The sequence below is a fragment of the Streptomyces sp. BJ20 genome, assembly GCF_022869105.1.
GTDB classification, from domain to species: Bacteria; Actinomycetota; Actinomycetes; order Streptomycetales; family Streptomycetaceae; genus Streptomyces; species Streptomyces griseoincarnatus.
In genome coordinates this window covers 2,622,739-2,680,409 of the sequence record NZ_CP094918.1, presented here as the reverse complement: position 1 = coordinate 2,680,409, position 57,671 = coordinate 2,622,739, and the positions used below count along the sequence as shown (strand labels likewise).

The window sequence follows — 57,671 nt, the reverse complement described above, 5'->3', positions numbered from 1 at the left end:
CTGCACCACGCCGATGCCGAGGGTCACCCCGATGCCGAAGACGGTGCCGATGATGGCCGCGAGGTCGACGGTGTCGCCGATCCGGCCGTGGATGCGGCGCCCGATGATCGGGTACAGGGCGGAGCGGATGGCGAGCGGCAGCCGGTACCGGAAGGAGAAGTAGCCGAGCGCCATACCCATCAGCGCGTACATGCCCCAGCCGGTGATGCCGTAGTGGAACAGCGTCCAGACGACGGCCTGCCGGGCGGCCTCCAGGGTCTCCGGGTCGCCTTCGGGCGGCGCGAGGTAGTGGCTGACCGGGCCCGACACCGAGAAGAACATCAGGTCGATGCCGATGCCCGCCGCGAACAGCATCGAAGCCCACGTGAACAGGCCGTAGTCGGGCTTGGAGTGCTTGGGGCCCAGCTTGACGGTGCCGTACTTGGACACGGCGATGAAAACGACGAACAGCAGGTACAGGGTGGCCGCGAGGAAGTAGTACCAGCCGAACCAGCTGGAGATCTTGCCCACCGCGACACCGATCGCGTCCTCGGCGCCCGACGGGGTGATGATGGCCCAGAGGGAGATCGCGAGGACGAGGATCGCCGCCCCGAAGAAGACGACGGGCTTGACCCGCACCGGGCCGGCCGGGGCGTCCTCGGACGGCAGTTCCTCCGGCGTTCCGGGGCCCTTCTCACCAACGGTCGACACGTCGCTCTCCTTCTCGGCCTCGGCTGCCGGCCGCCGCACCGGCCGTCCGGCCCGCGGCGTGGGCGCCCGGATGGTTTCCGGCCACCGAGGCGCATATACCCAACAGTCGCGCCGCCACCACGACGCCGGCACCGAGGAAGTTTTCACACGTCGCGGCGGACCGCGGACCGGTCACCGCGTCGCCTCCCGGCCGGACGGGCCGGGCCGCCCGGTGATGAGGTCGGCGGCGCGTTCGGCGGCGAGCAGCACCGTCACCATGGGGTTGATGGTGGGCATCGTCGGAAAGACCGATGCGTCGACGACGCGTACGCCCTCGGCGCCGCGCAGCCGCATCTGCGGGTCGCACACGGCCGTCGGGTCGTCGGCGGCACCCATCCTGCAGGTGCCCGCCGGGTGGTAGACGGTGTGGGCGACGCGGCGGCCGTACTCCGACAGGTCGGCGTCGGAGGTGACGTCCGGGCCGGGTGCCACCTCACGGACCAGCCAGTCCTTCAGCGGGTCGGTCGCGGCGACCTCGCGGGCCACCTTGAGCCCTTCGACGACGGTGCGCTCGTCGTGGCCCTCGGGGTCGGTGAAGTAGCGGAAGTCCAGAGCGGGGTGCTCGGACGGATCGGAACTGCGCAGCCACATACGGCCGGTGGAGCGGGCGCGGGGCACGTTCGGCGTCATGCACACCCCGTGCTCGGGGACCGGGTAGCCGAGCCGCTCGGTGTTGACGGTGAACGGCACCTGGTAGAAGTGGAACATCAGGTCGGGCCGCGGCTGGTTCCTGTCCATGCGCAGGAACAGACCGGCGTCGGAGTCCATCGCGGAGTTGGGCGGCAGCGGGCCGCGGGTCTCCCAGACGATCACCGACTCGGGGTGGTCCAGCAGGTTCTCGCCCACGCCGGGCAGGTCGATGTGGACGTCGATGCCGAGGCGGCGCAGGTCGTCGGCCGGTCCGATGCCGGACAGCATCAGCAGCCGCGGAGTGTCGATCGCCCCGGCGCACAGCACCAGTTCACGGTTCGCGCGTACGGTGGCGGGCTCGCCGTCGGCGCCGCGCACCGCGACCCGGGTCAGCCGTCCCGCCTCGTCGGTGAGCAGCCGGTGTGCCCAGGTCTCCAGCATCAGTGTGAGGTTGGGGCGGTCGAGAACGGGGTGCAGATAGGCGACGGAGGCGGAGGAACGCTTGTTGCCCTCCGGCTCGTAGGCGAGGGAGAAGAAGCCGGTGCCGTCGGCGAAGGGTTCGGCGTTGAAGTCGTCGACGACGGGGACGCCGGTGGCGCGGGCGGCGGCGGTGACGAAGTCCTTGGCGATGGGGTTACGGTCGGCCTCGGCCACCGGCACGATGGTGGTCTGCAGCCGGTCGCGGTACGGCAGGATCGTGCCCGGCTCCCAGCCGGTGCAGCCGGCGGCCACCCAGTCGTCGAGGTCCTGCGGCAGCGGCAGGAAGCTGATGAGGGTGTTGTGGGAGGAGCAGCCGCCGAGGACGCGGGCCCGCGAGTGCAGGATGTGGGAGTTGCCGCGCGGCTGTTCGACGGTGGTGTAGCCGTAGTCGAACTCGGAGCCGAGCAGGTTGATCCAGTTGCGCAGGCGGAGGATGCGGTCGTCGCCCACGTCGCTGGGTCCGCCCTCGATGACGCAGACGCGGCAGTCGGGGTCCTCGCTGAGGCGGGCGGCGAGCACACAGCCGGCGGTGCCGCCGCCGACGATGACGTAGTCGTAGTCCGACTCCGCGCCGTGAGGGATGGTGGAGGCCATGAGCTGCCTTTCTTCGGAACCGCGGGGTTCTGGGCCGGTGGCGTGAAGGCGGCTCAGCTGCCGCCGCTTGTGCCCTTGAACCAGCCGGAGGGTCCCGGGGTGAGGTTCTGGTAGATGTGCTTGGCCTCCTGGTACTCGCGCAGGCCCGTGGGCCCGAGCTCGCGCCCGACGCCGGAGCGTCCGAAGCCGCCCCATTCGGCCTGCGGCACATAGGGGTGGAAGTCGTTGATCCAGACGGTGCCGTGCCGCAGCCGCTGCGCGACGCGCTGGGCGCGGCTCGCCTCGGAGGTCCAGACACCGCCGGCCAGTCCGTAGCGGGTGTCGTTGGCGAGTTCCACGGCCTCGTCCTCGGTGCGGAACCGTTCGACGGTGACGACCGGCCCGAACACCTCCTCCTGCACGATGCGCATGGAACGGTCGCAGTCGGCGAAGATCGTCGGGAGCAGGAAGTAGCCGTTGCCCAGGGCGGGGTCGTCGGGGCGCGTGCCGCCGGTGACGAGGCGGGCGCCCTCCTCCTTGCCGAGGGCGATGTAGCTCTCGACCTTCTCCCGGTGCTGGGCGGAGCTGAGCGGCCCGCTCTCGGTGCCCTCCTCCAGGCCGTTGCCCAGCCGGATCTGGCGGGCACGTTCGGCGAAGGCCTCGACGAACCGGTCGTGGATCGAGTCCTCCACCAGCAGCCGTGACCCGGCGGAGCAGACCTGACCGGCGTGCAGGAAGGACGCGTCGAGGGCGTAGTCGACGGCGGCCTCGAAGTCGGCGTCCGCGAAGACGATGTTGGGGTTCTTGCCGCCGAGTTCCAGGGCGATGTTCTTCGGCCCCTCGGCCGCGGCGGCCATGATGGCGCGTCCGGTGGCCAGGCCGCCGGTGAAGGACACCAGGTCGACCTCGGGGTGGGAGGTCATGGCCGCGCCGACGGTCGCGCCGGAGCCCAGGACGAGGTTGGCCACGCCGCGCGGGGCGCCGGCCTCCTCGATCAGACGGAACAGGGCGATGGTGGTGAGCGGGGTGATCTCGCTGGGCTTGAGGACGATGGTGTTGCCGGCCGCCAGCGCGGGCGCGACCTTCCACGAGGCCTGCAGCAGCGGGTAGTTCCAGGGGGCGATGAGCGCGCAGACCCCGACGGGCTGGTAGACGACGCGGCTGAGCACGTCGGGACCGACGTCCACGACGCGCCCGCCGTCCTTGCCGGCCAGTTCGGCGAAGTAGCGGAAGGCGTTGGCGACGTCCTCGACGTCGAAGCGGCCCTCGGCCAGCGTCTTGCCGGTGTCGAGGGTCTCGGTGCGCGCGATCTCGTCGATGTCCCGCAACAACAGGTCGTGCACCCGCATCAGCAGGTCGGCACGGCGCCGGGTGGGGGCGTTCGCCCAGTCCTCCTCGTCGAAGGCACGGCGGGCGGCCCGCACCGCCTTGTCCACGTCGGCGGCGTCGGCCTCGTCGACGGTGGTGATGACGGAGGCGTCGTACGGATTGATCACCTCGCGCCGCCCTCCGTCGGCGGCGGTCGTCCACTCCCCGTCGATGTACAGCTCACCCATGGCGGGCGCCTCCTTAGCATCCGACCGGTACCGGCTCGGGCGGCCGGCCGGTAGCACGGCCCATGGTGCGGTCGACGGCCACGGCTCGCACGGCCACCGCCGCGTCCGGGTGGTCCGGGTGACTCGGGGGGGCCGGCGCTGGGCCGGGACGGGCCGTTTCTGAGGGCGAAGGAGGGCGACGCACGCGTCCGGCGGGAAGGGGCGGCCCGCGTACTGTGAAGGTCGCGTGACGGGACGGCAGGCCCCGTGTGAATTCCTCACGCTGCCGCGTGGGCTTCACCACAGCACCGCAGCAAAGCATCACAGTCGACGAAGCGGCACACCCCGCCGACAGCCGGAATGACGGCGGTTCACCCCGATAGCGGCACGTGGACGAGCCATGCCGCACGCCACCCTGATGACGGACCGCTCCGGTCGACCTGCTCTATGATCGTTCAATAGTTGACTTCATCGCGCTTGCAACTGATCCCTGATGGTGTCCCACGACCGTGAATACGCATCCGTCGGTGCGCGTCCCGTCGCGGTGACACGCAGGAGGAAAGGTGAATCGTATGGCCCTCGGACTGCTCCGGCGTCGACGTTCCCGCAGCGGTCCCACGCCCGCGTCGGGCGTGCCGCTGCCCCTGCCGGCCGGCGCCGGTGCGTACAGCTGCGAGGTCGTCGATCCCATGGGACAGCCCCTGGGCGGCGCCGAGGTCACGGTGACCGCCCGGGACAGCCACCGGGTCGCCGCCCACGGCACCACCGATCCGTACGGCCTGTTCATGGCGGCGCTCCCGCCCGGTTCCTACAGTGTGATGGTCACGGCTGAGGGCCTCACCCCGGCCCGCAGCGACGTCGCCATAGCCGCCGACACCGCCCTCCCTCCGGCGCGCGTCGCGCTGCTGCCCGCCCGCCAGCTGGAACTGCCGCCACCTGGTACCTGGCTGTTCGACCCGCCGCACACCGCGATCCGCTTCATCGCCAAGCATGTGGGCATGGCCCACGTCCACGGACGCTTCACCCGCTTCACCGGCGGTATTCGCATCGCGCCGGACATGCGCGAATCCCAGGTGTCGGTGCGCATCGACGCCGCCAGCATCACCACGGGCAACAGGACCCGTGACAACCATCTGCGTTCCGCCGACTTCCTCGACGTCGAGCACTACCCTTACATCGACTTCACCAGCACCCGGTTCGTCTACCAGGGCGGATCCAAGTGGACGTTGAACGGCACGCTCACCATGCACGGCACCAGCCGCTCCGTGGGGCTGGACACGACATACCTCGGCACGGTGAACGGCGGTTACGAACAGGAGCTGCGCTGCGCGGCCCTGGCGAAGACGGAGCTGCACCGCGAGGACTTCACCCTCAACTGGCGCTCGATGCTGGCCCGCGGCATCGCGGTCGTCGGTCCGACGGTGCAACTGGAGCTGGACGTCCAGGCGATGTACCGCACCTCCGAGACCCCCACGCCCCCGGAGTAGGCGGGCTCGGCCCGGCGGGCGACAGCCCCCTGGATCACGCGTAGGGGTCGGGAATCACCTCGGTCGCCGACTCGAGGACCTTCTCCACCCGCAGGACCGCACTGCGGACGTTCCCCTCCTCCGCGACCAGGACATCGGGCACATGGGACTCGTGAAAGCGTAGGTACCCGACGGTACCCACCGTCGTCGTGCGCGCGCCGAGCCACAGCACCATCCTGCGCAGGTCGTCGAACTCGTCGGGATGCGCCTCCTGCCGCACGGTCAGCGCCCACTGCGGCCCGTCGGAGCACAGTTCCCCGACCAGCGCGCCCCCGATCCGCAGCGCCGGCCCCCGGTCGCCCCAGAGGGGGTACGCGTAGCCGTCGTCCTGCCGGCCTCCCTCTTCCCCCAGGTGCCATCGAAGCAGGGCGAGGTCCTGCGGCGGAAGCGAGCCCGGCAGGTCGAGCGTGAGCTGGAACTCGTAGATGTCGGCCATGATCAAAAGGCTACGGGTCCCGGCGCGGGTGCCCTTGTCTCCGGCTCGGGGAGGACGCCGGACACGGCGAAAACCCGGACCGTCACGTCCGTCGCTCCACTGTGACCGTGTGGCGGCGGACCAAGCCGATGCCGAGAGCCACAACCATCCGCCACTGCGGGCGCGCCAACGGTCGTTCCCAGGCCCGTGAGAACGCGGCAGAAACGGCCCGCCTGCGCCGCTTGCGGCCCCGCACGTCCGAGCCCCGCCCCGCAGCCGCACCTACGGGTGCTCGACACGGACGATGGAGAGTAGATGTCTTCGCTGGAGCAGCTTCGCGAGGTGTTGGGCGTGCCTCCTGGGGCGGTGTGCGGGAGCGACTTCGGTGCGGTGGAAGGGAGTCTGGGTGTTGGGCTGCCGCCGGACGTGAAGGGGATGTGTTACCTGTACGGGGACACGCTGATCTCCGACTTCATCTTCGTTCTTGGGCCCGAGTTCATCGCCGAGAAGAGCCTTTGGGTCAGTGAGCTGGTCCGGGAAGGTCACCCTGTGATCGCAAAGGCCGTGCTCCCTGATGCCGGTGGGATGCTTCACTGGGGTCATTCCGTGGACGGGGACAAGTTCTTTCTGGAGCATCGCGGAGGCAGCCATTGGACGGTTTCCGCTTTCCGGCGTGACTGGGCCGATTGGTATGAGTCGGATGAGACGCTGATCGATTGGCTCATCGGGGATTTCACGGGACGTGTTGCCCAGGAGTGGATGCCCGAGTGGCCGGCTGCCCACTGGTTCGAGGCGGGCCGGTAGGGCGGCCTTCGGGGAGGTGGGTGGTACGACACCACGTCCGACGCTGCGGGACCCTCATGGATCCGAGCGGGGCACATCCGGCGCACGCCTCATCCCACGGCTACCGACACGGCCGAAACACGTGTGGTCGACACGCGTTTCGGCGCGTTGGACCCGATGCGTGGTCCTCACGAATTCACCGAGCCTGCACCATCCGTCCCTGACGGGACACCCTCGGGGCAGGAGCAGCCGTGACGCACATCGGGGAGCGTCTCACCTCGCCCCCGAAGGCGACATGGGGGACATCTGCCGTAAACTCTCTTTTAGTTCCTCCGCACTACCCAACGCACCCACATGCGCCGCCAGTTGATCACCCGCACCATGACGAGGGATACTGCCTGGCGGTTGCGTGTTCCCGACCGGGTGGCGCTCGCTGCAATATCCTCCCGCGCGGGCCACTGAAGCCCATATACCCAACGATTACGGGGCAGTTGACCTCAGGTTTCGTGGTAGCGTCCTCGCTCAGAGGGACAGTGCAACCTGAAAGGGAAATCGTGAACACGGAGAAGATCGCCGCTCGCCGCCTCTCGCTGGAAGAGGTGACGAAATTCGGCGTGAAGGACAGGCTCTTCGTTTCCGCCGACACGGAAGAACTCAAACTTCCCGACTGCTTTGTCCCTGCTTTCCTGACCAAGCCCGGTGAGTATTTCGAGGGCGGCTCGATCACGGCGAGGACCGTATTCCAGGAAGAGGTCTCCTGCCTTCCCGACGACGAGAACGAAGCCGGGATCTACGTGGCCGACGAGAGCGGGCCGGTGACCATCGAGGTCCTCCAGTCCGCCGGTGTCGTGCTGGACCTGGCACTCTTCGTCCCCGGTGGGGACAAGGGGTCCCTCACGGCCCTTTACGCCGCGGTCCGGCAGGCGTTCGGCGCCGACGTCGTGCAGATCTGGCGCCAGGGCCTCAAGGCGGTTCCCGACGTGAAGGTCGACATCTTCGAGGAGCAGATCCCCCGGGGCCGCAAGGCGAGCGACAGCCCCAAGCGTGACCGTCGCGCCATCGACACCTACCCCACCCGTGCGGACTTCATCGAGTTCTCCACGGGGTGGAAGCCGGTCGTTGAGATTCACAAGCCGGTCGTCGACGACACCCCGACCATCTGAGGCGGCGCCACCTCTCGTCCCGCCCGACCGGGATCCAAGCCTGAAGTCGTTCTGCGACAGCCCACAGGGCTTCAGTGCCGGTTGCTATCTCATGAGGTACGAGCAACGAGCAACGACCGAGGGCCGCACTCCCCGCGCGGGGAGTGCGGCCTTCGGCGCATGGGGTGACAAGGGCCAAGCCGCCGCGCGGGTGCCGTGCCCCCATGCACACGTACAACCGCAAGGGTGTCCAGATCGAGCAGTCACGGTGATGAGCTCCACGGCGGGGCCCTTCCGGCGTGACATCCGTCCGAGACCCCACCGCTTCGGCCGGCCGTCGGCGTCCCGGATCGTCACGCCCAGGGGCCGACGGTCCCGCCACGCTCGCCGACGACTGGGGCGTCACGGACCGCCCGGGCGGCCCCGGCAAGACCGTGTGGGCGTCCGTCGGCCTGCGCGGTTCCGCCGAGCCGGACCCGTGCCTCTCACAGCACCAGGGAGCCGGCGGTGAGGCAGCAGCCCGACGCGGCTCCGATCACCCCCCAAGACGCTAAGGTGGCGCCTCAAGGGGAGGACGTCGCGCGGCTGTTGTACCGCGTTCGACGAAGCATCACGCGGAGACGGCAGCCGGGGCACGCGCTCGCAGCCCGGCCGACCGCGGAGAGGTTGGGGGGAGCACGCCATGACGGACGCGCCGACGCACGCTGCCGACATCGACGCCGACACCGATGCGGACGGGGCCGACGAGACCGTCGACCGCAAGGTCGTCGAGGAGGAACAGGCCCAGATCAGGGACTTCGTCAAAGGTCTGAGCGCGGACGACATCAAGTCGGGCAACTGGTTCACCAAGCTCGCCGCCCACGCGATGAACGCGTACACCCAGAAGGTCGACTGGCAGTACTTCCAGGACCGGTACGCCGGCGTGCCCGCGGACGTCATCGTGGACCAGCGGATCAAGATGGCGGCCCGCTACGCCGCGCTAGAGGGCGGGCTCTCCGCCGGTGCGTACACGGCGACCGTCGCCGCGACCATCGGCAGCCTCGGGGGTGCCTCGCCGGCGACCGTGCCCGCGGCTGTGGCGACCATGATGGTCGACGTCGCGTTCATCAGCCAGCTCCAGCTCCGCCTGGCCTACGACGTCTCCGTCCTCTACCGGGTCCCGATCGACGTGCACGACCCCGAGGACCTGTGGAAGCTGATCCGTGTGGCCTTCACGATCAAGAGCGGGGAAGCGGCCAACAAGACCGTGGTCAAGGCGGTCCCGATGGTGGTGCGACCGCTGGTCAAGAAATTCTACTCGGGGTCGGTGCTCACCGCCGGCAGAGCACTCCCGGTCGTCGGGAGACACCTCCTGCAGCGCAACGTCATCAAGATCGGCATCCCTCTGGTCGGCGTCCCCCTCGCCGTCCTGCTGAACCGCTACACCACGCTCGTGGCCGGCCGGCACGCGCGGGCCGTGTTCCGGAACGAGGCGCGGATCATCGAACTGGCCGGGGGCCTGAGCGAGCGCAGCCTGCACCCGGAGCTGATGCTCTGGGTCGCCTGGCTCGTCCTCCGCGCGAACGCCGAGCCCGCGATCGCCGACGACGAGGCGCTGCTGATGCGGCACCTGGTCAAGGCCGTCCGTGAACGGCACGGCGTGGCTGACGAACGACTCGCCCAGGTCGTCGACATCGACCCGGCGGACGTGTGGAAGCGGGTGGCCGACGAGACGGGAGACCTCAGCGACGTGCTCGACGCCGCCGAGCGCGTGGCCACCGTGGACGGTGACCTCGACTCCCGAGAGAAGGCGATCCTGACGGAGCTCCGGGAACGGTGTCGCCGGGGCTGACGTCTTCGCCGGGCCAGGCACCGCGCCACTCCCCCGCCGGGCCCCGGTATCGCGTACAGCGCGGAGCCAGCCGTGCAAGCGTCATGACCACACCCGCCCGCTTCGGTGCGGTACTACCCGGCACTTCCGGGCGATGCCTCTCCGTAGGACATCGCCCGCGATCTGACGCTCCGCATCCGCAGGAATCCCCCTTCCAGCACCACCGGTTGTCACAGGCAAGCGATATCCTCGCAAGGCGCTTGTGACACGTGTGTCTTACGACAACGGGGGGTGTCCATGCTCGGCCGGGATCAGATGTTCCCGCAGGACTGTCCGGGGGGTCACCAGGGCATGTCGACGGGGGCGGGGATCGACGTCCAGCGGCAACTGGAGTCGCTGATCCAGGACTTCCGCGCGGGCGACCCCCCGATGCCGGTGATCGTGCTGCACGCGGAGGACGCCGCCGACGACGACCGCGTGACGGAGCTGGTCGACGAGCTGCGCGAAGGGCAGCAGAGTCACGGTACGCGCCTGGCCGTCGCCCCCACCGAACCGCCGCGGGACGACGCGGACCCGGACCCCACCGCCCAGGCCGTACGGCTCCTGCGCGACCTGGGTGACAGCCGGAAGTGGGGCGACCGTTCCGCCTCCTACCGCCCCTACTCCTTCCCCCGGCTGGGACTGGTCCGCGCCCTCCAGGACGCCACCGACGACCCGGAGATGGACGCGCACTGGCCGACCGCCCCGGCGGGCACCCCGGACGGCAACGTTCAGCGCGAGCAGGCCCAGACGCGACTGCTCCGCATCCTCGCCCGGCAGCGCTGGCGCCCAGTCAGGCCCGAGCGCCGCAACCGTCAGGCGCTGCTCAACGACGTGCAGCAGTTCCTCCCCGCGGGCGTCCTGGGCGCGCTGACCTCCCTGCTCACCCGCCCCGAGTGGTACGTCGCCGTCCTCGCGGGAATCGGTCTGATGATCCTGCTGGCCGCGCTGAACCACGTGCCCGGGCGCGCACCCCTTTTCCTGTGGCTGCGCAGGGAGAGCCGCTGGTTCCTGACCACCACGTTCCTCCAGTCGGCCGCCCGTCGGCAGTCGACCAGTGTGCGGCTCTTACGGCCGGTCCGGTCCTGGCGCGCCATCGCGGCCCGCGCCTACGACGTCGCCGAGGCCATGCGCGAGGGCGGCGTCTTCCCCCTCCAGCTGTACGTGCTGGCCCTCTTCGAGGACCTGCGGGACAACCACCGGCGCGTCAGCTGGGACCTGCGCGGCCTGAAGCGGACCCGGCCGCCGGTGCTGATCCTGCGGCAGGTGAGCCGGGAGAACGGCGGCATCGAGCTGATCAGGGCGGTCAGCGACGTCCGCAGCCGGCGCAGCGAACTGGACCCCCTGCTGATCGTCGCCGGCGTGGCGGCGCACGACGCGCCGCTGCTCGACCGGGGCACCGACACGGGAGCACCCCCTAGCGGCGTCACTTCCCGTTCTCAGCCGCTCTCCCGCCCCGCCCGGCTCCAGCAACGTCTGCGGCACTGGTACGACGAATGGGCCGGGAACCTGCGAGCCGACCAGTCCCCGAGCCGGACCAACGCGCTGCCCTGGGTCCTGCGCATAGCCCTCCCCCACGAGGAGCTGCTTCAGCTGCGGCAGGCGGACTGGCGGTGCGTGCGGGCCCGGCACCGCCCGCCCGTGGCGCGGATCGTGTGGTCGGCGTACAGCCTGGCGCTGGTCCTCGCGCTGGCCGCCACCGTCGGCGTCGTGCACGCCCGTGACCTGCACCGTACCTACTGCTCGGCGGGTCTGCTGACCGCCGACCGGGACACAGAGCTGCGCCCCGCGCCTGGCGGCGGCACGGAGTGCGTCGGCATATCGGCGGGCGGCGTGCGGTTCGGCTCGCACCTCGAGGGCGGATCCGACTCGGAGGGCGGGCGGCTGCGCGAGCTGGAGAAGCTGGTGCACGCCGAGAACGCCAAGGTGCTGCGCGGGAATCCGCGCGCCTACGTCACCGTGGTCTACGCGGGCCCGCTGAGCTCGGCCACGGTGGACCCGTCCCTGGTCAAGGGCGCGGAAGAGCTGGCCGGCGTCTACCTCGCCCAGCGCGTGGTGAACGAGAACTACCGCGTCAAGCTACGCGTGTTGCTCGCCAACGGCGGTGCGGACATGGGCCACCAGCGTTTCACTGCCGACGCGATCGCCCGGTACGCCGACCGCGATCCGTCGGTCGTCGGTGTCGTCGGCTTCGGCCGCGACCTGCAGAGCAGCCCCGCCGTGACCCGACGGCTGCAGGAGGCGGGCCTGCCCGTCGTCTCGGGCACCAACTCGGCGACGTATCTGCCGAAGGACTTCTCCAACTGGCTGAGCCTCGCGGCCCCCGACGAGCACCAGGCGGAGGCGCTCGGCCTGGTCGCGCGGCAGCTCCGCGGCAAGGGCGACGCCCCGTACGCGCTCGTCCTGGCCCGCGACACCAAGGCGTCGCAGGACCGGTACACCAGCGAACAGGCGTACTACGGCGGGGAGATGCTGCGTAAGGAGGGCTTCCGGCTGCTGCCCTCGCGAACCTACCGCGTGGCGCACGGCAAGCCCGAACTCCGGTTGCACGCGGAGAGCATCTGCCGCGGTGAGAACGTCCCGTCGGTCATCTACTTCGCGGGACGCGTCGAGGACATCGGCCCGCTGATGACGCAGCTGGGCGTCGAACCGGGCTGCGCGAACCGGCAGATCTCGATCCTCACCGGGGACGACCTGAGCAAGGCCAAGTTCTCCGGCGTGGGCGGCCGGGACGGCGTGGCCCCGCGCATCACGCTGTACCACGCGGCGCTGGCCGAACTGCGGGAGGCGGCGTCCGGCACCGCCTTCTACCAGGACGCGGCCCAGCACCTCCCGTGGCTCGAGCCGGGCGGGGTGACCTACGACGCCCCTGGCTTCGCCAGCGGCCAGACGGCCCTCGCCCACGACGCCACGCGCGCACTGTACTGGGCGGCGAGCCTCGGCGACGTACGCCAGAGCCGCGCGGCGACCTGGGTCAACCTCAGGGTCGTCAAGCTGGAAGGCATGGCCACCGGCACGATCGACTTCACGGACGCGCCGCTGTTCGGCGAACGCCACGGCCACAGCATCGTCCTGGCCCGCGTCCGCAGGACACCGGAGGGGCTGTCGCAGGCGGAGGTGCTGTGCAGCAGGCCGGCGGGGGTGAGCAAGCCGTTGGATGTGAAGCAGTGTTCGATCGAGTGAGGCGGGCAGGCTGTGACCGGTGACTGAGGCCCGGACACCGGTGCTCACGCTCAGACACCGAGGCCCACGGACACCGGTACTCACGTTCAGACACCGAGGCCCACGGACACCGGTACTCACGTTCGGACGGTGACGGCCTTGGCGAGGTCCACCGCCCCGTCGTCCCGCGGATCGGGCAGCACGACGTAGCCCTGCCGCTGGTACAGGGCGAGGTTGCGGTGGCTGGCGACGCCCGTGGTGAGGAGGACACGGCGGCACCCCTCGGCGGCCGACTCGGCACGGCCCAGCAGCCATCGGCCCACACCGAGTCCGCGCAGGTCGGGTGCGACGGCGAGGCGCCCGATGTGCAGGTCGTCGCCGTCCCGGCGGGTGCGGACCATGCCGAGCAGCCGTCCGTCGCGCCACAGCCCCGTGACGTCCCACTCCGCCAGCCAGGCACGCACGTCGTCCAGGGTCTCGTGGAGCGCCGGGATGTCGAGGGTGTCGTTGATCAGCGCCTCCTCCAGCCAGCAGCAGCGCTGCAGCACGGTCACCTCGGCCGCGTCGTCGGGACCGAGGGGCCGGACGTAGGAACCGGGGAGCGGGCCCGTCGCGGCGTCTGCGCGTCCGCGCTCGCGCATCGGGGTGAGGGCGTGGGCGACCCGTACCAGCTCCCCCAGCAGCCCTTCGGCCGCCTCGGCGTGGCGCGGGTCGGGGGCGAACCGGTCGTCCCGCATCGCGTCGGCGATCCGTATCGCGACGGTCGAGCCCAGCGGAACCAGCCGCAGGGTGGTCACCACCTGCTTGGCGTGCTGGACCGCGCGGGTACCGGCGGAGGTGTGGCCGTAGCTGACGAAGCCGGCCGGCTTCCAGGCCCACTCCGGGCCGAGGTAGTCGAGGGCGTTCTTCAGGGTGGCCGGCATGCCGTAGTTGTACTCCGGCGTGACGAAGACGAAGCCGTCCGCCTCGGCGACGATCCGGCTCCACCGGCGGGTGTGCTCGTGCCGGTGCACGCCGGTCGACGGGTGCTCCTCCTCGTCGAGGAAGGGCAGGTCCAGGTCGCCTATGGCCACCGGCACGAGGTCCACGTCGAGCTCCTTGGCGACCGGGGCGAGGATGTCGGTCAGCCATCCGCCGACGGCGGGACCGAGCGCGCCGGGCCGGGTGCTGCACGTCAGGACCAGGATGCGGAGGCGTTTCGTTGTCATGGAAACGAAGTTAGCGGCTAGATTGATTACATGTCAATGAACAAGAGGGAAGACGAGGTCCACTGGCTCACGGACGAGGAGGAGCGCGCCTGGCGGGCCTACCGCCGCATGGTGATCGCGGTGCAGACCCGCACGGTGCAGGACCTCGCGGCCCACGGCCTGTCCGAGCCGGACTACGAGGTGCTCAGCACCTTGTCCGAACACCCCGGCGGGACCAGTACGTTGCACGAGCAGGCCGCGAAGATGGGCTGGTCACGCAGCCGCCTGTCCCGGCACGCGACCCGCATGGAGGCGCGCGACCTCATCCGCCGCGCACCCGACCCGGCGGACGGCAGAGGTTGCCTGCTGGTCCTGACCGAGACGGGCCGGGACACGCTGCGGGAGGCCGCTCCGACCCATCTCGACTCCGTACGACGGCACTTCGTCGACCGGCTCGAGCCGGAGGAGCTGGCGACCCTGGGACGCATCGCGGAGAAGATCGCCGACGAGCAGTAGAGGTCGGTCACTCATCCGGGCAGTCTGTCGTGAACGCATCAACTAAGGCATGCTGGTCGCCGTCCGTGTCCGTTGGCATCGCCGTGCGACGCGCGTCGCCGTTGGGAGACAGCCTTGAGATCGATACGCCTCGCCCTGGTCGGCCTCACAGCCCTGGTCGGCAGCCTGCTTGTGGCGACCCCCGCGCAGGCGGCGCCGTTGTTCAAGGCGCCCTTCGCCTGCGGCCAGAAGTGGACCTACAGTCACCACTCGGCCGAGGTCCGGCAGGCGCTCGACTTCGTCCGTAGCGACGGCGGCGCCACCAGCGGCGCGCCCGTGCTCGCCTCGGCGGCCGGGACCGCCACCCGGCACTACGAGGCCAACGGCGCCGGCAACTACATCGTGATCGACCACGGCAGCGGCTGGAAGACCTACTACTTCCATCTGAACGCCTTCTCCGTCGCCGGCGGCGCCCACGTCGGCCAGGGCCAGCAGATCGGCACGACCGGCAGCACCGGGAACAGCTCCGGCGCCCACATCCACTACGAACAGCTCCTCAACGGCGTCGGCCAGCGGATCACCATCAACGGAACCACCCTCCCCTACCCCGGCTCGTACGGCAGTTACCACCTCACCAGCGACAACGGCTGCGGCGCGGGCGGCCGATACTGGGTGGACACCTTCACCGACGCCACGGGCTACGCCCAACCGAACACCAACGACGCGCAGGGCGTCCTGAACGCGGGCACCAACTACGTGTACTGCAAGGTGTGGGGCCAGGAGATCCGCGGAGCGAACGGCACCTACAACCACTGGTGGCTGAAGACGGACCTCGACGTCACCTACGCGGGCAAGAACGGGCGCGGGGCGTACGTGTCGGCGTACTACTTGTCGCGGTGGGGGAACGACGAGGCGCGGGACAACGGCGGGGCGGTCATTCCGGACTGCTGATTCCCCCTCCTCGGCTCAGGACGCGGCGGGCGCCTGTCAGGCGTGGCAGCGGGTTCCGGCGTTCAGCGCGCTGTTCATCGGCGACAAGGACGCCCCGACCCACCTCAACCGCACCGTTGGCGCCGCCTACCCGGCCCGCACCGCGACCACTACGCGACGCGGTCTCGGAATGCGTCCGCCCGGATCCGCCCGGAATCCCGGAACTCCCGCGGGCAGTCGGCAGCACGGAGGAAGATGGACGGCATGACGGTTGAAGGCCCCTCCATCGACTCCACCAGGCCGAGTATCGCCCGCGTCTACGACTACCTGCTCGGCGGCAAGGACAACTACGCGGTGGACCGGGAGGTCGGCGACGTCTTCCTCCGCGACCTGCCCGGCTCGGTGGCCATCGCCTTCGCCAACCGCGCGGCCCTGACACGGGCGATCCAGCAGATCGTGACGACCACCGCCATACGGCAGTTCATCGACCTGGGCAGTGGTCTGCCGACCGCCGACAACGTCCACCAGGTCGCGCAGCGGCACGCCCCGGAGTCCCGGATCGTGTACGTCGACAACGACCCCCAGGTGCTGGTCCACGGCTGTGCGCTGCTGGAGCAGAACGACCGGACCCGGGTCGTCCGGGCCGACGTACGCGACCCCGAGGACGTCCGCACCCACCCGGCCACCCGGGAACTGATCGACTTCGATCGCCCCGTCGCCGTCGTCCTCAGCGCCATCCTCCACCACGTCAACGACGAGGAGGACCCGGCCGGGATCGTCCGCTACTGGCGCGACCACGTGCCGTCAGGCAGTCACTTCTTCGTCAGCCACTTCCGTTCCGGCGACAACCCGGAGACCGCGGAGGCGGAGCGGGTCCTCCAGCGGACCTTCGGCCGCGGGCGGTGGCGCACCGACGAGGAGATCGCCTCCCTGCTGGACGGCCTGGAGATCCTCGACCCCGGGATCGTTCCCGCGCCCCTGTGGCGTCCCGACACGACCGCCAACCGTTGGAGCGCCGACGGCGGGCAGCCGGAGCTCAGCGTCTGGCAGCACCTCATCGTCGCCGGGCTGGCCCGCAAGGCGTAGTGGCCCCCGGCGGGCGGCGATCCACGGACTGCCGGCCGAGGGCGGCACCGGCGGTCCGCTGACTCGGTCGCCCTCGCCCGACGAGGGCCGTGGCCTGCCGACGCGAGCCGGCACCCGCCCCGCACCACCGGATCATGCACATCCCAGACGTCTGCCGCGCCCGAGCGGGCGCCGACCCGAACGACTGGCGTCGGACGGCCGGCGACCGGACGCGCTACGGGGCCACCCTGGTGGACGACCTACGGGGCCACTCTGGTGGACGACGGCGCCGCGCTGCCCCGCACCACGATCCACCAAGGCGGTCGACCGACAGCCCAGTTCCCCCAGCCGCCCAAGTACGCGCGAGCAGAAGCCGGTGCGGACGCGTCTCCGTCGTCGTGACGGCCGTCGTGCGCGGGCTCACCGAGAGGGACGAGGTGTCACCCGAAAGCGTCACCCTGTGCCATGTCCCCTCCCCTTCACCTCTGTGCCGCATAGCGTGGGCCCCCGCCCTGACTCCGCTCCGCACACCAGGGAGCGGCAGTGGTACGCAGGTCACGGGAGACGGAGGAAGAACGGAATGACACAGGCCGCCACAGGGAGCGAGCCGGACGGACGGGTGCCGGGGCGCCGGTGGACCGTGCGCCTGGACCCGGTCGGCCGAGGCAGCGCGGAGGTGCGCGTCTCGTGCAGCCGACCCGCCTGTGCCGAGCGGCGTCTGCCCTCCGCGGCTGCAGGCCGTACGGCCGCGGTCGCCCACCTGACGGCGCACCTGCGCGCCACCCCCGCCCCCCGAGCCGACACCTACTGCGCCTGCCGGGCCGACGGCTGCCGCGCCCACCTCCCCGACACCGGCAGGCATGCGCGCACCGAACAACCCTGGCGGTGCGGCGGACCAGTCGTCCTGGCCGTGATCACCGACCGGGCAGGACGCTGGTGGCAGGCCCTGGAGTGCTGTTCACGGTGTGCCGCCGCCACTCCAGGTGCCCGGACCGCGGCCGCCTCCCCTCCGTCCGCACCTCGGACCGCCGGCCGCCCGGCCCCCGCGGTGGCGGGCCCCGGCGCGGGCACCCCACAGTTCTCCGACCAGCAGGTCACCACCCGGACGGGAGGTCCGGCGCACCTCCCCGTACCCGCGCCCCGCCCCCGACCCGCGCGGCGCCGCCCGCCGGAGGCAAGGGTCGGCCGACGTGTCGTTCCGCGCGACCTGCGGCCTGTGTCCCTGCGGGACGAACTCACCGAACTCGGTGACCTCTTCCGCGCCTACCAGAAGCGCCCGGAACCCGACCTGGCGCTGCTGGCCGATCTCCAGGAACGCAAGGCCCGCGCCTTCCTCACCTGGTCCGAGGTCAGTTGCGACGTCGCCCTGCGGCTGGAGGCCCAGCGTGCCGAGCAGGCCGCCGCCGTCATCCGACGCCAGCACCAGCACCGCACCGGCTGCGTCCCGGACGGCGAGGAACCGGGCGTGGCGCGCCTGCTGACCGGGCCGGCGCAGTGGGAGTACGCGCGCTCCGTCCTCGCGTACGTGGCCGGCCACACACCGCTGCCCGGAGCGGAGGCGCGGCTGCTGGTGCTGATGCTGACCCTGCGCACCGCGCACACCGGCACCGGCAACCTCGTCGGCCAGGATGTCCAGGCACTGGGTCTGACCGACCCGGAGGACCTGGTCCAGCAGCTGACCGGCTGCGGCTGGCTGTCCCTCCCCGGCACCGTCGGCGACCTGCTCGCCTCCCGGCCGGAGAACCCCACCCCGATCACCGTCCCCTCCCTGGTACCCGGCAAGGACGGGACGGGCCCGTTCACGTTCGGCAGGAAGACACGGCCCAAGCTTTCCGGCTGGGCTCAGAGAGCCGTCTCGGACAAGAAGCTCCGCAAGGCCAAGGCGCCCGCCGACGCTCGGCTGCTCGCCGTGACGCTGGCCACGTGGACGGACGACGTGGGGCGCCTCGGACCCGGCGGCCGGGGCGTCACCCTGGATGATCTCATCACCCGGGTCCCGGTCGGCGCCGACGAACTGCGGGACCTGGTCGACCGGCTGACCGCCGCGGACTGGCTCACCGACGCCGCCCTCACCGACACCCACCTCACCGGCCGGCTGACCGAACGTGTCCTCCCCCTCACCTGCCCCCTGGCGGACTGAGCTCCCGCCCGGCATCGTCCGCGACCGAGCCCGTGGGTGGCACGGCCGTTGGCCCGTCCACGGATTCGCCACCACTCCACAGCGGTGGTTCGGGCATTCTCCCCGTCGACGAGCTCGGTGGACGCCGCGCTGACAATGGTGCGTCGCTCGGAGCAGCGGGCGAGAAGCTGCTTCGGCAGTCGACGCTTCCCGGCAGGCCGGCAGCCCGCCCCGCTCGTCCTCAGCCGACCTCCCGTACACGTGCGGTGGTCCGCTCGGCGAGTTCGCGCGCGGTCGGTCACACCACGGAAAGTAGCACCGCCCACTGACCGCGGACCCGCGGCCCCCGCGCCCCCGCAGCAGGAGGCTGTGCGGGCGGGGAGGCGCGGGCACGGTCGGCGGTTCGGGCTTCGCCCCGGCGGTGGGCCGTCCCTGCTCGCCGAATCAGTTCCTGATGTCGACTGGCGTGCCGACCGTGCCGGTTGACGCATGGAAGCAGGGCGGACCGGGTGGCGCGCGATGTCTCGAAGACCTGACGACTCACAAGTCGCGTACAGGCTCGTTGTGTTCAGACTATTGACACGTGTATTACACCGGCTTTACGTTCCGGCCATCTGAGAGCGCTCTCAGAGACTCCCCCAGTCACAACTTGAGGTGACTCATGCCATCCCCACGCACCAGACCGGCAACCGTTCTGCTGCTGGCGTCGGCCCTCGCCGTCGTCGGCCTGGGCCCGGCGGCCACGCCCGCGGCGGCCGCCACCGTCCCCGTCGGCGCGGGCAGTTACTCCGACACCCGGCCGGCCGGAACCTCCGGCCCCACGACCAACACGGGCACGCCGGTCACACCCAAGGTGACCGCCGCCGCCCGGAACCGCCCCGTGCCCACCAACGACTGGTGGTCCTCCCTCGCCTTCCAGCGCTACGGCGACAACCCGTACTCGACCCCCATGTACGGGCACCCCCTCACCTACCAGGCCACCGCCGGTGGACTCGACGTCGGGTACCCGACGACCCCCGTGATCACCGGTGACGGCCGCCAGTACGAGTTCGCCCACAAGCGCGATCTCACCATCGGACTGACCGGCCTCAACTCCCCCGACACCAAGGCCGACCACTGGTCCGACTGGACCGTCACCCCCTACTGGTCCGACGGAACCCGGACCCTGCGCACCACCATCGGACACGGCTCGCCGTTCGTATACGCCAAGGGCTCCGGCGGCAACGCCCAGATCACCACCGCGGGCGCGCCCACCGTCTTCGCCGACCAGGGCAACGTCCTCGGCATCACCGTCGCCGGACATCACTACGCGCTCTTCGCCCCGACCGGCAGCGACTGGAACGTGTCCGGTTCCACGGTCACGGCGGGACTCGGAGGCAAGGACTACTTCTCCGTCGCCGTGCTGCCGTCCACGGGCGCGCTGGCGACGTTCAAGAAGTACGCCTACAGCTTCGTCACCGACTCCAAGGTGACCTGGAACTACAGCGGCGGCACCGTCCGGGCGACGTACACGCTCACCACCGAGGCCAAGGAGGGCAGCGAGCGCGGCACGCTCCAGGCCCTCTACCGCCACCAGTGGCTGCACACCACGGACGCGCTGACCTCGTACACGTACGTCTCGCCGCGCGGCACCATGAAGGTGCGCGAGTCGACGTCCTTCACGACCACCCAGAAGGCGGCGGCGGTCCTGCCCGCGCTGCCCAAGTCGGGCGGCGTGGACACGGCCCGGCTGCGGGGTTACCTGAACGACGTGGTGAACGCCTCCGACCCCTTCTCCGGCGCGGTCGACACCTACTGGACCGGCAAGGCGCTCGGCCGCCTCGCCCAACTGGTGCCCGTGGCCGACCAGATCGGCGAGACCGGCATCCGCGACCGGATGCTGAACCTGATGAAGGGCAGGCTGCAGGACTGGTTCACGGCGGGCGGCGCGAACGAGTTCAGCTACGACCAGGCCTGGAAGACGCTCACCGGTTACCCCGCCTCGTACGGCAGCGACACCGAGCTGAACGACCACCACTTCCACTACGGCTACTACGTCTACGCGGCGGCGATCATCGCGCAGTACGACCCGTCGTGGGCCGCGGACTCGGCATGGGGCGGCATGGTCAAGACGCTCGTGCGGGACACCGCCAACCCGAGCCGTACCGACTCCGCGTTCCCGTTCCTGCGCGGCTTCGACGTCTACGCCGGCCATGGCTGGGCCTCCGGCCACCAGGGCTTCGCCGCCGGCAACAACCAGGAGTCGTCGTCCGAGTCGACCAACCTCAGCGCGGCTCTCGTCCTGTGGGGCTCCGCGACCGGTGACACCTCGCTGCGCGACCTGGGCGCCTTCCTGCTGACCACGGAGTCGGAGTCGATCGCCCAGTACTGGTTCGACGCGGACGAGCAGGTCTTCCCGTCCTCCTTCGGCCACGACACGGCCGGCATGGTGTGGGGCAGCGGCGCCGCCTACTCCACGTGGTGGACCGCGAACCCCGAGGAGATCCACGGCATCAACGTCCTGCCGGTGACCGGCGGTTCGCTGCACCTCGGCGGTGAGAAGGCGGCGATCCGGCGCAACATCGCCGAGATGGAACGGGAGAACGGCGGCCCGGCCGTCGAATGGCGCGACCTGCTCTGGGAGTTCGAGTCGTTCGCCGACCCGGCATCGGCGAAGGCCAAGTGGGACGCGAGCAACGGCAACTACACCCCGGAGGAGGGCGAGTCGAAGGCGCACACCTACCACTGGATCAACACGCTGGCCGCGGTCGGCGCCCCGGACGCCACGGTGACGGGTGACATCCCGACCTCGGCGGTGTTCACCAAGGGCACGACCCGGACGTACGTGGCCCACAACCACGGCTCCTCGGCCCGCACGGTGACCTTCTCCGACGGCAAGACGCTGTCGGTGCCGGCCCGTTCCACGGCGACGAGCACGGGCAGCGGCTCCACGGACCCGGATCCCGACCCGGATCCCGAGCCGCCGACCGGCAACACCTTCCAGCTGCGCGCGGGCGGCGTCCTCACGACGGCGACCGGCGGCACGGCGGGCAGCGACACGATCCCGTCGGCGAACGGCGCCAACCACGACGGCACCCCGTACCAGCCCCTCGTCTACGAGGTGCGCGGCGTCAACGGCACCCTGACCTCTGGCGGCCAGACCTCCTTCCGCCTCCAGGTCGACGCGGGCACCGCGGTCGGCCTCGGCCAGCAGGCGCGGGTGAGCTACGACTTCACGGGCGACGGCACGTTCGACCGGACGGAGACGTACCACTACTTCGCGACCGACCCGGTGACCGGCTGGGAGGAGTACACCCAGGCCCGCGGCCTCAAGTCCGCCACGGGCTCCCTGAGCAACCTCAGGGGCGGCACGGTGCGCCTGGAGGTGTGGAGCGCCATCGGCAACGGGGCGTCGAAGCTGCAGACGGGGACGGACAAGTCCGTGGTGGTGATTCCTTACAGCTGAGGTGCTGTGAGCTGTGGGTGGGGCCGGCCCTGTAAGGGTCGGCCCCACTGTGATGGGAGCAGGGTCACGTCACGGCGCACGCCGTAGCTCCCCCGTCCCGGTGCAGGAAGCATGGATCTGCTCCGGCGGACATCGGCCGGAAGGCGGCGCCCTTCCTGAAGATGCGCTTCGACAACCCCCGCACGGGCGGCGGGAGCACCGGCCCAGGGCGGGCGGACCAGGGGTGGGTTCTGGTCGGTGGTGGGGAGGAGCGGCGAGCGCTGGGCCTGGATGGCCAGTTGTCCTTCGCCGACACCACAGTGCGTCTGGCGCAGTGAGGGCTGCGGACGCGGGACACCCGGAGGAGCTTTCCTCGCACTGTTGTGCTGTGTAAGTTCACGTGTGCATACGGGTTTTGGCGATGTGCGCGTGACGGGGGTTGCGGGATGGCGGGTCATCGGCCGAGTGATTGGCATGTTCTCGACCTGGACAAGGACCCGACGCCCGGTGACCCGGAGCGGGTGCGCAAGCTGGCGAGGTTCCTGCACGACTTCGCCGACGACGTCTCCGAGGCGTTGCGTCTGGTGAAGGGGATGGCCGGTGAGGGGACGCTGGCGGAGTGGGCGGGGAAGTCGGCGAAGGTGTTCAAGGAGGAGTTCTCCGGCGTTCCGAAGAATCTGAGGAAGCTGGAGAAGTCGTACGCGATGTGCGGGGACGCGCTCGCGGACTACTGGCCGAAGCTGGAGCGGGCGCAGGCGCTGGCGGACAAGGCTTTGGCGAAGGCGCGTGAGGCGCAGGCAGATCTGACGTCGGCGAAGTCGAAGCTGGCGTCGGCGGAGTCGTGGGTGGGGCGGGCGACGAAGGAGGCCGACAAGTACAAGGACGACCCGACGGGGTCGAAGTCGGACGCGGACAAGCCCGACGAGGCGAAGGTGCGGGCCGCGACCCGGGACGTGCAGAGCGCCAAGAGCGCGCACACGAAGGCGCAGTCGGACGTGACGTCCGCGCAGAGCGCGCTGGACGCGGCGAAGAAGATGGCCGCGGACGCGCGGAAGATGCGCGAGGAGGCGGCGCGGGACGCGAAGTCGAAGATCGACGAGGCCTCCGACGCGGGGATCCAGAACCGGTCGTGGTGGGAGGAGATCGGCGACTGGTTCACCGACAACTGGGACACCATCGTCGCCGCCTGCAAGATCGTCGTCGCGGTCGTCGGCATCGTCGCGATGATCATCGGCGGGCCCATCCTCGGCGCGATCGTCCTCATCGCGGCACTCGTCGTCCTCGCCGACACGCTCTACAAGTATTCAAAGGGGCAAGCGTCCCTGTGGGACGTCGGACTGGCCGCGCTGGACTGCATACCCGGCATGAAGGGCCTGACCACCCTCGGCGGACTCGCCAAGGGCCTCAAAACCGCTGGTGCAGCGGGGCTCAAGGGCATGACCCGGGCCTTGGGGCGGGGTCTGCGCAAGGGCGGTGACGACGCGATCGCCAAGAGCAAGCCGGCCAAGGGACGGTGCAAGAACGGCGACCCGATCGACATGGTCTCCGGCGAGATGCTCATCGAGCAGACCGACGTGGGCCTGCCAGGCGTCCTGCCCGTGATCCTTCGCCGGACCCATCTCTCCACGTACCACTGGGGCAACTGGTTCGGCGAAACGTGGGCCTCCACCTTCGACGAACGCCTGGAGCTCGACGACGACGGCGTTCTCTTCGCCACCGAGGACGGCATGATCCTCTGCTACCCGGTTCCCGGGACGGACCGTCCTGTCTTCCCGGTGGCCGGACCTCGCTGGCCTCTGGTCTGGGACGACACCCGGGAGGGGGCGCTGCGGGTCACTGATCCTCGCACGGGTGTGTCACGGCATTTCGCCCCGGTGCCGCAGGACAGCCGGCGGACGGCCGCCTTCACCATGCCGCTGGCGACGATATCCGATCGCAACGGCAACCGCGTCGACTTCGACCGAGCAGCCGACGGGACCCCTCTCGCGGTACGTCACTCCGGGGGGTACCACGTCGACGTCGACACCGCGGGGAACCGCATCGTCGGTCTGCGGCTGCGCGACCCGCACGCCGGCCCCGAGGGCGCGGTCATCCTGCGGTACGTCTATGACGAGGCCGGGGACCTCACCGAACTGCACGACTCGACCGGATCGCCCTACAGGTTCCGGTACGACCTGGCCGGCCGGATCGAGTCATGGACCGATCGCATCGGCTCCTGGTTCCGCTTCACCTACGACGACCGTGACCGGGTCGTCCGGGGCGACGGGGTGGACGGAATCCTCTCCTGTGTCATCGACTACGACGAAGAGAACCACTGCACGCGCTACACCGACTCCCTCGGCCGCACCACGACGTACCGGCACAACGCTCGGATGCAACTCGTCTCCACTACCGACGCGTTGGGCCAGACGACCCGCAACCGGTGGGACGACGAGGACCGGCTCGTGGAGCGGTCGGACGCGCTGGCGAACACTTACCGCTACAGCTACGACGAGGCCGGCAATCTGACGCGTGTCGTACGCCCGGACGGGTCGGCCCTGTCCGCCACCTACAACGACCTGCACCTGCCGGTCACCGTCACGGAGTCGGACGGTGTCGTGTGGCACCACTCCTACGACGAACGGGGCAATCGGATCGCCACCCGCGACCCCCTGGGCTCGGAGACCAGCTACACCTACGACAGCGTCGGGTTCCTCACCGGTGTGACGGACGCCCTGGGCCATCGCCGGACCGCCGTGGGGAGCGCCGTCGGGCTGCCGGTCGAGCTGACCGACGCGCTCGGCGGTGTCACCACCGTCGAACACGACGCCTTCGGCCGTACCGTCTCGGTGACCGAACCGCTCGGCCGTACCACCAGGATCGGATGGACCCCTGAGGGCCGGTTGTCGTGGCGCCGGTCCGGGGACGGGCCCGCCGAGCGGTTCGAGTGGGACGCCGCGGGCAACCTCGTGCGGTACTCCGACCAGGCGGGCCATGTCAGCGAGTACACCCCTACGCACTTCCACCTGGCGGCCGCCAGGGTCCGGGCCGACGGCGCGCGGTACACCTTCGACTACGACACCGAGCTCAACCTCGTCAGGGTGACGAATCCCGAGGGCGCATGCTGGACCTACACGTACGACGAGGCCAACCGGGTGGTCGCCGAGACCGACTTCAACGGCCGCACCGTCACCTATGACGTCGACGCGGCCGGTGGTCTGCGGGCGCTGACCAACGGAGCCGGTCAGGTCGTCGGGTTCGGACGGGACGCCCTGGGACGGACCACGTCGGTGCACCACGACGGGCACACCACCGAGCTCCGGTACGACACGATGGGCAATCTGGTCGAGCAGGTGAGCCCGGACGTGCGGGTGGAGAGCAGCTACGACGTCATGGGGCGGCTGCTGGCCGAAGCCGTCAACGGGCACGTCACGACCTACCGCTACGACGCGCTCGGCCGACGCGTCGAGAGGCGGACCCCCAGCGGCGTGGTCTCCACATGGTCCTACGACGCGGCCGGGCGGCCCGAGGGGCTGGAGGCCGCGGGCCACCGGATGGACTTCCGGTTCGACGCCGGCGGACGGGAGACGGCCCGAACCCTGCCGCACGGCGTCACCCTCGGACAGGCCTGGGACGACGCCGACCGGCTCACGGCACAAACACTGTCCCGAGATCCGCACGACGCCGAGGCGGCACTGCTCCAGCACCGCACCTACTCCTACCGGCCTGACGGCCACCTCCTCGAGCTGGCGGAACTGACCACCGGCACACGACGTTTCGACCTGGACCTCGCAGGCCGGGTCACCGCCGTCCACGCACGGGACTGGACCGAGGCATACGCCTACGACGGGCTCGGCAACGTGAGTGCGGCCACAGCACCGACCATTCCTCCGGAGGACGCACGACGGGAGTTCACAGGGACCCTGCTGCACCGGTGCGGCAGGACCCGCTACCAGCGCGACGGGGAGGGACGGATCGTCCGCACCGTGCGCCGTCTGCTCAGCGGCCAGAAGCGTGTGCGCACCTTCCACTGGGACAGCCAGAACAGACTGGTGGAGACCGTCACCCCGGACGGCAGCCGGTGGCGCTACTCCTACGATCCGTCCGGCCGCCGGGTGGCCAAGCGACGTCACACGGACGACGGGACGGTCGCGGAGGAGGTCCTCTTCGTCTGGGACGGTTCACGCATCGCCGAGCAGATCACGTCGGACGGGAAGAGCACCACGTGGGACTACGCACCCGGTTCCCATCTGCCGTTGACGCAGGTCGAGGGGCGGGCGGGTGATCCGGGAGCCGCAACCCGCTTCCACGCGGTGGTCACGGACCTGTCGGGCGCACCGGCCGAACTCATAGCCGAGGACGGCGAACTGGCGTGGCAGCGGCGCACCACCCTGTGGGGTTCGATGCTGCCCGCCGGGACGACACCGACCGCGGAGTCGGGAACCGAGTGTCCCCTGCGCTTCCCCGGCCAGTACGCCGACGCGGAGACCGGCTGGCACTACAACCACCACCGCTACTACGACCCCGAGACCGGCCACTACGCGACCCCTGACCCGTTCGGCCTCTTCCCCGCGCCCAACGACACCGCCTATGTGCCGAACCCGTACCGCTGGATCGACCCACTGGGGCTTTACCGCGATACGGGCAACGGCAGGTACGCGAGGGATCCCGACGCTCCCGAGACGAAGCACAACCGGAAGAGCGAATACCCATCGAGCTACAGGGAGTCGACTCACGACGAGATGACGAAGAACTGGACCCTGGAGGGAGCACACCAGGGCCAGCGGCCTCTCGACAAGCACGGCAACAAGATCCCGAGGGACCAACTGACGTGGTTCGACTCAGGCGGTGACATCATCTGGGATCCGAAGAACCCCGGCTCCAGGCCCTTCCACGAGACGGTGACGTATGAGCACAAGGAGGCGGTCGTGGACCACTGGAACCGTGAAGGGCGAAACACCGACCGGGCCGCCCGCAACGATTTCTACAACGACCCGGCCAACATGGAAGCCATGGACAAGGCCAAGAACTCGAGCGGGGGCGCGATGATGGAGGCGCGGTACAGCCAGGAGACCGGGCCGAACTACTCCTGCTCCTGACACGTCCGGGCCGCCCCGGTCCCGTCGATCACGTCACCTCGGAAGGAACCATGGACCTCCAGACCACCCTCGCCGGTTTCCCCAACGCCACCCCGCTCGACGGTCTCGACCAGGCCTGGAAGTGGAGCCTGGGCCCGGTGCTCCACTTCGCGGGCGTTCTGAGCGAGGACGGCACGCGTCTGCTGCAGACCAACCAGCGCGGCAGGCACGACGATGAGCTGGCACGGGCCGTGCTGGCCTTCGCCTGGGAGCACGAGCAGGCTCTCATCGGGACCGACCGGCCCATCGCAGCCGTTCCGGGTTTCTCGGCGGACGGGTACGTCTTCGACGCGGTGGCCGCCACGGCTCCCGAGGTGCACGGCCACCACAGGGCGCAGAACCCCGACCTCACCGCTGTCACGTACATCGTGTTCCCCGCCTTCGCGACGGAGGTGTCCGGGCGGGAGTCCTTGGAGGAGGCACAGGCCCGCTACCAGAAGATGCTGAGCCCCGCCGAGATCGGCCGGGAAGCGGTGCCCTTCCTGAAGATGAGCTTCGACAACCCTCGCACGGGCGGCGGCAGCACCAACCCCGGACGAGCGCTGACCTACCCCCGGATGCTGCGCCAGGAGATCCCTCAGCTGGAGGGAGCTCCCGGCGGATTCGTCGAGTGGGAGAACCGGACCGGCGAGGTGTGGCGGGTCGCCTGGGAGGGCGAATGGGTGCTGTCCGGAGCGGAAGGCGAGCGGCGGGGCATGAGCCTCGACGACGTGTTGGACGTCGCCGACCGCACGCTGCTGCTCAGTTGACCATGGCTGGTCGGACGTCACGCAGCCGCTCGTCCTCTCCCCGCTGCAGCACCCGACGGTTCACCTGAGCCGGCAATGGCGGCTCCGCGTCCCCTTCGTAGCCGAGGTGGAGTTCCCGCCGCGCCCGAGTGGCCATGACGTAGGAGGACATCCGCAGTGCGGCGGAGGTCGGATCGGTCGCCGCGTCCTCGTGGGTGTCGGGGACGACGACCGTGTCGAACGCCAACCCCTTGGCGCTGCGGCGGTGCCCGATCACGATGCCGGGACGGCCGAGGTCGAGTTTGCGGTACGTGCCGCCTTTCGACTGCGACGTGTACAGCTGGGGCTTGAGGCGCGGCGCCCGGTTGTGGATGCTGCCGAGCAGGGAGAACTGGGTGTGCGTGGAGGCGGCGATCACCCCGATGCTCTTCTCGGGCCGGGTCTCGGCCAGCAGGATCAGCAGGTCGGCGGCGCCCCGTTCGTGGAAGCGGTGCAGGCGCGGCGGCGGTCCCTGGCGGCCGGGCAGGGCGGGTGTGCCGGCGCCGGTGTGGAAGTGCGCGGCGAAGGCCGCGATCTGTTCGGTGTTGCGGTGGTTGCCGGGCAGGGCGGGTGTGCCGGCGCCGGTGTGGATGTGCGCAGCGAAGGCCGCGATCTGTTCGGTGTTGCGGTGGTTGCCGGCCAGGTCGCGGCGGGTGCACCGGCCCAGGTTCCGGGCGATCTCGTCGAGGGTGGAGTTGGTGTCGGTGAGCGCTGGCACTCGTCCGCGAAGACACTCGTGCGGGCCCCCGGCATGCGCGCGAGCAGGTAGAACTCCGGGGGGAGGTCCTGGCCCTCGTCGACGACCAGGGTCGGACCGGTGGCCGACGTGGGGTCGGCGGCCACCGGTCGAAGAGGGCTCCCCAGTCGTACCAGCCGTCGTCGCTGCCGGGCGGCGTGGCTCCGTACCACTCGGCGAGCCAGCGGTGGGCGGTCATGAAGCGGACCGAGCGGTCCGCGGGGCCCCGTGCGTGCACCGCGGGCGGCGAGCGACTGGCGCAGCAGGTTCGAGTAGGTCAGCAGGACCACCGGTGTTCCGGTGAGGGCGAGCATGACGGCCCGTTGGGCGGCCAGGACGCTCTTGCCGCTGCCCGGCGGTCCGCTGACCAGGTGGTTGCCGTCGAAGGGCAGGTCGTCGAGGCCGGCCCGCTGGTCGGGGGCGAGGTCAGGAACTGGCGGGAGGACAGCCAGGTGCAGGAGCGGTCTGGACGGCGTAGGACGACAGACCGCCCCGCCCCGACGACGAACATGAAAGGTGACCCGATGACCGAAACGCCGGAGACGAGCCCGGCGGTGTACCGGCTTCTGCCGAAGCTGGCACAGTACCAGCAGCTCACCCCGGACGGAGGGGACCTTCGCCGACTCAAGCGCTGGCAGCGTCTGGGCGCGGAGGAGGACCGGCCCGTCCGGTTCCGGACCAAGTGGGGCGGAGAGCGGAACTGGTCCAAGGGCGATTTTCCCTCGGGTTATCCCGGAGCTCCGATCCTGAGCCGGCGCCTCGTCGACCGGTTCGGAGCCGACGCGCTGCGGACGGCAGGCACCCTGATGCCTGTCGAGATCGAAGACGCGACTACGGACGAGTTCTACCTGCTCCTGATCGACCAAGTGATCGACTGCCTGGACCTACGGAGATCCTCGAGACCGAAGAAGCTGAACGGGGAGGTCACCAAGGCGGTGTACCGAGCGGACGCCCTCCCTTCGCACCTCCCGGCATTCCGCCTGCCGCAGTTCCCTGGGGCCGTGCAGTGGAACGGCTGGGCAGCCGAACGACTGGTCGAACTCGCAAGCGACCAGATCGAAGCACGCCTGTGCTGGTCCGGCGATCCGACGGCGGTCCCGCACCCCGACCCGTGGGGCTTCTGGTCGGGGTACGCCCACCCTGGTGCGCTCGTCAGCGCACCGCCGCCCTCCGGGCCCGCAGCTCCGTCCGGTAGTGCATGCCGAGGAAGAGCAGTACCGCGGTCAGGGCCAGTGCGGCCCACGTCCAGTTCAGCCAAACCAGGTCGGGATCGCTGACGTACACGCTTCCGTCCTCCCGTACGCAGTCGAAGCGGAGGGGGAGATAGGAGGCTCGGTGGTGGGTCAGACCCTCGATCGTCTCCGGGTCGAAGCCCATGCGGCAGGCCGGGGCCGGTACCGAGTCGGCGCCGACACCGACCTCCGCCTCCGACCACGCGACACCGGCCAGGCCCAGGGCATACACAGTGCCTGCGGCCCAGCCGAGGGTTGCCGCCGACCGGCGCAGCAGGTGGTCGGGCCAAGGCTGAGGCCGGCCGGGGAGCCCCATCGCGGCCGCCCGCGCCGCGGAGATGAGTGCCGCGACGGCACAGACCAGGAACAGAGCAAGTCCCAACAGCGCCAGCAACGGTTTCGTCGCCTCCCCTCCGGACGGGGCGAGACCGTCGTACGCGCCGTCACGCCGACTCTAGTCGCGCGGGACGTCCCTCACGTACACGACCCCGTCGATGCGTGGCAGGTGGGACGGGTCCAGGGGGGCGTAGCCGAAGTACGGGGACACTCGTGGGACGGCGGGCATGTCCCCTGCCACTGCGTCGAGTTGAGCGGCGTCGATCACACACTGCGGTTCGGGCAGCGCGTGCAGGATGCCCTCCACCGTGTCCTGCGGCGGGACGTCCACGCCCTGGTGCTTCATCGTGCCGAGGGCGGTCGCCAGGTGAGCGTACTGGTCGCCCAGCCTCATGCTCACCAACGCCCCGGCGCTCCACCACTCCACCTTCGGGTGGCCCCACATGCTCATCGCGCTCTGGTCCCGCTGCAGGTGACTGTTGTGGGCGTGGACCAGCACCGGGCCGCGTGCCGCGAGGGCGAGGAGGTTGCCGGCCATCATCTCGTCCCGTGTGGCGAGCAGGCGGGCCATGCGGGACGGTGACGTGTCCGCCATCCAGGAGTGGTAGCGCAGCAGGCCGACGGCGGTGCGGCCGTACAGGTGCGCTCGGTCGCGATCGTTCGGTGAGGACACCGCTGCGAGGTGCGGTGCCTGCGTCTCCAGCAGGGTGACCATGTCGTCCGCGACCAGGCGCAATTCGCGTGTTTCCGCCGTGCGGCCGATGGACTGGGACGGGTCCGTCATGGCCGCCTGGTTGGTCCATGGTGCGTCGGTGCCGAGCAGCTCGCCGAGTCTGTCCGCCGTGCAGGGCAGCAGTGCCGAGTCGACGTGGGCCGTCAGGTAGTCGTGCAGCGCGGTAAGAGCCTGGCGCGGGCTTTCGGCGCCTGCGATCTCCAGCGGGCCGTCGATGCCGGCGAACCGGACGTGGTCGTCCGCGGGACGGTCCGCGTTGAAGTCCCGCATCCAGCGAACCAGTTCACGGTTCGCTTGCGAGCCGCCCCAGTCGTGACTGAAGCCGCGCTCCGTCACGTCGTCGAGTGACCCCTCACCCGAGGTGACGTACGCGTTCACGGTCAGTGCCCTCAGGCAGTCGCTCTCCAGAGCGATCGTCCGATAGCCCTGCTCTTCCACCAACTGCCGGAAGAGACGGTTACGCAGGTCGAGGAGAGCGTCCTCGCCGTGCGTGGGCTCGCCCAGGGCGAGCACGCGGGGGCGGGCCGGAAGCAGTTCCATGATCGCCGACGCTTCGACGGGGCGGGCGAAGTCCTTGATGCCGGTTTCCATACCGTCAACGGTATCGTTGAACTTTCGGTGGAGAGTCTGGTCGCAGTATCGTCGTGTTCGTGGGGCATAACCTTCAAACGAGTGGCAAGCTGAGGCCGGTCGACCTGGCCCGTCGGCACGGTCTGTCCACCCAGGCGGTGAGGAACTACGAAGAGGCCGGCATCCTCCCGACAGCCGAGCGCACCGCCTCCGGCTACCGCGTCTACACCCCTCTGCACGAGCGGGCGCTGGCCGCGTTCCTCGCCCTGGTGCCGGGGCACGGGCATGCTACGGCGACGGCGGTCATGCAGGCCGTGAACCGTGACGCCGTCGACGAGGCCTTCCAGCTCATCGACGAGAGTCACGCACGGCTGCTGCACGACCGGCGCACGCTGCGGGCCGTGGAGGACGCCCTGCGCGGGCTCACCGCCGACTCGGCCTCCGCCGACTCGGCTGCCTTCACCCGAACCTTCATCGGGCCGCTGGCCGAGGAGCTGGGCGTCCGCCCGGCGACCCTGCGCAAGTGGGAGGACGCCGGACTCGTACGTCCGCGGCGCGACCCCCTGACCGGCTACCGGGTGTACGACCCGGTCGACGTACGGGACGCGCACCTGGTGCATCAGCTCCGGCGTGGCGGTTACCTGCTCGATCAGATCGCCCCGCTGATCACCCAGGTGCGGACAGCCGGCGGACTCGAACCCCTCGAAGGCGCTCTACGGGACTGGCGTGGCCGGCTGTCCGACCGCGGGCGGGCGATGCTGCGCGGGGCCGCCTCGCTGGACGCGTACCTGTCGGAGTGTGACTGAGTTGCGTCAGCCTTTCACACCCAGCGCGCCCAGCAACATCGGCAGCGAGGCGTGCAGTTCGCGCTCCCAGTAACGCCACGTGTGCGTGCCGGCGCCGTAGAAGTGGGTGGTGAGGCGCTTGGCGCCTACGCGCTTCAACTCGGCGGCGAGTGCGTGGTTCTGCCGGTTGAAGTCCGCCTCGAGGGCGCTCACCGCGCCAGGTTTGTCCAGCGGGCCCGCCGTGCCGTCGCCGCAGGAGAGGTACACGGGCAGCGACTTGAGGCGCTTCGCGAGGTGGAACGGGTCGTGGGCCTGCCAGATGCGCCGCTGCGCGACCGGGTCGCCCCACACCCGGAGGGGGTCGTTGCCCTGGCCTGCGAACAGGCCCAGGATGCGGTTGACCGACTCGTCGTTGAGGAGCGGGTGCGCGGAACCCGAGTACGCGGCGGTCGCCTTGAACATGCCGGGGTGCCGGGCGGCGTACAGCAGGGCGCCCTGGCCGCCCATCGACAGCCCGGCGACGACGCGGTTGCGGCCCGCGCCCCAGTCACGTTCGAGGAGGTGGCGCAGTTCGACCGTGTGGAAGGTCTCCCAGGCGGGGTCACCGCCCTCGCCGTGGTTCCACCAGTCGCTGTACCAGCCGTTCCAGCCCGCCTCCGGCATGACCACGAGCACATTGCGCAGGCTGTCGGTCTCGGCGACGTCGGTCATCGCGGTCCAGGACGTGTAGTCGCCGCAGCAGCCGTGCAACAGCCAGAAGGTGGGCCAGTGTTGACGTCGGTCGGCAGGATTCCAGCCGTCCGGGGTCAGCAGGCGGACCTTGACGGTGCGGCCGCCGAGCGCCGTCGAGCGGACCGACAGGTCCACCTGGCGCTCCGCGACCTGCGTGACCGCCACGACCTCGGCGCCGCGTCGCCCCGTCTCGCCCTGCGGAGAACGCGTATCGGCGGCATCTGCGCGGGTCGGGGCGACGAGCGTCGGTGTCGTCGGTACGAGGGCGAGGATCAGGACGGCGAGGACGAGACGTACACGGGCTCGGAAAGTGACTGCGGCGGTCACGGCGGCTCCCTGCGGTGCTGTTCGTCGCTGCGGTGGGGGGCGGCGGGGCGAAGAGCGGATGTGCCCTGAGGCAGCATCCACCACATGAGGCGATCGGCGACAGACCACGGTCGGCCTGGGCATGACCCGAGCGTGAACGATCCCTCGCTCGGCCGCGTGCGCACCCGCCCGCGGGCCGGGGTAGCTTGAGGCTCATCGAACCAACCCGTGAGGGGAGGGGGACGTGTGGTGACCGAGGAGTTCCTCATGCGTCTCGACGACGGCATGCTCGCGTACTTCCGTGACATGGCCGACGAGATGGTGAGCCGGTTCGGCATCTCGCGCGCCGAGGCCGTGGCGCGGATCAACGCCCGCTACGGCGCCTTGGACATCGCGCCGTACCCCGACCTCATGTGCCACGAGGAACCGGCGTACTGGGCGTACGGCGCCTATTACGTGCCGGACGCTGCCGGCCGACTTCCCTGCGGGGACGAGGGGTACGACCGACAGTTCGACGTCTCCTCCCTCGTGGTGCGGCCCGCGCCGGCGCCCGGCTCACCCGCGTGGACACTCACGGAGTGAGCCGGGGCCGGACCTGATTCGACACCTCTCGTCAGCGCCTGCGCGGCAGAATCAACAGCGCGTCTCCGACCGGCCGTTCCCCCGCCGCGTCCGACGGACGGTTGATCACCTGGCCGTTCGTCACCATCGTCGTCGATCCGCCCCCGTCGAGGTTGACGGCGTCCCTCAGACCGAGGGAACGGGCCACCTTCGCGCTCTCGGTGATGCTCAGCCCGAGGGAGGCCGTGCTGCGGCCGTCGGCCGTGACCAGGACGGTGCGGCCGGCCGCGTCCGTGCCGGCGAGGGTGCGGGGGTTGCGCTTGTGGACCCAGCCGTAGTACCAGCTGGGGTCGCCCGGGTGGACCATCCCGTCGGTGGCGGGGGTGACGTGGAGGCGTCCGTCGCGCACCAGTTCAGGGCCCGCGTTGACGATCTCCGTCCCCGGTGACGGCGTCACGCGGCGGCCCTGGTCGTCGCGGAGGGTCGTCTCGACGCGCAGGCGCTCGCCCGAACGGGCCAGAGCCGTCAGTTCGGCCACCTGCCGGCCGGTCGCCTGGATCGAGCTGCCGCCGGGCGGAAGCGGGCCCCCACGGACGGAGCGCAGCTCCAGCACCCGGCCCCGGCTGTCCAGGACGGCTTCCACGCCCTCGCCCTGCGGCGTGCTCGCGCCGTACTCCTGGGTGAACGCGACGAGTTGGTCGGGATTGGTGCACGTCACGTCGTGCAGGGGCAGCGAGGTGGGGCTGTCGCCCTCGCCGCCGCCGCAGTTGCGGATCAGGCCGGGTACGCGGTTGACGCCGTTGAGTGGCAGGGTGGTGCCGCGGGCGGTGATCCGTCCCTCCCAGGTGAGGCGGGTGATCTGGGTGCTGCGGCCGCCGTCGCGGACGACGAGGCCGGGGCGTCCGCTGACCGGTTCGCTCAACAGGCGCCCGGCGTACACGCCGACGCCCGCCGGGTCGCCGGGTGCGCCGGAGCGGGGGTCGAGGACGAAGAAGCCCGCGTTGACCGCGGCGACGGCTCCGGCGTCGGTGGCGAGGGTGCTGACGGTCTCGCGGTTCTCGATGTCGGGGCCGTAGGTGGCGTCCAGGGTGCCGCGGAAGGTGCGCGGGTCGATGGTCAGGACATCGAGGCGCCAGGGGCCGCGGTCGGTGGTCGCGCCGTCCCAGCCGGTGTAGGTGACCGAGCCGCCGTATCCGGCGTTGATCACGCGGATGCGCTCCGTCGCCGCGGCGGACTGGGAGGGGAAGCTGCCGATGCGGACGCGCCAGCCGAGCGTTCCGCCCGAGTAGTCCGTCGTCCTCGGTGTCGTCACCCGTTCGGCCCGCGCGTCGAAGCCGTCGCCTCGCAGCTCGGCGGCGAGTTCGTCGGCGCTGGCCTTGTCCTTGAGGGCGGTCGGCGGTGCGTCGGGGTCGGGTGAGGTGTCACCGCCGGGGATGGACGCCTCCACGGTCCAGCGGTGTGCCGGGTCCACGGCGCCGCGCACGATGCGGGTGAGCGTCAGACCGGGCCGCAGTGTCTGGGTGGTGCGGGTTTCGGCGAGGCCGGCCGGGCCCAGCGGGAGGGCCGCGCGGGCGTCGGCGGTGCGAGTGCCGGAGGCGCGGTTGTCGGCGGTGCGGCTTTCGGTGGACGCCTGGGCCGGGAGCCCGGTCACCGCCAGGACGACACCAAGGCCGACGGCCGCCCCGCCGAGTCTTCTCTTCTTCATCGTTGACCGCCCTCTCGCGCGTCGAGCCTGCCCGCGTCGCTCGTGGAGCGAAGCCCCGGTTGGGAACATGCGTCACTTTCTCGCCCTGTGCTGACGGCGTCACGAACAGTCACTTAACGCACGCTGGACAAGTATCGACCTGTGGGAACGTGCGTCAAGAAGGCGTGACCGCCTGCCAGTCGGGAAGCGCGGGGGCCTGGTCCGGTGGGCGCGGCGTCACACCGTCGGGTGACGCCGATGGCCGCGCGTCCGGCGTTGTCCACAGCCCTGAGCCGTTGTCAGTGGCCGCCGATAGATTCTTTCTCGTCCCGCCGGTCCGGCGAGGACATCCCCTTTCGTATGCATGGGAGAGGTGCGTTGTCGGATTGGGAGAGGTCGAGCACGGTGCGGGTGGTGCCGTCCGCGCGGCCGCGGAAGCTCGCCAAGGTGCCGTTCGTGGAGCTGGCGGACGGGCGGTTGCAGGGTGTGGTGTCCAGCGGCTCCGACATCGGTCGGGTGTACGTGTCGTCGGTGGAGGCGGGGACGTACGCGTTCTCGTGCAGCACGAACAACAACCGGCCGTGCGGCGGGGCGCGCGGCGCGTTCTGCAACCACATACGGGCGCTGATCGGTGAGGCCGTGCTCCAGTACGGCGCGGAGCGCGTCGCCCGCTACCTGAAGGTGGACGTGTCCGGTGAGCAGACGGACGCGCAGGGCCTGACCTCGGCCATGACGTCGACGCGCCCCGCCCAGGGGGACAGGGCGGCCGCGGCCCAGGTGTTCAGCCGGTTCCTGCGCCACCTGGCCTACCTGGAGTTCGCACCGACGACCGCGCCTGTGCCGGAGATGCACTGGTTCCCGACGACCGGGGCGGTGGCGTGATGCGAGCGGATCTGCTGACCGACGCCGTCGAAGGGCTGGACGAGGCGCTGGGCGCCGTGGACGGCTTCGACCAGGTGCTCGTGGGCGGGCTGCTGCGTCCGCAGCCGGCGCAGGCGGTCGGACTGGCCGCGTTGGCGGACGCCGTCGCCGGGTCGCCGCTGGCCGGGCGGGTCGCCGAAGCGGCGGAGAAGACCGCCGCGGGGGCCGCGGACGAGGACCACTACCTGGCGCTGGCCGCCGCGCGCTCGGCGCTGCTGGGTTCCGTGCATGACGCGCTCGTCGCGCGGGTCGAGGAGGCGGTCGGGCGGCCGCGCGCCGAGGAGCCGGCCGCCACGGCCGACGGCGCCGAGCATCCGGTGAACCTGCTGATGGCGACGCGTGGCTGGCTGTGCGACGTGGCACGAGCCGGCTGGCAGGGGATCGACCACGAACTGATCGGCGGCGCGGCCCCCGTCGTGACCGCGATGCTGCCCGAGCCGGGGCTGCGGCGGCTCGCCACGCTGCTCGACGGCTTCGCCGCGGAGCTCGCCGCGTCCTGCCCCGGCGCCACGCTGGAGCGGATGCCGGTACGGCGGTGGGCCGACCTGTGGTCGCGGGCCATGTTGCTGACGCTCCCCGGCGCGGACCGGGCGACAGCCGTGGCGGAGGCCACCGGCCGTCTGCTGCCGCTCGGGGTCGACCTGCACGAGCACGCCACGGCGGTGCAGGCACAGGTGCACGCGGTGTTCGAGCCGGCGGACGGCGGGACTCCCCGTCTGGTGCGGGCCGGCGTGTCCGCGCCCAAGCCGGACACGGTCGTCGGCGCGGGGCTGTGGCAGCTGCTGCGGCCGCACATGTCGCTGCTGGCCGCGGTCAGTGAGGGGCGTGCCATGGAGCTCGACGCCATGCCCGTCACTGCCGAGGGCGACCTGATCTGGGACGACGCCCGCGCCACGCAGGGCGAGCCCGCGGAGCCCTTCACCACCGCGCGGGTGGCGCTGCCGACCGCTGCCGCCGCCCCCGTGGCGCCGGTGGACCGGCATCCGGCGCGGATCGCCGTGCCCGTGCTGCTCGAGGGTTACGCCGTGGAGGACGCGGGTGAAGGGGTCGCCTTCCGGGTCGCCGGCGAGCGTCTGGCCGTCGGCACCGGCCGGGTGCCCGCCGCCGGGCCGCTGACCGCGGACGCCGTCGCCTCGTCCGCCGCGTGTCTCGGCCTGCTGCGCTGGGACGCCGGTCAGTTCCTGCTCCAGCCGTTGGCCGTGGAGCGCACGGTGCGGAAGAAGGCCGTCGCCGTGCACGCGGGGGCCTGGGCGGGGGGCACGGCCGACAAGGCGGGCGTACGGGCCGAGAAGGCCGCCACCGACGCCGTCAATGTGCTGCGTGAGCGCGCGGGAAGGCTGCTGCGGAAATGAGCGAGGTGAGCGTCGTCGAGGGAGGCGCCGAGGACGGGGCGCCCGTACCGGACTCCGACGAGAACCGGCGGCAGGTCCTGTACTGGCGGCTGCTGGCCCGGCTCTTCGACCCGGAGGAGCAGGCATCGCTGGAGTCGGCGAGTGTCGCCGTGGTCGAGGACATCGGGCTGCCGGTGGCGCTGCTCGACCCAGCCGCGTCCGTCGACTCCGTGGTGCAGCGCCATCCCGACCTGGCCGCCGAGTTCGACGGGCTGATGACGCCGGAGCCGGACGCGGACGGCGAGCGGGACCGGGCCGCCGAGGTGCGGCGGGCGGCGCTGGTGTCGAAGGTGCTGCTCAACGTCTTCTCGACCGGCAACGGCACGGTCACCGCCGAGCAGCTCGCCCGCTGGCAGTCGGACGCCGGCTGGCTGGAGCGGGCGCTGGGCTGTCGGCCCGGTGACCTGCGCGGCGGCCGGGGCGGTGCGGGTCGGGCACGTGCCGGCGGAGGGGTGAGTCCGACCGGCACCGGTGTCGGTACGCCCGCGCCCGACCTGAGCAGGCTGATTCCCGAGATCGGACCCGAACTGGGTTCGATCGAGGCCGGCCTGGTGCAGCGCATGCATCTGCGCGAGGTGCTGGCCGACCCGGCCCTCGCCTCGCGGCTGACGCCCAGCATGTCGCTGATCGAGCAGCTGCTGCGGGACAAGAACAACCTCTCCGGGCTCGCCCTCGCCAACGCCAAGGCGCTGATCCGGCGCTACGTCGACGAGGTCACGGAAGTGCTGCGCACGCAGGTGGAGAAGGCCTCGGTCGGCGAGCTGGACCGGTCCGTGCCGCCCAAGCGGGTGTTCCGCAACCTCGACCTGGACCGCACCATCTGGAAGAACCTGACCAACTGGGACCCGGAGGAGGAGCAGCTGTACGTCGACCGGCTCTACTACCGGCACACCAGCCGGAAGACGACGCCGCAGCGGCTGATCGTCGTGGTGGACCAGTCGGGGTCCATGGTCGACTCGATGGTCAACTGCACCATCCTGGCGTCGATCTTCGCGGGCCTGCCCAAGGTGGACGTGCACCTCATCGCGTACGACACGCAGGCACTGGACCTGACGCCGTGGGCGCACGACCCGTTCGAGACGCTGCTGCGCACCCAGCTCGGCGGCGGCACGGACGGCACGGTCGCCATGGCGCTCGCCCAGCCCAAGATCGCCGAGCCGCGCAACACCGTGGTGGTGTGGATCTCCGACTTCTACGAATGGCGCACGGACGAGCTGTTCGAGAGCATGGCCGCCATCCACCGTTCCGGGGCGAGATTCATCCCGGTCGGGTCGGTGACCAGCTCAGGCCGCGGCAGCGTCAACCCGTGGTTCCGGGAGAAGTTCAAGGACCTGGGCACGCCGGTGATATCCGGCCACATCAAGAAGCTCGTGCACGAGCTGAAGACGTTCCTGACGTGAGCGCCGGCGCTCCCGCGCCCCGAAGCCCCGTCTTCTCATCTTCTCGACTTACCCACTCACCGACTTCTCGACTTCTCGTTTCCGACTTCGACTTCGACTTCGAAAGGCTCATCCCTCATGTCCGAACTGCTGCGCGCCCCCGCCGAGATCAAGTACGCCGAGGAGCTCGACTGGCTGGAGTCGATCGACGACAACCCCAAGCCGTTCTCGTGGCGCCTCTCTCCGAAAATGGTGCGGCTGTTCATCCTCGGCTCGGAGCGGGCCGACGGGCTGGACCGTGAGGTCTCGCAGAAGTGGTTCGGCGACCGCAGCTTCGTGGAGCGGTCGATCGTCACCCTCGCCTCCGACCGCGGCCTGCTGCTGATCGGCGACCCCGGCACGGGCAAGAGCTGGCTGGCCGAACTGCTGTCGGCGGCGATCTGCCGCAACTCGACCCTGGTCGTCCAGGGCACGGCCGGCACCACCGAGGACCACATCAAGTACTCGTGGAACGTGTCGATGGTGATCGCCAAGGGCCAGTCACGGGAGTCGATGATCCCCTCGCCGATCATGACCGCGATGGAGACCGGCGCCATCGGCCGCTTCGAGGAGCTGACCCGGTCCACCAGCGATGTGCAGGACGCGCTGATCTCGATCCTGTCGGAGAAGTACGTCTCCGTCCCCGAGCTGGAGAGCGGGGGCGGCGACGACAACATCGTGTTCGCCAAGCCGGGCTTCTCGATCATCGCCACCGCCAACAGCCGCGACCGGGGCGTCAACGACCTGTCGTCCGCGCTGAAGCGCCGCTTCAACTTCGTCCGCATCCCGGTGGTGACGAACAAGAAGAGCGAGGCGGAGATCGTCCGCTTCCGCACCGAGGAGCTGCTGCGCCGGCACGCCATCGACCTGGACGTGCCACCCACGCTGCTCGACGTGCTGCTGCAGAGCTTCGCCGATCTGCGCGCCTCCGCCGCTGCGGCCGGCAGCGACGACGAGAAGCTGGAGTCCGCGCTGTCGACGGCCGAGCAGATCGGCGTCCTGGAGGACGCGGTACTGCACGGCAACTTCTTCGGTGAGCGTGCCCTGACCGCCCGCACCCTGGCGTCCTCGCTGGTCGGCTCGCTGACCCGGCGGGAGCCGGAGGACCTCGCCATACTCAACAAGTACCTGCACGGGGTGGTCGAGCCGCGCAGCAAGGAGGAGGGCGGGGCCTGGCCCGAGTTCCTCGAGGGCGGCCGCGACGCGATCGCCACCCTGTCGTGAGCGGGTCCCGGGCGAGCGGTGTGTTCACCGCGCTGCGTACACAGCTCCAGGAGGCGGCGACCGAGTTCGCGGGCGGTCCCGACGCACTGGAGGGCATCCTTCTGGGCCTGGTCGACGACGTCGACCGGGCGGTGCGGGAGCCGCTGGAGATCTTCCCCGTCTGCCACCACTCCCCCGCCTCCGCCCTGGCCATGGCCCGCCGCCTGCGGGAGAAGCAGCCGAAGGTGGTGTACCTGGAGCTGTGCGAGGACATGGCGCCGCTGCTGACCGAGCTGCGCAACTGCCGGCTTCCCGTGGCGGTGCAGGCGTTCGCCGGCGACATCGACGGGTTCCCGCAGGAGTGGGCGCCGCTGTCGGTGGTCGCGCCGATCACGGAGGCGTCCGCCGAGTACCAGGCGATCGCCTACGCCCTGGACACGCCGGGCGTGGAACTGGTGCTGGTCGACCGCTCCTCCGACCACGTCTTCCAGTGGAACACCAGCGCTTCCGAAAACGAGGCCTCGGCCGAGGCGGACGAGGCGCCGAAGTCCGAGGAGGCGGCGCTGCACGGCGAGGCGGTCGGCGTCGAGATCGGCGACCTGCGCCCCAGGTTCGCCGAGCTGGAGGAGCATCTGCTGCGCCACGGGAAGGTGCGGCACTGGTCGGAGTGGTGGCACCAGTACGTCGAGGTCCCGCTCGGGGACAGCGACCACGACACCTACCGTCAGGTCATGTTCCTCATCGGCAGCCTGTTCCGGCGGCTCGCGCCGGGCGACGGCGACCGGGTCCGGGTGGACGAGGACCGCGAGCGCCACATGTGGACGCGGATGCGCGAGCACATGGCGGCGACGGGCACCGGCCCGGAGGACTGTCTGTACGTGTGCGGGGCGTTCCATGCGGCGAGCCGGGTGGAGGAGTTCGGTGTGGACGGCCACTCGGACTCGTTCACCATCTCGCCGCGCACGGCGACCACCTGGCAGTACGGGCTGATCCCGTCGAGTCACGCGGCGATCGAGGCGCAGTTCGGCCTGGCGCCCGGCTCGGTGTCGATCGCGGCGACGCAGTGGCAGAAGAGCCTCAAGCGGACGGGGGTGCGGCCGTACCGGCTGGAGGGCCAGGCGGGGGCGCGCACGTCACGCGCGAAGAAGGCGCCGCCGGCCGCCGCACCGGCGGTCCCGGCGCCCGCGACGGACCGGCTGTCCGGGTTCCTGCGGCAGCCGCCCGTGTTGGACGGCCTGGACGAGTCGGAGCTGCTCGGCTGGTCCGTGGACATCGTCAGGGCGGCCCGCCGCAACGGCTATCTGGCCTCCACCGCGGACGCCATCGCCGTCTTCGAGACGTCGATCCTCCTCGCGGGGATGCGGGACCGGGCCAAGCCGACGCCGTACGACTTCCAGGACGCGGCGGTCACCTGCATCGAGAAGGACCGCGTGCCCGGGCGGCGGGACGTACGGCGGCTCGTCGAGATCATGATGGGCGGCGACCGGATCGGGCAGGTGGGCTACGAGGCGCTGCCGCCGCTCGCCCGAGACGTGTACGACCGGCTGGAGCCGCTGGGGCTGAAGCTGCAACAGCGCGGTGTGCAGCGGGCGTTGCTGGATGTGGCCGGGCGGCCCGAGCTGGAGGCGTGCTCGGACGTCCTGTGGATGCTGCGGCGGCTGATGCCGACGGCTGCGGCCCGGCCGATCATGGGTGAGCGGCGGCTCGGTGAGCGGTCGATCCAGGAGTCCTGGGACCTGGCTCTCGGCACCCATCAGCGTGCGCTCATCGAGCTCGGCTACGAGGGCGTCAGCATCGAGCAGGTGCTGGAGCAGCGGCTGCGGCGCGAGGCGTACGGTCCGCGGGCGACCACGGCGGGCGTGCTGGCGGCCGTCGAGGACAGCCTCCTGTACCTGCGCAGCGGGCGTCTGGCGGACGAGCTGGGCACGCACGCGCTGAAGGTGCTGTCCGCGGAACGCACGGTCGACGGTGCGCCGGAGGTGCTGCGCCGGGCGCGGGCGCTCCTGGCCTACTACCGCACGAGCCAGCCGGAACTGCCGGCGTGGATCGAGTCCTTCGTGAAGGCGGGGTACGCGCACTACTGCACGCTGCTGCCGACAGCGTTCCGCGACGAGGACGCGACGGTGGGGCAGGTCGCGGCGATGCTGGGCTTCCTGTTCAGCATGGAGAGCCTGGCGCTGTCCCTGGGCTGCGACCGTACGCAGCTGGAGCTGGCGGTGGCCCAGTCGCACCCGGAGGACCCGTCGAAGACGGCCCTGCTGTGGGCGGCGCAGGTACAGCTCGGCACGTTGTCGCGCGCCGAACTGCGCGCCCGGTGCGACGCGTTGCTGGACAACCCGCTGGTGGTGCCCTCCTACCCGCGCTACCTCAGCGGCTTCGTGCACGCACTGGAGCCGGTGCCGGGGCTGGCGGACGTGGTGGTGGAGGCGGTGTCGAACGCGTTCGGCCGCCTGCCGGACACGGTGCTGCTGCCGTGGCTGCCGCTGCTGATCACCACCCTGCGCAAGGGCGCGGGGGACCTGGCGCCGCTGCTGATACGCGAGGCGGGCCGCGTCTTTCCTGGCCGGCTGCCGGCGCTGGACACGTGGGTGCCGCCGTGGCGGCAGCCGCAGGAGGACCCGTTCGCGGCCTCGCGTTCCCGGCACATGACCACCGCCGTCCCGGCTCCCCGGGGCGCCGCCCTGCTCGCCGCTCACCCGGCGGCGTGCGACGCGTTGGCGGAGCTGCTGGGCTGCGAGGACGGCTGGCAGCAGCAGGGCACGTCAGCCCTGCCGCCGAGCGGCGCGGGCGCGGCGCTGCTGACCGCGTATCCGGCGGCGTGCGACGCGGTGGCGGAGCTGCTGGGCTGCGACGAGGGCTGGGCGCCGACCGTCGGCACCGGTTCGCCGGGTGCGGCCCTGACGACGACGCACCCCGCCGCGGCCGAGGCGCTGGAGGCGCTGCTCTCGCGCGCATGACGGACAGCGGTCGGACACAGGGTCACCGGTGTCCGACCGCTGAGGCCGGCGTCGTGTCGCGGCGCCGGACGGCCCCCCTGCTGTGCGCGACCGACACGCGTCCAGAGCCGTCGTCAGGCGAACGGGAGGGTGAGTACGCCGAACCCTCGCGACCTGGGGTGGGGGGAGCACGAGGACGTGGCGGTCCTCGGCGTGGGCGGTGCCGCCGTTCGGAGGGCCCAGGGTGCCCGTGCGAAGTGCACCAGCGACCTCGCACAGGAGTTCTCCTCACCGACCGCTGCCCGCCGGAGGTTGCCCGCGTCCACCGTGAACATCAAGGCCGGCGGAACCGTCCTCGGGCCGCGGTTGCAGCCGAGGGCGGGCCGCAGGTCGGGTTGTGTTCGTGCGCCGACCCGGCGGCGGGCAGGTGTGGACGCGTGCTCAGCGGCGAGGGGGACGGTAGGCGTCGTTGGTTTCCACCGGGGCACCGCCTCCCAGGACTCCGCCGCCGGGGATGTGGATGGTTCCGCGCACGGCGACGGCCGCCGTGCCGTGGCGTGGCACCGGCATGGGGGCCAGCCGCTCCCAGCGGTCGCGCAGGGTGTCGTACGCCTCGGTCTCGTCGAAGACCGTGTTCGGGTTGGTGCCGTCGTGCCGGCCCTCGCCGCCGAACGTGTAGATCCTCCTCCCGAGGGCCGCGGCGGCGATGCCGCCGCGTGCGGTGGGCATCGGTGCACGCTCGGTCCAGCGGCGGGCTCCGTGCTCCCACGCGTAGACGGTGTCCCGCACGTTCACCTGCCCCCGGTCCCGGCCGCCGAGCACATAGAAGGTCTCGCCGACGACGGCCCCGCCCACGTGGTCGCGGGCCTCCGGCAGCGCGGGCAGCTCCTCCCACCGGCCGGTCACCACGTCGTACGCCGACACGGTGGCCACCGTGTCCTGGAGACCGCCCGCGCCCGGCACGAGGACACGCATACCACCGGCCAGGAGGATCTTCCTCCCGCTCACGCCCATTGCGGCGCTTCCCCGCTCGACGCCCCGGGGCATCGGAGGCAGCCGCCGCCACCGGTCGGCGCGAGGGGAGTAGACGAAGCAGTCGCGCAGGGCCTGCCACTCCGATCCGCCCGACAGCCCGCCGAGGACGTAGATCCGGTCGTGGACCACGGCCACGTTGGGATGGTTCATGGCAACGGGCAGCGGCGCCGCAGTCGACCAGGTGTCGCGGCGCGTGTCGTAGACGTCGACCTGTCCGGTGGTGGCGACGCCGCCGGCCCCGTCGTGGACGATGCCACCGATGACGTAGACGTCGTCGCCGACAGCGGCGACGCTGTGCTCCTGCCGGGGGCCGCTCGCGATCGGCGCCAGCGGCCGCCACCCTTGGCCGTAGTTTCCCGGTATCGGCGGCGAGCCGCCGGGGTCCGTGGGGTGGTCGGGGTGGGCGTGGGCCTGGACGGCCGGGGCGACCGCCAGGGCCGCGCCGAGAAGCAGGACCGTTCTCCGCTGCATGAGGAACTCCTTGTCGCGCGACCTGGTCGTGCCTGGGAAGCAAGAGGCTTCGGCCCGTTCAGGATTTCTGTGCCGCGGCAGGAGAACCAGGGGACGTCGTCCCACGTTTCGGCCGGTTCCGGGTCAGGACGTGGACTCGACCACGTCCTGCGTGCCGAGGACCGCCAGCAGGTCGAGCGCGTCGGCGCTGTCGGTGCCCAGCGCCGGGGTGAACCACAGCAGACGCTGCCGGCCGTCCTCGCTGAACAGGTTGAGGCAGTTGACCTCGACGACCCCGAGGGCGGGGTGTCGGATCCGCTTCCGGTCGTCGCGGCGGAACGCCACGTCGTGGTCGGCCCAGAGGGCGGCGAACTCGGGCGAGGCGTGCAGCAGGGTGCGGATCATCGATGTGGCCTCGGCGTCCTTGGCGTCCCTGCGGGCGGCGGCCGCGCGCAGGTCGGCGACGAACGCCCGGGACTGGGTCGCGTGGTCGGCCTCGGGGTACAGACGGCGCGCGTCCGGCTCGGTGAACCACCGGTGGACGAAGCTGGCGCGGGGCCCGCGAAATCCCGACTGGTCACCGAGCAACGCCACCGCGAGCGGATTCTGCACCAACGTGACGTGGAGGTCGGTGATGACCTGCGCGGGTGTGGACGGCATCCGCTGGAGCAGGTCGAGCATGCCGGGGTGGACGTGCGAGGCCGCGGTGCCCGGGGCGGGAACGGGGCGGTCCGCCAAGCGGTAGAGGTAGTCGCGCTCGTCGGCGGTCAGCCGCAGCGCCCGGGCCAGAGCGGCGATCATCTGTTCGGAGGGCTGGGAGCCCGCTCCGCGTTCGAGCTCGTTGTAATAGTCCACCGATGCCCCGGCGAGCTGCGCCACCTCCTCCCGGCGCAGGCCGGGTACCCGGCGCCTCGGCCCGGCGGGGAGACCCACGTCGGCCGGCCGGATACGGCTTCGCCGCGACCGCAGGAACGTCCCGAGCTCGGTGTACTTGGCAGAACCCATGTGCACCATTCTGTGCCCGGCCGGGGCGCCGGCCCAGGGGATGGCATCCCCTGGTTGCGCCGGCCGCCACCGCGCACCGTGGAGGCATGACTACCAGCGACCCCCTTCACACACCGGCACCCGAGCGGGTGGCCGTCGTCACCGGCGGATCGCGTGGCATCGGCCGCGCGGTGTCGCTCCAGCTGGCCCGCGACGGTCTGGCGGTGGTGGTGAACTACACCAGGGACGTGGCCTCGGCCGAGGAGACCGTGAAGGCGATCACCGCCGACGGCGGGAGGGCGGTCCCCGTACGGGCCGACGTGGCGGACGAGCACGCGATCGCCGCGCTGTTCGACCGGGCGGAGCGGGAGTTCGGCGGCGTGGACGTGGTGGTCAACGCCGCCGGCCGCCTTGTCCTGTCGCCTGTCGCCGACCTCGACCTGTCGGCCCTCGACGAGATGCACCGCACCAACATCCGCGGCGCCTTCGTGGTGGCCCAGCAGGCCGCTCGACGGCTGCGGCCCGGTGGCTCCTTCCTGGGCGTGTCGACCTCCGTGGTCGGAGCACAGTTCCCCGCTTACGGCGCGTACGTGGCGAGCAAGGCCGCCGTCGAGTCGATGACCCTGATTCTCGCCCGCGAGCTGCGCGGCCGGGACATCACGGTGAACACCGTCGCCCCCGGCCCCACAGCCACCGACCTGTTCCTCGACGGGAAGACGCCGGAGGAGATCGACCGGCTCGCGAAGACCCCGCCGCTGGAGCGGCTGGGTACGCCCGAGGACATCGCCCGGGTCGCCGCCTTCCTCACCGGCCCGGCGGGGCACTGGGTGAACGGGCAGGTCCTGCGGGCCAACGGCGGAATGGTGTGAGCATCCCGCCGGCCGCCCTGCCGGTCACCCGAGACGTGCCGGTCACCCCGGAGACGTCCGTACGGCGCCCGTATCGCGTCGGCCACTTCCCACAGAGCTCTCAAGGAGTACGAGTCATGCCTTTCGCCCACTTCAAGGTCCCCGCGGACACCCTCAGCCCCGACGACAAGAAGAAGATCGTCGAGCGCACCACCGATCTGTACGCCGAGATCTACGGTGACCGCGCCCGCGCCACCACCGTGGTGCTCGTCGACGAGGTCGTCGACGGGGGCTGGGGTGTGGGTGGTCACGTCCTCACCGCCGCCCTGCTCAACGGCGACGCCTGACCCGCGGCCGCCGGTGGGCGCGGGCAGGCGGTGCCCGCGCCCACCGGCGCCGGGACGTCACGCCGCCCGGCGCACCCGCTCCCCGTGCCCCCGGATGATGTCCGCGTACCGGTGCCCCGAGCCCTTGATCGTGCGGGCCTGGGTGGCGTAGTCGACGTGGACCAGGCCGAAGCGCTTGTCGTAGCCGTACGCCCACTCGAAGTTGTCGAGCAGGGACCAGGCGAAGTAGCCGGCCAGCGGCGCGCCCTTGCGGGCCGCGGACGCGCAGGCGGCGATGTGCCGGGTGAGGTAGTCCTGGCGCTCGGGGTCGTCGACGGTGCCATCGGGGCGGACGACGTCCGGGAAGGCGGAGCCGTTCTCGGTGACGTAGAGCTTGCGGGCGCCGTACTCCTCGGTGAGCCGCAGGAGCAGGGCCTCGATGCCGCCGGCGTCGATCTCCCAGTCCATGCCGGTGCGCGGGACGCCGTCGCGGCGGACGGACGTGGCGTAGGGGGCGGGACCCTCCGGGTCGGCGGCGACCACTTGCGGGAAGTAGTAGTTCAGGCCGAGCCAGTCGAGCGGGGCCGCGATGGTGTCGAGGTCGCCGGGCCGTTCGGGGAGGTCGACGCCGTAGACCTCGCGCATGTCGGCGGGGAAGCCGCGGCCGTGGACCGGGTCGAGCCACCAGCGGTTGGTGTGGCCGTCCATGCGGACGGCGGCGGCGCGGTCCTCGGGGCTGTCGCTCGCCGGGTGGATGGTGGAGAGGTTGTTGACGATGCCGACCTGGGCGTCGGGGGCGACGGCGCGGATGGCGCGTGCGGCCAGACCGTGGCCGAGGAGCAGGTGGTACGAGGCGCGGACGGCCGCGGTGAGGTCGGTCCAGCCGGGGGCCATCTTGCCTTCGAGGTGGCCGATCCAGGCGGAGCACAGGGGTTCGTTGAGGGTGGCCCAGTGGCGGACGCGGTCACCGAGGCGTTCGGCGACGGCGGAGGCATACGCGGCGAAGTGCTCGGCGGTGTCGCGCTCGGGCCAGCCGCCGCGGTCCTGGAGGGTCTGGGGCAGGTCCCAGTGGTAGAGGGTGACGGACGGGGTGACGCCGGCTTCGAGGAGACCGTCGACCAGGCGGTCGTAGAAGGCGAGGCCCTTCGTGTTGACCGGGCCGTCGCCGCCGGGCACGACGCGTGGCCAGGCGACGGACAGCCGGTAGGCGTTGGCGCCGAGGCGGCTCATCAGGGCGATGTCCTCGCGCCAGCGGTGGTAGTGGTCGCAGGCCACGTCGCCGTGGTCGTCGTTGTCGATGCGGCCGGGTGTGTGCGAGAAGGTGTCCCAGATCGACGGAGAACGGCCGTCCTCCGCCACGGCGCCCTCGATCTGGTAGGCCGAGGTGGCCGTGCCCCACAGGAAGTCGTCGGGGAGGGCGGCGTAGTCGATGGTCACGAAGGTCCTTTCGGGGTGGGTCACTTGACGGCTCCCGCCGTCAGGCCGGCGACGAGGTAGCGCTGGAGGAGCAGGAACCCGGCGACCACGGGGACGCTCACCACGAGGGAGGCGGCCATGATCTGGTTCCAGTACACGTCGTTGAGGGTGGAGTACCCCTGGAGGCCGACCGCCAGGGTGCGGGTGGTGTCGTTGGTCATCACGGAGGCGAAGAGGACCTCGCCCCAGGCGGTCATGAAGGCGTAGACGGCGACGGCGACGATGCCGGGGACGGCGGCCGGGACGACGACGCGGAACAGCGCGCCGAGCGGTCCGCAGCCGTCCACGAGCGCCGCCTCGTCCAGGTCGCGCGGGACGGAGTCGAAGTAGCCGATCAGCATCCAGATGGAGAACGGCAGCGAGAAGGTGAGGTACGTGAGGATAAGACCGCCGCGGGAGCCGAACAGGGCGATGCCGGTGGCGTTGCCGATGTTGACGTAGATGAGGAACAGCGGGAGCAGGAACAGGATGCCGGGGAACATCTGCGTCGACAGCACGGTCACCGTGAAGACGCGCTTGCCGCGGAACGAGTAGCGGCTGACGGCGTACGCGGCGAAGACGGCGATGACCACCGAGCAGACGGTGGCGGCGCCCGCGACGATCAGCGAGTTCACGAAGTAGCGGCCGAGCGGGACGGTGGACCAGATGTCGATGTACGGGCGGATCGTCAGCTCGGTCGGCAGCCAGCGGAAGGTGCCGGTGACATCGGCGAGCGGCTTCAGCGAGCTGGACAGCATGACGTACACCGGGATCAGGACGAAGCCGGTGAGGAGCGTCAGGAAGATCCGCCGTGACCACAGGAACGAGCGGGGCGGGGCCATCGGGGACCGGGGCGTGCTCACTGGGCGGTCCTCCGTCCGCGTGAGGTGAGGGCGAGGTAGACGCCCGTGACGACGAGCAGGAACAGCAGGAGCAGCACGGACATCGCGGACCCGGTGCCGAAGTTCCAGGTGACGAAGGACGCCTGGTAGATGTGCACGGAGATGAGGTCGGCGGCCTCGGGCGCGCTCTTGCCGAAGAGGACGTAGGGGGTGTTGAAGTCGTTGAACGTCCACAGGAACAGGACGAGGACCAGCACCTGGTTGACGGGGCGGAGGGACGGCAGGGTGATGCGGCGGAGCTGCTGGACCATGCCGGCGCCGTCGAGGGCCGCGGCCTCGTACAGCTCGCGGGGGATGTTCTGCAGGCCGGCCATCACGATGAGGAAGGCGAACGGCCAGCCTTTCCACACCGACACGGTGAGCAGGGCGACGAAGCTGTTGTCGCCGATCAGCCAGAAGGAGGGCTTGTCGGTGAGGCCGAGCTGGTCGTGCAGGACGTGGTTCACCAGGCCGTTGTCGTGCTGGAACATGAACACCCAGGTGATGACGGCCGCGTAGACGGGCAGCGCGTACGGCACCAGGAACAGGGCGCGCAGCAGGCCGCGGCCGCGGAAGGTGTCCTGCATGAACACCGCGGCGGCGGTGCCGATGAGCCAGCACAGGCCGACGGACAGCACGGTGAAGGCGACCGTGACGAGGAACGAGTGGAGCAGGGCCTGGCCGACGGGGGCGTCGAAGTCGACGGAGACGGAGTAGTTGTCGAGGCCGGCCCAGGGGGCGGTGCTCCAGTCGCGGATGTAGAACTGGGTGAGTTCCTTGAAGCTCATCACGATGCCGATGACCATCGGCACCAGGTGGACGAGGAGTTCGAGGAGCAGGGCGGGCAGAAGCAGCAGGTAGGGCAGCCCGACGCGGCGGAGCCGCCCGGTGCGGCGGCGGGGGCCGCGCGCCGCACCGGGGGAGCTCTTCCGCACGGTGGCCTCCGCTGCGGGGGCGGTGGCGGTCATGGCGGTGTGGGGACTCACTTCGTGGGCATCTGCTGCTGCGCCTTGGTGAGCGCGGCCTTCACCGAGTCGGTGGTGACGGGGCGTCCGGCGGCGGCGTCGGCGAACAGGTCCTTGACGGCGGTACCGACGGCGGTCTCGAACTGGGACTCGTCGGGCACCTGCGGCAGCGCGACGGCGCTCTTGGCGAGGGTGTCCTTCAGCACGGCGTTGGCGGGGGTGTTGAAGGCCGGGTCGGCCTGGGCGGCCTTGACCGGCGGGATGGAGCTGTAGGCGGTGTTGAGGATCTTCTGCTCGGCGTCGCTGGTCATGAATTTCACGAACTCGGTGGCGCCGTCGAGGTTGTCGGTGTTCTTGAAGACGGCGAGGTTGATGCCGGCGACCATCGAGTTGACCTGCTTGCCGGGTCCGGGGCTCCCGGACTGCACGGGCACGGGGGCGATGCCGTACGCGTCCTCACTCATGCCCTGCGACTTCAGGTTGGCGGACGCGGACTGCCACAGCAGCATGCCGGTCCTGCCCTTGGCGAAGTCGCTGACCGACTGGTTCTGCGCGTACTCGGCGTTGCCGGGGGCGATGACCTTGTCCTTGGCCATGAGGTCGACGTACTGCTTGACCGCGGTGACGACGCCGTCGCCGGTGAAGTCGGGCTTGCCGTCGGCTGTGAAGAAGTCGGCGCCGTGCTGCTTGGCGAAGACGTAGGCGTGGTGGACGTTCTCGGAGGGGTTCGAGCCCTCCATGGCTGTCCCCCACTTGCCGTCCTTGGACAGCTTCTTGCCCGCGGCGACGAACTCGTCCCAGGTGGCGGGCGGGGCGTCGATGCCGGCGTCGGCGAACATCTGCTTGTTGTAGTAGAGCGCGTACGCCATGGAGTAGAGCGGGACGGCGGCCGGGGGCTGTCCCTCGGCGCCGGTGGAGCCGAGGGCGGAGTCGACGAAGCGGTCCTTGCCACCGATCTTCTCGAACTGCTCGTCGTCCCACGGCAGGAGGCCGCCGGTCGCCTGGAGGGAGGCGGACCAGGTGTTGCCGATGTTCAGCACGTCCGGGCCCTGGCCGGAGGTGGTGGCGGTGAGGATGCGGTTGAGCAGGTCGGACCAGGGCACGACCTCCAGCTTGACCTTGATGCCGGTCTGCTTCTCGAACTTGTCGAGTTCGGGCTGGAGGACCTTCTTGTCGGCCTCGATACTGGCGCCCTGGTTGGAGGCCCAGTAGGTCAGTTCCTTCGGCGAGTCGTTGGACCCGCCACCGGCGCTCGAACCGCCTCCGCAGGCCGAGGCGGCGAGTGCGAGAGACAGCATGACGGCGCCTGTGGCCGCGGCTCGGATGCTGCGCATGGCTCCTGGTCCCTTTCCGGGAATGTCGAATGCCCCGGGGACGGCCCGGGGACAGCGCCTCACGGCTTAATTTAGGACGTGAGTTAAACCCTTGGCCGGGGCCACGTCAAGGGTTCTGACGGACTCGCTCGACTCTTGTCGCATGTCTTGACTCATGCGTTCCGGAGATGAACCATTCAGCGGCGAGAGAGCGCTCCCAACTCCCCTGCTCCTTTCATCTCTTGAACCAGGAGAGCCGCCCCATGACGTCGACGTCCGACTCCCCTTCCACCCCCTCCCCCGCCGCTTCGGCCCCGCGTTCCGCCGTAGGCCGCAGAGCCGTCCTCGGCGCCGCGGCCGCCGTTCCCGTGCTGGCCGGGCTGGCCGGTACGGCGTCCGCCGCGCCGGCCTCGCGCAGAAGGCTCTCGCGCCTCAAGGGCGGTGGCGACCTCGGGCCCAACGTGATCGTCTTCGACCCGTCCACGCCGGGCATCCAGGCCACGCTGGACGAGGTGTTCGCCCGGCAGGAGGAGGACCAGTTCGGCCCGGGCCGGTACCAGTTCTTCTTCAAGCCTGGCGCCTACCAGGGGCTCAATGCCCAGCTCGGCTTCTACACCTCGGTCTCCGGCCTCGGCCTGTCCCCCGACGACACCACCATCCACGGTGACGTGACGGTCGACGCCGGCTGGTTCGACGGCAACGCCACGCAGAACTTCTGGCGTTCGGCGGAGAACCTGGCCCTCGTCCCGGCCAACGGCACCAACCGGTGGGCGGTGGCCCAGGCCGCGCCGTTCCGCCGGATGCACATACGCGGCGACCTCAACCTCGCCTCGTCCACGTACGGTTGGGCCAGCGGCGGCTACATCGCCGACAGCCGCATCGACGGCGCGGTCGGCCCCTACTCGCAGCAGCAGTGGTACACCCGGGAGAGCTCGGTCGGCGGCTGGACCAACGCCGTGTGGAACATGGTGTTCTCCGGCGTCGAGGGCGCCCCCGCGCAGAGCTTCCCGGACCCGCCGTACACCACGCTCGACACCACGCCGGTCTCCCGCGAGAAGCCGTTCCTGTACCTCGACGGCGAGCGGTACCGCGTCTTCCTGCCCGCGCTGCGGAGGAACGCGCGCGGCGTCACGTGGGGCAACGGCACTCCGCGCGGCACCTCGCTCCCGCTGGACCGCTTCTACGTCGCGAAGCCGGGAGACTCGGCGGCCACCATGAACCAGGCGCTGGAGCAGGGCCTCCACCTGCTGCTCACGCCCGGTGTCTACCACGTCGACGAGCCGGTCCGGGTGAACCGGCCGAACACGGTGGTCCTGGGTCTCGGTTACGCCACCCTCATTCCCGACAACGGCGTCACCGCCCTGAAGGTCGCCGACGTCGACGGCGTACGGCTGGCCGGCTTCCTGATCGACGCGGGGACGGTCAACTCTCCGGTCCTGCTGGAGGTCGGGCCGCGCGGCGCCTCCCGCAGCCACGCCGCCAACCCCATCACCGTCCAGGACGTCTTCATCCGGATCGGCGGTGCGGGCCCCGGCAGGGCGACCACCAGCATGGTGGTCAACGCCCGGCACACCATCGTCGACCACACCTGGGTCTGGCGCGCCGACCACGGCGAGGGTGTGGGCTGGGAGACCAACCGCTGCGACTACGGTGTCGTCGTCAACGGCCACGACGTCCTCGCCACCGGCCTGTTCGTCGAGCACTTCAACAAGTACGACGTGCAGTGGAACGGCGAACGCGGCCGCACGATCTTCTTCCAGAACGAGAAGGCCTACGACGCCCCGAACCAGGCGGCGATCCAGAACGGCTCGCTCAAGGGCTACGCCGCCTACAAGGTCGGCGACCACGTCACCACCCACGAGGGCTGGGGCATGGGCAGCTACTGCTACTACAACGTCGACCCGACCATCGTCCAGCACCACGGCTTCGCCGCGCCCGTCCGGCCCGGGGTGCGCTTCCACCACCTGATGGTCATCTCGCTGAGCGGGCACGGGCAGTACGAGTGCGTCATCAACGACACCGGGGCGCCGACGTCGGGGTCGGACACGGTGCCGTCTGTGGTGGTGTCGTACCCCTGAGTGCTGAGCTCTCGTTGACTCCCTGACCTCGTTCCCGGTGCGGCAGGCGGCTCCTGGCCCGCCGCACCGGGAACGCTGTCCGTTCTCCGCCCTTGCCACCGCACCTCGGGGCCTGCTCCCCTGAGGTCGGCACGCCGAGGTGCCGTGAGGGGGGACGAGGTGGCACTGCGCATCCACTTCACACGTGACGATCTGCTGCGGGTGTCTCTGGGCGACGGAGTTCATCCCCTGCACGAGACGGTGCTGAGCCTGAGAGTCCTGCAACGACGCAGGCCGGGAGCCATGTACGGATCCTGGCAACGCTGGGCGCGCAGGCGGGTGCCGCACTCCGTTCACCCTTTGCGCGCCCTGGTGCCGCCGCACGGCGGGTGCCCGGACTTCCTCACGCCGCCCACGCCGGACGCATACGACGTCGACGTCGGAGTGGACGCGCTGCTGCACACCCCGAAGCAGGTGCTGCGCAGCGAACTGCGGGAGTTCACCCAGTACACCGGCAAGTCGCTTCCGCCTTGGGCCGGTTCACTCGCCGAGGGCTGCCCGCAGACCCTCGAGGCGGTCGGCGGAGCCCTGCGCGACTGGCACCGTACGGCCATCGCCCCCATGCAGCCCCACCTGCGCGACCGCACCGAGGCGGCCCGGTCCTCCGCCGCGCGCATCCTGCTGGGCGAGGGACTCGACGCGCTGCTGTCCCGTCTGCACCCGACGCTCCGCTGGACACCGCCCGTCCTGGAGCTCGCCCGTCCCGACGTCGACGGCGACCTGCGCCTGCGAGGGCGGGGCTTACGGCTGATCCCGTCCCTGTTCTGCGGCCGCGCCCCCGTCGTCCAACCGACCGCCGATGTGCCGCTCCTCATGTTCCCCGTCTGTGACGACATCATCTGGACTCCCGAACGCGAGCCCGACGCCCGTGACGGTGCGCCGGGCCGGACGGTGGCCGCCCTGCTGGGGCCCACCCGCGCCATGGTGCTGCTCGGAATCGCCGAGGAACACGGCCCGACCACCACCGAGCTCGCGCGCCGTACCGGCGTCTCGCAGCCCACCGTCTCCCACCACACCACGGTGCTCCGCGACTCCGGGCTCATCTCCACCCATCGCTCCGGCACCCGCGCGTACCACCTCCTCACACCGCTGGGCGCGCGGCTCGTAAGCCAGGACCGGGGACAGACGTCCGGCCGGCGCGCCGTCGACCCGTGAACGCCTCGGTACGGCGCGGTGACCGGACATGACCCACGCGGATGGCCAGGGACGTTCGAGCACGTTCGAAGGCTGTGGCCGCGCATGCCGTGACCGCGAACCATGGGGAGCGAACACAGCGATCCACGCAGGACCACGAAGGGGGAACACCATGAAGCAGCGCCTGCTCAGCGGCCTTGCTGCCACGGTCGCCGCGGTCTCACTGGGCGCCGGTCTGGCGATCGCCGGACCGGCGGGCTCCGCACAGGCCGCGGCCTCCGACTGCGAGGGCGGCCGCAACGGGTTCGTCGACATCTCCGACGACGCGTCCGGAACGGTGGCCCGCTCCATCGACATGGGAGCGGGCCGCAGCGTCACTCTCCACTACGGCACCATCCGGGGCGTGCAGCGGGGATGGGCCAAGATCAGCGGTACGACCGTCAACAACGATCTGGTGTGGATGGACTGGACGACGGACGGCGGGTCGACGTGGCTCCAGTGCGGGCCGTTCGCCGTGAACCGGGGCCCGGGGACGTCCAAGACCAGCGCCGCGAAGAGCACGAGCAGCAACAGCAACTACCGTTTCCGGGCGTGCGGTTACCTTAAGAACGCCGGGCAGACGAAGTGCACCCCCTGGTGGTGAGGGCAGCGGACTGATCGTCCGCCGTACCCCGCGCCCAGGTGGCACCTCCCGCGTCCGCATGCGAGAGGGGCCACCGTTCGATTTGCCGACGTCGGCCGACGCTCGCGCTACCGGGCGGGCACCGTCGCCGGCGCCGGCGCCGGTGCATAGCCGGTCGGCCGGGTGGTGAAGGTGCCGCGGCCCTGGGTGCGGCTGCGCAGCCGGGTCGCGTAGCCGAAGAGTTCGGCCAGCGGCACGGTCGCGGTGACGACCGCCGCGCCCGCCCGGGTGTCCGAGCCGCTCACCCGGCCGCGCCGCGCCGCCAGGTCACCGAGTACGGACCCCACCGCGTCCCGCGGCACGGTGACCGTGACCTCGGCGACCGGCTCCAGCAGCACCATCACGCACGTCCGCAATGCGTCCCGCAGACCGAACCGGCCCGCGGCGCGGAACGCGGTGTCGGAGGAGTCCTTGACGTGCGTCGAACCGTCGGTGAGCGTCACCCGCAGGCCCGTCACCGGGTGCCCGCCGAGGGGGCCCTCGGTGAGCGCGTCCCGGCAGCCGGCCTCGACCGCACGGACGTACTCCTGCGGCACGCGGCCGCCGACGACCGTCGAACGGAACTCGAAGCCCCGCTCGGGGTCGTCCAGCGGCTCCACGTCGAGCACGACGTGCGCGAACTGCCCGGCCCCGCCGTCCTGTTTCACGTGGCGGTGGACGAAGCCGGACACCCCGCGTCCGACGGTCTCCCGGTGACTCACCCTCGGGCGGCCGACGTTGACGCCCAGCCCATGGTCGCGTCGGACGCGTTCCACCGCGACCTCCAGGTGCAGTTCGCCCATGCCGGACAGCACCGTCTGGCCTGTCTCGGTGTCGGTGCGCACGACCAGCGAGGGGTCCTCCTCGGCGAGCCGGGCCAGCGCCGACGCCAGACGTCCGGCGTCCGTGCCGCGCAGCGCCTCGACGGCGACCGAGACGACGGGCTCGGCGGTGCCGGGCGGCTCCAGCATCAGCGGGGCGTCCGGCGCGCACAGCGTGGCGCCGGCGCGGGCGCCCTTCAGTCCGACCACGGCGACGATGTCGCCGGCGATCGCACGGTCCAGGCGGGCGTGCCGGTCGGCGGTGACGCGCAGGATGCGTCCGACGCGCTCGGCGCGGCCGGCGGTGGCGTCCCACACGGTGTCCCCCTGTTCGATCGTTCCGGAATACACGCGCAGGTAGGTGAGGCGACCGGTGGCGGTGGCGTTCACCTTGAACGCGAGGGCGGCGAGCGGCGCAGCCGGGTCGGCGGTCCGCTCCTGCTCGGCGCCGTCGTGCGTGCCGCGCACCGGCGGCACGTCCAGCGGCGACGGCAGGTAGGCGAGGACGGCGTCCAGCAGCGGCTCGATCCCGCGGTTGCGGTAGGCGGAGCCGCACAGCACGACCACGGCCTCACCGCGTGCGGTCAGGTCCCGCAGGGCCGCCGTGATCGTCCCGGTCCGGAGCGCGCCGGTGTCGCAGAACTCCTCCAGCGCGGCCGGGTGCAGTTCCGCCACCGCTTCCTCCAGCAGCCGGCGCCGCCGCAGCGCCTCCTCGCGCAGCGCGTCCGGCACGGGTACCGGATCGCGGGCCTCGCCGTCGTCGCTCCACGTGAGGGCACGCATGCCGAGCAGGTCGACGACGCCGGTGAAGGCGTCCTCGGCCCCGACCGGGAGCTGTACGGCGAGCGGCGCAGGGTGCAGCCGCTCCCGCACGGAGGCGACGGCGGCGTCGAGGTCGGCGCCGGCCCGGTCCATCTTGTTGACGAACGCGATGCGCGGAACACCGTGCCGGTCGGCCTGCCGCCACACCGACTCGCTCTGCGGCTCCACCCCGGCGACCGCGTCGAACACGGCGACCGCCCCGTCGAGGACGCGCAGGGAACGCTCGACCTCGTCGGCGAAGTCGACGTGGCCCGGGGTGTCGATCAGGTTGATCCGGTGACCGTCCCAGGAACAGGTCACGGCGGCGGAGAAGATGGTGATGCCCCGGTCGCGCTCCTGCGGGTCGAAGTCGGTGACGGTGGTGCCGTCGTGCACCTCGCCACGCTT

41 protein-coding genes (2 of these 41 only partly in view) are annotated in these 57,671 nt (G+C 71.0%); 24 read left to right on the top strand and 17 right to left on the bottom strand.

Annotation, left to right across the window (positions count from 1 at the left end; genetic code table 11):
• From betT to MTR79_RS12155, 3 genes are all read right to left on the bottom strand, one after another.
• On the bottom strand, positions 1-648 hold the start of the coding sequence (betT, locus tag MTR79_RS12165) for a choline BCCT transporter BetT (protein ID WP_086704543.1). 1,434 nt of this gene lie to the left of the window's left edge; the window shows 648 of its 2,082 coding nt (coding positions 1-648); the start codon lies at positions 646-648; its stop codon lies off the left edge, out of view.
• Positions 649-861: 213 nt separating this feature from the next.
• Positions 862-2,433 (bottom strand): GMC oxidoreductase, encoded by a 1,572-nt coding sequence (locus MTR79_RS12160; protein ID WP_244790123.1) that lies wholly within the window; start codon positions 2,431-2,433, stop codon positions 862-864.
• A gap of 53 nt (positions 2,434-2,486) precedes the next feature.
• Positions 2,487-3,968 carry an aldehyde dehydrogenase family protein gene (locus tag MTR79_RS12155; RefSeq protein WP_086704530.1) on the bottom strand — a complete coding sequence of 494 codons (1,482 nt, stop codon included), beginning with the start codon at positions 3,966-3,968 and terminating at the stop codon, positions 2,487-2,489.
• A 551-nt stretch (positions 3,969-4,519) separates the two neighbouring features.
• Between MTR79_RS12155 and MTR79_RS12150 the strand changes: the two genes are divergently transcribed.
• On the top strand, positions 4,520-5,434 hold the full coding sequence (locus MTR79_RS12150) for a YceI family protein (protein WP_189366731.1): 915 nt from the start codon (positions 4,520-4,522) through the stop codon (positions 5,432-5,434).
• Between the two features lie 34 nt (positions 5,435-5,468).
• Here the strand turns inward: MTR79_RS12150 and MTR79_RS12145 are convergent, their stop codons facing one another.
• The gene (locus MTR79_RS12145; RefSeq protein WP_086704544.1) at positions 5,469-5,909 is read right to left on the bottom strand and encodes a hypothetical protein; all 441 of its coding nucleotides are present in this window, start codon (positions 5,907-5,909) and stop codon (positions 5,469-5,471) included.
• Positions 5,910-6,203: 294 nt separating this feature from the next.
• Between MTR79_RS12145 and MTR79_RS12140 the strand changes: the two genes are divergently transcribed.
• The 4 genes from MTR79_RS12140 (at position 6,204) to MTR79_RS12125 (ending at position 12,845) form a co-directional block, all read left to right on the top strand.
• Entirely contained in the window at positions 6,204-6,692 is a 489-nt protein-coding gene (locus MTR79_RS12140; protein WP_244790122.1) for a hypothetical protein, read from the top strand.
• A gap of 533 nt (positions 6,693-7,225) precedes the next feature.
• Complete coding sequence (locus MTR79_RS12135) at positions 7,226-7,834, top strand: hypothetical protein (RefSeq protein ID WP_086704535.1); 609 nt, start codon at positions 7,226-7,228, stop codon at positions 7,832-7,834.
• Positions 7,835-8,495: 661 nt separating this feature from the next.
• Positions 8,496-9,644 carry a hypothetical protein gene (locus tag MTR79_RS12130; protein WP_244790121.1) on the top strand — a complete coding sequence of 383 codons (1,149 nt, stop codon included), beginning with the start codon at positions 8,496-8,498 and terminating at the stop codon, positions 9,642-9,644.
• A gap of 330 nt (positions 9,645-9,974) precedes the next feature.
• Positions 9,975-12,845, top strand: coding sequence for an ABC transporter substrate-binding protein (locus tag MTR79_RS12125; RefSeq protein WP_244790119.1), 2,871 nt, complete (start codon positions 9,975-9,977; stop codon positions 12,843-12,845).
• Positions 12,846-12,961: 116 nt separating this feature from the next.
• On the opposite strand, the gene MTR79_RS12120 is transcribed toward MTR79_RS12125, so the two are convergent.
• On the bottom strand, positions 12,962-14,032 hold the full coding sequence (locus MTR79_RS12120; protein WP_086704538.1) for a bifunctional NAD(P)H-dependent oxidoreductase/GNAT family N-acetyltransferase: 1,071 nt from the start codon (positions 14,030-14,032) through the stop codon (positions 12,962-12,964).
• 30 nt (positions 14,033-14,062) lie between these two features.
• On the opposite strand from MTR79_RS12120, the gene MTR79_RS12115 reads away from it, so the two are divergent.
• The 7 genes from MTR79_RS12115 (at position 14,063) to MTR79_RS12085 (ending at position 27,910) form a co-directional block, all read left to right on the top strand.
• Positions 14,063-14,527: a MarR family transcriptional regulator gene (locus tag MTR79_RS12115; protein WP_244790118.1), complete on the top strand. Its 465-nt coding sequence runs from the start codon at positions 14,063-14,065 to the stop codon at positions 14,525-14,527.
• A 114-nt stretch (positions 14,528-14,641) separates the two neighbouring features.
• Positions 14,642-15,457: a M23 family metallopeptidase gene (locus MTR79_RS12110; RefSeq protein WP_107500494.1), complete on the top strand. Its 816-nt coding sequence runs from the start codon at positions 14,642-14,644 to the stop codon at positions 15,455-15,457.
• Positions 15,458-15,691: 234 nt separating this feature from the next.
• On the top strand, positions 15,692-16,522 hold the full coding sequence (locus MTR79_RS12105) for an SAM-dependent methyltransferase (RefSeq protein WP_244790116.1): 831 nt from the start codon (positions 15,692-15,694) through the stop codon (positions 16,520-16,522).
• 1,195 nt (positions 16,523-17,717) lie between these two features.
• Positions 17,718-18,641, top strand: a complete 924-nt coding sequence (locus tag MTR79_RS33700) for a hypothetical protein (RefSeq protein ID WP_348538694.1) — start codon at positions 17,718-17,720, stop codon at positions 18,639-18,641.
• Between the two features lie 640 nt (positions 18,642-19,281).
• Positions 19,282-22,065 carry a glycosyl hydrolase gene (locus tag MTR79_RS12095; protein ID WP_244790114.1) on the top strand — a complete coding sequence of 928 codons (2,784 nt, stop codon included), beginning with the start codon at positions 19,282-19,284 and terminating at the stop codon, positions 22,063-22,065.
• A gap of 425 nt (positions 22,066-22,490) precedes the next feature.
• Positions 22,491-27,122 carry an RHS repeat-associated core domain-containing protein gene (locus MTR79_RS12090; RefSeq protein ID WP_244790112.1) on the top strand — a complete coding sequence of 1,544 codons (4,632 nt, stop codon included), beginning with the start codon at positions 22,491-22,493 and terminating at the stop codon, positions 27,120-27,122.
• A gap of 50 nt (positions 27,123-27,172) precedes the next feature.
• Positions 27,173-27,910, top strand: a complete 738-nt coding sequence (locus MTR79_RS12085) for a hypothetical protein (protein ID WP_244790110.1) — start codon at positions 27,173-27,175, stop codon at positions 27,908-27,910.
• On the opposite strand, the gene MTR79_RS12080 is transcribed toward MTR79_RS12085, so the two are convergent.
• The 3 genes from MTR79_RS12080 to MTR79_RS12070 all read right to left on the bottom strand — a co-directional run bounded on the left by MTR79_RS12080 (position 27,903) and on the right by MTR79_RS12070 (position 31,556).
• A complete protein-coding gene (locus tag MTR79_RS12080; RefSeq protein WP_244790108.1) occupies positions 27,903-28,646 on the bottom strand; it encodes an ATP-binding domain-containing protein in 744 nt (247 codons plus the stop codon). The genes MTR79_RS12085 and MTR79_RS12080 overlap by 8 nt on opposite strands.
• 1,170 nt (positions 28,647-29,816) lie before the next feature.
• Positions 29,817-30,278, bottom strand: a complete 462-nt coding sequence (locus tag MTR79_RS12075; RefSeq protein ID WP_348538693.1) for a hypothetical protein — start codon at positions 30,276-30,278, stop codon at positions 29,817-29,819.
• A gap of 72 nt (positions 30,279-30,350) precedes the next feature.
• Complete coding sequence (locus MTR79_RS12070) at positions 30,351-31,556, bottom strand: erythromycin esterase family protein (RefSeq protein ID WP_244790104.1); 1,206 nt, start codon at positions 31,554-31,556, stop codon at positions 30,351-30,353.
• Between the two features lie 59 nt (positions 31,557-31,615).
• On the opposite strand from MTR79_RS12070, the gene MTR79_RS12065 reads away from it, so the two are divergent.
• Entirely contained in the window at positions 31,616-32,341 is a 726-nt protein-coding gene (locus MTR79_RS12065; protein WP_244790103.1) for a TioE family transcriptional regulator, read from the top strand.
• Positions 32,342-32,347: 6 nt separating this feature from the next.
• Here the strand turns inward: MTR79_RS12065 and MTR79_RS12060 are convergent, their stop codons facing one another.
• On the bottom strand, positions 32,348-33,379 hold the full coding sequence (locus MTR79_RS12060) for an alpha/beta hydrolase family protein (RefSeq protein WP_086701768.1): 1,032 nt from the start codon (positions 33,377-33,379) through the stop codon (positions 32,348-32,350).
• A 246-nt stretch (positions 33,380-33,625) separates the two neighbouring features.
• Between MTR79_RS12060 and MTR79_RS12055 the strand changes: the two genes are divergently transcribed.
• Complete coding sequence (locus tag MTR79_RS12055; RefSeq protein ID WP_244790101.1) at positions 33,626-33,940, top strand: hypothetical protein; 315 nt, start codon at positions 33,626-33,628, stop codon at positions 33,938-33,940.
• 31 nt (positions 33,941-33,971) lie between these two features.
• On the opposite strand, the gene MTR79_RS12050 is transcribed toward MTR79_RS12055, so the two are convergent.
• On the bottom strand, positions 33,972-35,624 hold the full coding sequence (locus tag MTR79_RS12050) for a phosphodiester glycosidase family protein (RefSeq protein ID WP_244790099.1): 1,653 nt from the start codon (positions 35,622-35,624) through the stop codon (positions 33,972-33,974).
• 339 nt (positions 35,625-35,963) lie between these two features.
• Between MTR79_RS12050 and MTR79_RS12045 the strand changes: the two genes are divergently transcribed.
• The 5 genes from MTR79_RS12045 (at position 35,964) to MTR79_RS12025 (ending at position 43,493) form a co-directional block, all read left to right on the top strand.
• Entirely contained in the window at positions 35,964-36,485 is a 522-nt protein-coding gene (locus tag MTR79_RS12045; protein ID WP_244790097.1) for a hypothetical protein, read from the top strand.
• Positions 36,485-37,876 (top strand): hypothetical protein, encoded by a 1,392-nt coding sequence (locus MTR79_RS12040; protein WP_244790096.1) that lies wholly within the window; start codon positions 36,485-36,487, stop codon positions 37,874-37,876. Before MTR79_RS12045 ends, MTR79_RS12040 begins: the two co-directional genes overlap by 1 nt.
• On the top strand, positions 37,873-39,315 hold the full coding sequence (locus MTR79_RS12035; RefSeq protein ID WP_189363643.1) for a VWA domain-containing protein: 1,443 nt from the start codon (positions 37,873-37,875) through the stop codon (positions 39,313-39,315). Before MTR79_RS12040 ends, MTR79_RS12035 begins: the two co-directional genes overlap by 4 nt.
• Positions 39,316-39,432: 117 nt before the next feature.
• Positions 39,433-40,557 (top strand): AAA family ATPase, encoded by a 1,125-nt coding sequence (locus MTR79_RS12030; RefSeq protein WP_122215788.1) that lies wholly within the window; start codon positions 39,433-39,435, stop codon positions 40,555-40,557.
• Positions 40,554-43,493 carry a DUF5682 family protein gene (locus tag MTR79_RS12025; protein ID WP_244790094.1) on the top strand — a complete coding sequence of 980 codons (2,940 nt, stop codon included), beginning with the start codon at positions 40,554-40,556 and terminating at the stop codon, positions 43,491-43,493. Before MTR79_RS12030 ends, MTR79_RS12025 begins: the two co-directional genes overlap by 4 nt.
• 420 nt (positions 43,494-43,913) lie before the next feature.
• Here the strand turns inward: MTR79_RS12025 and MTR79_RS12020 are convergent, their stop codons facing one another.
• Both MTR79_RS12020 and MTR79_RS12015 read right to left on the bottom strand, forming a co-directional pair.
• Positions 43,914-44,978 (bottom strand): kelch repeat-containing protein, encoded by a 1,065-nt coding sequence (locus MTR79_RS12020; protein WP_189363641.1) that lies wholly within the window; start codon positions 44,976-44,978, stop codon positions 43,914-43,916.
• 123 nt (positions 44,979-45,101) lie between these two features.
• Entirely contained in the window at positions 45,102-45,962 is an 861-nt protein-coding gene (locus MTR79_RS12015; protein ID WP_122215785.1) for a helix-turn-helix transcriptional regulator, read from the bottom strand.
• A gap of 86 nt (positions 45,963-46,048) precedes the next feature.
• On the opposite strand from MTR79_RS12015, the gene MTR79_RS12010 reads away from it, so the two are divergent.
• Together MTR79_RS12010 and MTR79_RS12005 are read left to right on the top strand one after the other, a co-directional pair.
• Positions 46,049-46,810, top strand: a complete 762-nt coding sequence (locus tag MTR79_RS12010; protein ID WP_189363640.1) for an SDR family oxidoreductase — start codon at positions 46,049-46,051, stop codon at positions 46,808-46,810.
• A gap of 116 nt (positions 46,811-46,926) precedes the next feature.
• Positions 46,927-47,136 (top strand): tautomerase family protein, encoded by a 210-nt coding sequence (locus MTR79_RS12005; protein WP_122215783.1) that lies wholly within the window; start codon positions 46,927-46,929, stop codon positions 47,134-47,136.
• A 57-nt stretch (positions 47,137-47,193) separates the two neighbouring features.
• On the opposite strand, the gene MTR79_RS12000 is transcribed toward MTR79_RS12005, so the two are convergent.
• Genes MTR79_RS12000 through MTR79_RS11985 form a run of 4 tightly spaced genes read right to left on the bottom strand, consistent with a single transcriptional unit; the run spans position 47,194 to position 51,750 of the window.
• Entirely contained in the window at positions 47,194-48,552 is a 1,359-nt protein-coding gene (locus MTR79_RS12000; RefSeq protein ID WP_244793132.1) for a GH1 family beta-glucosidase, read from the bottom strand.
• A 20-nt stretch (positions 48,553-48,572) separates the two neighbouring features.
• Positions 48,573-49,412, bottom strand: a complete 840-nt coding sequence (locus tag MTR79_RS11995; RefSeq protein WP_086705430.1) for a carbohydrate ABC transporter permease — start codon at positions 49,410-49,412, stop codon at positions 48,573-48,575.
• A gap of 17 nt (positions 49,413-49,429) precedes the next feature.
• Positions 49,430-50,419: a sugar ABC transporter permease gene (locus MTR79_RS11990; RefSeq protein WP_086700995.1), complete on the bottom strand. Its 990-nt coding sequence runs from the start codon at positions 50,417-50,419 to the stop codon at positions 49,430-49,432.
• 14 nt (positions 50,420-50,433) lie between these two features.
• Positions 50,434-51,750, bottom strand: a complete 1,317-nt coding sequence (locus MTR79_RS11985) for a sugar ABC transporter substrate-binding protein (protein WP_086700993.1) — start codon at positions 51,748-51,750, stop codon at positions 50,434-50,436.
• 242 nt (positions 51,751-51,992) lie between these two features.
• On the opposite strand from MTR79_RS11985, the gene MTR79_RS11980 reads away from it, so the two are divergent.
• The 3 genes from MTR79_RS11980 (at position 51,993) to MTR79_RS11970 (ending at position 55,623) form a co-directional block, all read left to right on the top strand.
• Complete coding sequence (locus tag MTR79_RS11980; protein ID WP_244790091.1) at positions 51,993-53,807, top strand: coagulation factor 5/8 type domain-containing protein; 1,815 nt, start codon at positions 51,993-51,995, stop codon at positions 53,805-53,807.
• A 159-nt stretch (positions 53,808-53,966) separates the two neighbouring features.
• Positions 53,967-55,001 carry a winged helix-turn-helix domain-containing protein gene (locus MTR79_RS11975; protein ID WP_086700990.1) on the top strand — a complete coding sequence of 345 codons (1,035 nt, stop codon included), beginning with the start codon at positions 53,967-53,969 and terminating at the stop codon, positions 54,999-55,001.
• Positions 55,002-55,152: 151 nt separating this feature from the next.
• Entirely contained in the window at positions 55,153-55,623 is a 471-nt protein-coding gene (locus MTR79_RS11970) for a hypothetical protein (protein WP_244790090.1), read from the top strand.
• A 107-nt stretch (positions 55,624-55,730) separates the two neighbouring features.
• Here MTR79_RS11970 and fusA read toward each other — a convergent pair whose 3' ends face one another.
• A protein-coding gene (fusA, locus tag MTR79_RS11965) for an elongation factor G (RefSeq protein WP_244790088.1) crosses the window boundary here: on the bottom strand, positions 55,731-57,671 show its 3' portion. The gene runs 114 nt beyond the window's last position; only the last 1,941 of its 2,055 coding nucleotides appear in the window; the start codon falls outside the window, past its right edge; it ends in the stop codon at positions 55,731-55,733.

What these genes read in the sequence shown, in the direction of transcription:
- MTR79_RS12130 (WP_244790121.1), top strand. Translation starts at nt 8,496, where the DNA reads ATGACGGACGCGCCGACGCACGCTGCCGACATCGACGCCGACACCGAT.
- MTR79_RS12150 (WP_189366731.1), top strand. Translation starts at nt 4,520, where the DNA reads ATGGCCCTCGGACTGCTCCGGCGTCGACGTTCCCGCAGCGGTCCCACG.
- MTR79_RS11980 (WP_244790091.1), top strand. Translation starts at nt 51,993, where the DNA reads ATGACGTCGACGTCCGACTCCCCTTCCACCCCCTCCCCCGCCGCTTCG.
- MTR79_RS12055 (WP_244790101.1), top strand. Translation starts at nt 33,626, where the DNA reads ATGCGTCTCGACGACGGCATGCTCGCGTACTTCCGTGACATGGCCGAC.
- MTR79_RS12045 (WP_244790097.1), top strand. Translation starts at nt 35,964, where the DNA reads ATGCATGGGAGAGGTGCGTTGTCGGATTGGGAGAGGTCGAGCACGGTG.
- MTR79_RS12050 (WP_244790099.1), bottom strand. Translation starts at nt 35,624, where the DNA reads ATGAAGAAGAGAAGACTCGGCGGGGCGGCCGTCGGCCTTGGTGTCGTC.
- MTR79_RS12015 (WP_122215785.1), bottom strand. Translation starts at nt 45,962, where the DNA reads ATGGGTTCTGCCAAGTACACCGAGCTCGGGACGTTCCTGCGGTCGCGG.
- MTR79_RS12010 (WP_189363640.1), top strand. Translation starts at nt 46,049, where the DNA reads ATGACTACCAGCGACCCCCTTCACACACCGGCACCCGAGCGGGTGGCC.
- MTR79_RS12145 (WP_086704544.1), bottom strand. Translation starts at nt 5,909, where the DNA reads ATGGCCGACATCTACGAGTTCCAGCTCACGCTCGACCTGCCGGGCTCG.
- MTR79_RS12070 (WP_244790104.1), bottom strand. Translation starts at nt 31,556, where the DNA reads ATGGAAACCGGCATCAAGGACTTCGCCCGCCCCGTCGAAGCGTCGGCG.
- MTR79_RS12160 (WP_244790123.1), bottom strand. Translation starts at nt 2,433, where the DNA reads ATGGCCTCCACCATCCCTCACGGCGCGGAGTCGGACTACGACTACGTC.
- MTR79_RS12120 (WP_086704538.1), bottom strand. Translation starts at nt 14,032, where the DNA reads ATGACAACGAAACGCCTCCGCATCCTGGTCCTGACGTGCAGCACCCGG.
- MTR79_RS12005 (WP_122215783.1), top strand. Translation starts at nt 46,927, where the DNA reads ATGCCTTTCGCCCACTTCAAGGTCCCCGCGGACACCCTCAGCCCCGAC.
- MTR79_RS12040 (WP_244790096.1), top strand. Translation starts at nt 36,485, where the DNA reads ATGCGAGCGGATCTGCTGACCGACGCCGTCGAAGGGCTGGACGAGGCG.
- MTR79_RS11995 (WP_086705430.1), bottom strand. Translation starts at nt 49,412, where the DNA reads ATGGCCCCGCCCCGCTCGTTCCTGTGGTCACGGCGGATCTTCCTGACG.
- MTR79_RS12085 (WP_244790110.1), top strand. Translation starts at nt 27,173, where the DNA reads ATGGACCTCCAGACCACCCTCGCCGGTTTCCCCAACGCCACCCCGCTC.
- MTR79_RS12115 (WP_244790118.1), top strand. Translation starts at nt 14,063, where the DNA reads ATGTCAATGAACAAGAGGGAAGACGAGGTCCACTGGCTCACGGACGAG.
- MTR79_RS12020 (WP_189363641.1), bottom strand. Translation starts at nt 44,978, where the DNA reads ATGCAGCGGAGAACGGTCCTGCTTCTCGGCGCGGCCCTGGCGGTCGCC.
- MTR79_RS11970 (WP_244790090.1), top strand. Translation starts at nt 55,153, where the DNA reads ATGAAGCAGCGCCTGCTCAGCGGCCTTGCTGCCACGGTCGCCGCGGTC.
- MTR79_RS12140 (WP_244790122.1), top strand. Translation starts at nt 6,204, where the DNA reads ATGTCTTCGCTGGAGCAGCTTCGCGAGGTGTTGGGCGTGCCTCCTGGG.
- MTR79_RS11985 (WP_086700993.1), bottom strand. Translation starts at nt 51,750, where the DNA reads ATGCGCAGCATCCGAGCCGCGGCCACAGGCGCCGTCATGCTGTCTCTC.
- MTR79_RS11990 (WP_086700995.1), bottom strand. Translation starts at nt 50,419, where the DNA reads ATGACCGCCACCGCCCCCGCAGCGGAGGCCACCGTGCGGAAGAGCTCC.
- MTR79_RS12125 (WP_244790119.1), top strand. Translation starts at nt 9,975, where the DNA reads ATGTCGACGGGGGCGGGGATCGACGTCCAGCGGCAACTGGAGTCGCTG.
- MTR79_RS12105 (WP_244790116.1), top strand. Translation starts at nt 15,692, where the DNA reads ATGGACGGCATGACGGTTGAAGGCCCCTCCATCGACTCCACCAGGCCG.
- MTR79_RS12155 (WP_086704530.1), bottom strand. Translation starts at nt 3,968, where the DNA reads ATGGGTGAGCTGTACATCGACGGGGAGTGGACGACCGCCGCCGACGGA.
- MTR79_RS12095 (WP_244790114.1), top strand. Translation starts at nt 19,282, where the DNA reads ATGCCATCCCCACGCACCAGACCGGCAACCGTTCTGCTGCTGGCGTCG.
- MTR79_RS12090 (WP_244790112.1), top strand. Translation starts at nt 22,491, where the DNA reads ATGGCGGGTCATCGGCCGAGTGATTGGCATGTTCTCGACCTGGACAAG.
- MTR79_RS12030 (WP_122215788.1), top strand. Translation starts at nt 39,433, where the DNA reads ATGTCCGAACTGCTGCGCGCCCCCGCCGAGATCAAGTACGCCGAGGAG.
- MTR79_RS12035 (WP_189363643.1), top strand. Translation starts at nt 37,873, where the DNA reads ATGAGCGAGGTGAGCGTCGTCGAGGGAGGCGCCGAGGACGGGGCGCCC.